The organism is Vibrio sp. OPT20 (assembly GCF_963889365.1).
In the GTDB taxonomy this organism is placed as follows: Bacteria; Pseudomonadota; Gammaproteobacteria; order Enterobacterales; family Vibrionaceae; genus Vibrio; species Vibrio splendidus.
Genome location: NZ_CAWPOA010000031.1, coordinates 783,029 through 836,664 on the forward strand (window position 1 = coordinate 783,029; position 53,636 = coordinate 836,664).

Consider the following 53,636-nt stretch of genomic DNA (forward strand, 5'->3'; position numbering starts at 1 on the left):
CAAAGTGCTTTGGCAACGCTTTCCATTGTTGTCTGGCTTGGGTGTGATGCTAGCGATTGCTTTGCCTTGGTACATCATGGCTGAAATGGCAACACCGGGCTTTATTGATTACTTTATTGTTGGCGAGCACTTTAAGCGTTTTGTTGTGAGTGGCTGGGAGGGCGATTTATATGGTTCTGCCCATGACCAAGCAAGAGGTATGATCTGGCTGTTTTGGCTTCAAGCGGCTGCGCCGTGGTCGATTGTATTACCTATATTGGCATTTGCTCGACGTAAGAAAATTGCAGAAATTAATACTGAAAATCGCGGCTTGTTTTCATTTCTTGTCTGTTGGTTGATTTCACCTCTGATTCTTTTCACTATGGCGGGCAATATTCTCCCAGCTTACGTCCTGCCAGGTATTCCGGCTCTTGGCTTGTTGATTGCTATACTCGTAGTGGAAAAAGATAAGAAGTGGTTCTCGAGCGTGGCTTTGGTTCTACCCGTGTTACTAATGATTGCGATGGTCTACCTGAATCTCGGCAAGGCGAACGAGAAAAGTGACCGTATTATCTTCGAACAGATTACGGATTCTGCGCCAAGCTTTTACGTGGGTAAACGACCATTCTCTGGGCAATTTTACAGTCATGGTCAAGCGAAAAAACTTCTCGATATCGAGCAGCTAGATGGCATTGATAAGTTCTACCTGATTGGTAAAAGATCTGAAGTGGAAACCAAGATTAAAGAGAACGCATTAACGTGTATTCTAGAGCCAACGGTGAAAATAAAGCGTGCTTTATTCAGCTGTCATAGCTCAAGCATCAAGCCAAATCTATCGTTGAGTCACATTCAAAGTGGCAGCGATGTTCAGCGTTAACTCGGGGTTACGAATGTTCAACAACAAGCTTCAAACGCAAAGTCAGAGGTTACAGTCCCACCACAAGGTAGTTCGATTTGCTGTGGTTGGGATTGGTGGGTTTGTTGTTGATTGCTTAGTTTTTGCGTTACTGCATTATGCCGTTGGGCTGCCTTTGATGAGTGCACGGATAGGATCTTTCATTGCAGCCGCAACGACAACGTGGTTTGGTAATCGAGTGCTAACTTTTGACTTCAAAGGGCAGGGTAGTTGGTCAGAGAAGTTGATTCAGTGGCAAAAGTTCATGTTTTCCGCATCGATATCGGCGATACCTAATTTGCTGTGCTTTAAGCTGATGACTGAATTGCTTCCTGCATTTACTGGGGCTGTATTTATCGCAATGGCCGTTGGTATCTTGGTGGGCATGGTCACTAACTATTTGTTTAGTCAGTATTGGGTCTTCACCCGTTAAGCTCTCTTGTAATCAATTAGCCAATTAAAAATATTGGTAACAGACACAAAAAAGCGCAGCTAAATAGCTGCGCTTTGTATTTTTACGATAGTGAAGTAAATCGGCTCGCGATATTAACGCTGTGTTGCGCGCTGGCGATTCTTTCCGTTACTTGCTGGTTTACCACCTTGACCATTGCCCGCTTTGTTGCGGTTTGGCTTGCCATTTCCGCCGCCATTGCCTTGAGATTGCTGACTAGCAGGGGCTTTTTTGATGAAGCCAGTCGCTGGTTTATTACCATTACCGTTCTGCTTCCCGTTGCCCTGATTGCCCTGATTGCCCTGATTGCCGTTACCTTGGCTACCTGTTGGCTTCTTACCACCCGGTTTAGGCTTATTGCCACCTGGCTTAGAATGGTTACGTGGACTTTCGCCGCCAAGACCCGGTTGAGCTTTGCTGTGCTTAGTTGCAAAACGTTGTGAGCCGTGACGACCAGACTTACGACGCTGTGCCGGTGTCTGAGCTTCAAAATCTTCTTCTGGTACTAAGCAGTTCGCTCTGTCACCAATTAGGTGCTTTTTGCCCATGCTGATCAGTGCTTCACGGATGATCTTCCAGTTTTCTGGATCGTGGTAACGAAGCAGTGCTTTATGCAGACGACGTTGACGATCACCTTTAGGCACTGGAACATCTTCACGTTTTTTGTATTTCACGCGCTTCAGAGGGTTAGTCTCTGAGTAGTACATCGACGTCGCATTACACATTGGCGATGGGTAGAAGTTCTGTACTTGGTCACACTCGTAGTTATGTTTTTTCAGCCACAACGCAAGGTTAAGCATGTCTTCATCTTCCGTGCCCGGGTGAGCAGAGATGAAGTAAGGAATTAGGTACTGTTTCTTACCCGCTTCAGCGCTGTACTTCTCGAACATCTCTTTGAAACGATCGTAAGTGCCCATGCCCGGTTTCATCATCAGATCCAGAGGGCCTTTTTCAGTATGCTCTGGAGCAATCTTCAAGTAACCACCAACGTGGTGAGTTACAAGCTCACGAACGTATTCTGGAGATTCAATCGCAAGGTCATAACGAACGCCTGATGCGATCATTACTTTCTTGATGCCCGGAACCTTTCTCGCTGAGCGGTAAAGATCAATGGTGTACTGGTGGTCTGTGTTCAGTTTTTCACAGATTTTAGGGAACACACATGATGGGCGACGACAGTTAATTTCAGCTTTAGGATCAGAACAACCTAGACGATACATGTTCGCCGTTGGGCCACCCAAGTCAGAAATGGTACCGGTAAAGCCAGGTACTTTATCTTTAATGTCTTCGATTTCATCCAAGATCGATTCTTTCGAACGGTTCTGGATGATACGACCTTCGTGCTCTGTGATTGAACAGAAAGAACAACCACCAAAACAACCACGCATGATGTTAACCGAGGTTTTGATCATGTCGTATGCAGGAATTTTCGCTTTGCCATACATAGGGTGAGGAACACGCTTGTAAGCAAGGCCAAACACGTAATCCATCTCTTCAGTTGCAAGAGGAATTGGCGCTTGGTTTACCCATAGCTCGCGGTCACCGTGGCGTTGAATAAGAGCACGACCTGAATACGGGTTAGTCTCTAGGTGCAGAATACGGCTAGCATGAGCGTAAAGAATACGGTCGTTATTGAGCTTTTCGAAACCAGGGATACGAACCGCGGTTGTTTTTGCATCGTGACGAGAAGGACGAATAGTAATTGGCTGCGCCTTTACTTCTTCTTTTTCATCTTTCTTGGTATCACATTGTGTTTCTACTTCGTACGGGTTAACCGGAACGTAGGCTTTGTTCGGTTTTTCGATACGAGAAGAATCGATAATTTTGTAACCTTCAGGCGCTGCAGGCAGGTTGATAGCAGTACCGCGGATATTGGTCAGCGTAGACATGTCTTCGCCATCGGCAATGCGGTGTGCCACTTCAACCAGTGCACGCTCAGCGTTACCGAAAAGAAGAATGTCTGCTTTTGCATCAAACAATACAGAGCGACGAACTTTATCAGACCAGTAGTCGTAGTGCGCAACGCGACGTAAGCTTGCTTCAATACCACCAAGAACGATTGGCGTGCCTTTGTAGGCTTCACGACAACGTTGAGAATAAGTCAGAGTTGCACGGTCAGGACGCTTGCCACCTTCATTGTTTGGCGTGTAAGCATCGTCGTGACGAAGTTTGCGATCAGAGGTGTAGCGGTTGATCATGGAATCCATGTTACCCGCTGTGATGCCGAAGAATAGGTTAGGTCGACCCAGTTCCATAAAGGCATCTTTACTGTCCCACTTTGGTTGGGCAATGATGCCCACGCGGAAACCTTGAGCTTCAAGCAAACGGCCAATGATAGCCATACCAAAGCTCGGGTGATCGACATAAGCGTCACCAGTTACAATAATAATGTCACAGCTATCCCATCCAAGAGCATCCATCTCCTTTCTACTGGTAGGCAAAAAGGGTGCTGTTCCGTAGCACTCGGCCCAGTATTTTTTGTGTTCATGAATAGGAGTGATATCGCTGTACATATTTCAACCTCTGATTTTTGAGGCGGGAATTATAGCGGCATGAGCCTAGACTAGCCAGTAGAACATGCCCCTGTTAGTTCTGATGTCTTTCGCCATTTTGCAGATAATGCTGACAAAAGAACCATACAACAGCATAGTTGAAGCCTTGAATAACGTCGCTAATTTGTGATTTTGATTAGTGTTCGCAGCAGTTTTTGATATTATTCGCGAAAATAAGTCTGAAGAAGTAGATCCACAATGGTCGAATCATTATTAGTACAATTTGCTCCGATGCTATTAGGAGCCCAACTGATCTTAACCCTCATCTTGGTAAAAGGGGATATTTGCCCGGGACAACGTGGCCGTATTCACAAGATGTTACCTGCGATTGGCGTGCTTTGGCTTGCTGTTGCTTCATTAAGAATTGAAGCGTTTCTTGTCGTGTTCGCGATCTTTTATTTCTATTCTCAAGTTCAAACTAAGAAGACACGTGATTCTGGTCCTATTTGGGTGATGTACCTTGCATGTGGTTTGGCGCTGTCATACGTTGCTATCCAAGCGACTGAGCAAGCAACCACCGTCGGTATTATTACTACTTTACTGCTAGTGGCACTGTTGGGGTCTGCGTTTGGTCATTTACTGCTGACGATTGCGAGAACACGCTTACAAGCATTTCACCGTGTTCTGCCTGTTGTGGGCGTATTAACAGGCATGCTGGTGGTTTTGGCGACGGTCGTAAATGTTTATTCTCTGTCTGAAGCTCAATTAGAGCCCTTGATTTCAACCCTACTGTTTAGCTTTGCTTTGCTAATCTCAGCTATCGTAGTGTGGTGTTGGCATCTATTGTTCGTCAAAACCCCTGAAAAGCTTCAGCTGACTATTTCATTGTTGATGTTATTGGTGGCGGCCGTTGGTTTAACGCCAGTTTGGGCGATGTAGGCGGTTATTGATCTCACAAGCCTTTCGGTGTTGAATCGAAAAAGTGTGATCTGTTTTTTAGCGTGGTGTTGGTAAGCGTTCTAAACTTAAATCTAGTCGGTGTGTTCGTTAGGAGTATGGGATGGATTTAAGCAACGTCAAAGGTTTCGATAGCATTATTTTGCTGGGAATCGTGAATGAAAAACTTCGCTTAGAATGCGATAGCTTTGAAGAGCTGATCAGTATGTATGAAATGGATATAGAAAGTGTTGTAGGTAAGCTTGATATGCTTGGCTATCAATACGATCCATTAACTAACCAGTTTAAGTCTTATCCAAGATAAGCAGCAAACTGGCGCATGTTCTGTCGATTGTGAGCCAGTTATCGAGAATGAACTAGCTATCGATTGTGAGCCAGTTATCGAGAATGAACTAGTTATCGAGAGTGAGCCAGTATCGTGAATGAACAAGTACCGCTATCGTCGGTACTAAAGCTAAAAGAAGAAAGTCACAGATAATCTGTGACTTTTTTGTTTCTGGCGCATTCCTATCTGGTTCAACGCTGGCATAAACTAACCCAACAACGCGCATCTTAAACGACTTCAATGCCATCTAGGTGACTCTTACTTTGCTGTCTTGCCGTGCTAAAGAAAGCTTGTAGGTAACGTTTGTCTTTTTCTGAGTTTCTTACCGCTGCGAATAACCTTCTTGAAAGCCCTTTGCCTAATGGTTTGCTGGCAATGAGTCCTTGCCTTGAAAATTCACTGATCGCCCAGTTTGGTAATGCTGCGACCCCTAAGCCAGCTGATACCATTTGTACCAACATTAATGTGTTGTCTGCCTGTTTCCATTTCTTTGGTTCAACGCCTGCAGGTTGCAAAAAGTGTTTCACTACATCGAGACGCTGCTTTTGAACTGGATACGAGAGCATCGTGATATCACTAAGATCTTGCGGTTCGATACTCGGCTTTTCGGCTAAAGGAGAGTTGATCGCGGTGATAAGACGCATCTCAAAATCGAAAAGCGGTTCGTAGTGAACTTCAGAACGGGGCTGTATATCGGAGGTGATCACCAAATCTAACTCACCTGCCATCAATGCCGGTAGAGGCTCGAACCCGAACCCTGAAGAGAAATCTAGCGTCACGCTTGGCCAAGCAACTTGGTACTCTTTCAACGCGGGCATTAGCCATTGGAAGCATGAGTGACACTCGATCGCCATGTGCAATCGGCCATTCACATCCTCTTTTAGGCTCGCCAACTCATTCTCTGCTTTAGCAATCTTTGGCTGTATCTCATCCGCGAGCTTAAGCAAGATCTCACCCTCAGAGGTAAATTTCACTGGCCTAGTTTTTCGTAGGAAAAGCTGACCGCCAATACGCGCTTCAAGGTCTTTTAATTGATGAGAAAGCGCCGACTGAGTCAGGTGAAGAGAGGTCGCAGTGGCTGTTAACGATCCGCTGTCTCTCAAGGTGGTCAATGTTCGAAGGTGTTTAAGCTCTATCATGAGTATTCCTCATATTCCCTAAGCCAATTCAATATTTCTTAATAATCACCCTACGGTGTTTTTGGTCTTTTGTAAACGTCTAGATGTCCAGATGGATTTAAACTGTTCATCTTTGGATGATTCAAGATGAATATTATTAATAAACAAGATGAATATTTGGACGTTGTCCATAGATCGGATTAGGGCGATAGTTTAGCCATCCAGACGCCTTTATGGGAAAGTGAAATCATCAAAGGCAGTCTGACCGGAAATTAAAATTATCGAATAAGGAACAGACTCATGACAACAACAACGCATATTCTTGGCTACCCACGCATTGGTGAAAAACGCGAACTTAAATTCACGCTCGAGAAATACTGGCGCGGTGAAATCGATCAATCTGAGCTCAAGCAACTCGGCAGCGAATTAAGAAATCGTAACTGGAATGTACAAGCTGACGCGAATCTAAGCTTTGCAACTGCGGGTGACTTCGCATGGTACGACCATGTTCTAACAACGACTCTACTTCTAGGTCATGTGCCAAAACGTCATGCTGGTGGACCAGAAGATGAAAAAGCCTTCCCAGATCTGGATACCTTGTTCCGTGTAGGTCGCGGTCAGTCTCAAGTTCAGTCTACTTGCTGCGGTGGTACGCATACGTCTAATGATGGCACTAAAGACAGTTCGGCTGCTTCCGACATGACGAAATGGTTCAACACCAATTACCACTACATTGTTCCTGAGTTCAGTAAAGACGACACCTTTGAAGTGAGCTGGCCGCAGCTGTTTGATGAAGTGAATGAAGCGATTAAAGCCGGGCATAAGGTGAAGCCAGTCCTTCTCGGCCCGCTGTCTTACTTATATCTAGGTAAAGAAGTGGAAGAGGGCTTTGAGCGTTTAACATTGCTTCCACGTTTGCTTACTGCTTACCAAGCGATTTTGGTTAAACTTGCCAAGTTAGGTGTTGAGTGGGTGCAAATCGACGAACCTATCCTTTCTCTGGAACTTGAAAAGCGGTGGGCAGATTCATTCAAGTTGGCTTATCAAGTGATTCAAGGCGATGTAAAACTATTGCTGACCACTTACTTTGATTCTGTGACTGATACGTTGGGCAAGATCGTGGAGTTGCCCGTCAACGGCTTACACATCGATTTGGCTGCCGCACCGCAGCAACTCGATGAAGTGGCGAATAAGTTACCGGAAGATTGGGTACTTTCTGCGGGTGCAATCAATGGACGCAATGTTTGGCGAGCAGACTTAGCTTCTCAGCTTGAGTTACTGCAACCTGTGAAAGAAAAGCTAGGCGATAAACTATGGGTCGCAAGTTCATGTTCACTGCTGCATAGCCCGGTCGACCTTGAGTTAGAAGAGACGCTTAGCGAAGAAGTGAAGAGTTGGTTTGCCTTTGCAAAACAGAAAGTGACCGAGGTGAGCTTATTGGGTGCGGCGTTAGACGGTGATCAAAATGCCATTTTGGCGTGTGAGACTTACAGCCAACCTATCGTTGCACGTAAGAGCGCGACGCATGTGAACAAGCCGCAAGTTCAAGCTCGACTCAATACCATTACTAAAGCACTAGCAGAGCGCAGTGCTCCATACGCAGAACGCGCAGCGCATCAGTCTGAAGTTCTCGGCTTACCGTTATTACCAACTACAACTATTGGTTCGTTCCCACAAACAGGTGAGATCCGAGTTCAGCGTAGTGCTTACCGCACTGGTCAATTGAGTGAAGCGGAATACACCAACGCACTAAAAGGCCACATCGCGGATGCGGTCAAACGTCAGGAAGCACTTGATTTAGATGTGCTTGTTCATGGCGAAGCCGAGCGCAATGACATGGTGGAGTACTTTGCAGAAAACCTAGCAGGCTTTCAAACCACCAAGTTTGGTTGGGTACAAAGCTATGGCTCTCGCTGCGTGAAGCCCGCGATTGTGGTCGCGGATATCGAGCGTGAAAAACCAATGACGGTGGAATGGTCGACCTATGCACAATCTCTGACTTCGAAGCAGATGAAAGGCATGCTGACAGGACCCGTCACTATTCTATGTTGGACATTCCCACGTGAAGACATCTCACGCAAAGAGATCACTAACCAACTGGCGTTTGCTCTGCGTGATGAGGTGTCTGATTTGCAAGATGCAGGGATCAACATCATTCAAATCGATGAACCTGCCATTCGTGAAGGTTTGCCTTTGAAAAAGCGCGACCATGCAGAGTACTTAGAGTGGGCAGTGGATGCCTTTAAGATTTCAGCAGCGAGTGCTAAACCAGAAACTCAGATTCATACCCACATGTGTTACAGCGAGTTCAATGAGATCATTGATTCAGTGGCCGCACTAGATGCCGACGTGATTACCATTGAGACTTCTCGTTCGAATATGGAGCTACTGAAAGCGTTTGAAGAGTTTAACTACCCGAATGCGATTGGACCGGGTGTTTATGACATTCACTCACCAAACATTCCTTCAGAAGAGTGGATTGTTGATTTACTGAAGAAAGCGGCAGAAAAAATCCCAGCAGAACGTTTGTGGGCAAACCCTGATTGTGGTTTGAAGACCCGTAACTGGGCAGAAACAGAAGCCGCACTGACAAACCTTGTGTCGGCGACTAAGACACTGCGTAAAGAGTGGGAATCAGCTGAGGTATAATTCAGTCTAAGATTTTGATTGATCCGTTAACCCACGATGAACCACAACAAAGGCCTCGCATTTGCGAGGCCTTCTGGTTTTATACTTGTTCGAATCTCGAGCTAGAAACTAGCTGCTACTTTGACACGTATCTTTACTGATCAGCTTCTCAACGATCAGTTGTCCGCGAGTGTTGCGAATCTTGATGTTGTAAGCCAAGCCCATGTCGAGGTTTGCTCTTACTTCAGAGTTGGTGCAGTAGCTATTCACACTCATGTCTACAACTTGGTTTAAAGGTTTAGCACCTTTTGCATCTTGGTTGTAGATCATCATGATTTCGATAACCGTGTTTTTTGCTAGCACGCGCATGACCGATAGCGGACCATACTCAATCGGCAAGCCTGCGGATAAAACGCCAGCGCGATGCTGCGCCATCATTTCTAGCTGTCTTTGTTTGTCTTGTTCACTTGATGAGCTGCAGCCTGCAAGCAGAACAGCGGCCAGTGAACCGATAATCCATTTTTTCACGTTAAAATACTTTCTTGAATGGTTTAACAATCACATTTTGGTAGACACCTGCAGCAATGTACGGGTCTGCGTCTGCCCATGCCTGTGCATCGTCTAAAGAATTAAACTCAGCAATCACAGTAGAACCTGTGAAGCCCGCTTCACCAGGGTTATCTGAATCAATCGCTGGCATTGGACCTGCTGTCAAAAGGCGGCCTTCATCGTGAAGTGTTTGTAGGCGTTCTAGATGTTGTGGGCGAACACTTAGGCGTTTTTCTAATGAATTTTCGACGTCTTGAGAAAAAATCACGTACCACATATTGAGATATCCTTATTTTACTTCACTAAATTGAGGGCGTTTAAATTCGCTATCTTGCTAATTTACGCGAACTAATTGGTATTGGAAGAGCTAATGATAAGAAATTGTGAAATGGTGCGGGAGAGTGAGAAGGTCTTTAGCATTTTTAATCGAAACGACTAAAGACCTTAAAGTGCGATAGGGTCGTCGAAAGTACTATTTATTAATTGGGCGGGGTTTACCGCTTTCGTCTACAGCAACGTAGTTGAATGTCGCGCCACATACCTTGTAACGATCGCCGATGCCGTGATCAAGTACCGGCTTAACCCATACTTCTAGGTCGATATTCATCGAGCTGCGACCAATCTTGGTGCAGTCACCATAAACACATACCACATCACCCACTGAAACTGGTTGTTTGAACTCGATACCCGATACTGAAACCGTGACTATCTTGCCGTTAGAGATCTCTTTCGCCAGTATCCCGCCAGCAAGGTCGAGCTGAGACATTATCCAACCACCGAAAATCTGGCCTGCTGCATTGGTATCAGAAGGCATCGCCAAAGTGCGAAGAAGTAAAGAACCAATCGGGTTCAAAGTTGATTGAATAGTCATTGTTGTACTCTTAATGGTATTGATTGTTTTAAATTTAAATAGATGTGTTTGCGGGGTTCGCGGTGGTCGTATTTTTAACGTATTCACCGAACACAAACAATCAGTGGCCAATGATCACGAGTATCATTGGCCACTGTTAAATAGCATATTGATAATAATTGTATCAAAAAGGGGATGAGGACTCATCCCTTAGGGTTACTTCTCGTCGGTATTTTTATCCGTTAACTCTTTCTGCTGATCTTTTTGTAGATGCTGTTCTTTTGGCAAATGCTGATCTTTTTGTAGATGCTGGTCTTTTGGCAAATGCTTATAAATATAGACACCCGTTAGCAAGGTAAATGCAAAAGTAGCGATCAGTAAGCCAAACACTTTGAAGTTTACCCAAACATCCAAGGGTAGGCTGAAAGCAACGTAAACGTTGAGAATGGCACATAGAGTAAAGAACAAAGTCCAAGCCCAGTTGATCTTGCTCCATACCGCTTCAGGAAGTGTGATCTCTTTACCCAGCATGCCTTTAATCGCTGACTTGCCCATTAGGTGACTGACGGTCAGGCCGATAGCGAATAATGCATAAACGATGGTTACTTTCCATTTAATGAAGTTGTCATCGTGCAAGAAAATGGTCATGCCACCAAATACGGCAACCATCAGAAATGTGATGATCTGCATTTTCTCTACTTTCTTGTAGATGACGTATGTCAAAACGATTTGTACTGCGGAAGCAACAATCAATGCACCTGTAGCCGTGTAGATGTCATACATCTTATACAGCGCAAAGAAAATAATGAGAGGAATGAAATCAAGGATTTGCTTCATGTGGCACTGACTGTCCAGTTAGTTGAGTTGTAGACAGTCTAACGAAAACTGTCTCGATGCTAAATAGCCCGAGACAATTGGGTGCTAATTAATTCCATGTAAATGCTTTATCTAGTCGGATCTTTTCATCATCGAGTTGGATAACGTTATCGCATTGATGTGGTTTGGTAGCGAGGTATTAGCTTCTTGATATCTTCAAGGTAACCTTCGCTCTTTAAGCTGTCTAAGGTGTTTTCGAGCTCTTGCTCACTCATGGCAAAACACGTCGATTTGCCTGTCGTTAGGTCGAGATACTCGTGATATTCACGCTCTGTGAAGTGGCCAATTCTGTCCATTAATAAGGTTTTAATTCCATGGTGAATCAAGCCGTAATACGTATGTCTTTGTAAGGTCATAGCCTATCCTCCGTGACAAGCTGCAGTGAAACTGTTGCAACCTGCTGTATATTGGTTGGGTTATCTATGACAAAGCAATTCGAATGCCATTTTCTCTAATTGAACGGAACATTTTCCCTACCAAATAGAATTGAACTTCTTTTCAAATAGTTAAAGCAAGGTACGTTCTGTTCTCAGACAACCAATACGTAACAGACATAGAATAGTTTCATTTTGAGAACGATGAAATTCTCATTATGACGCTCTACTGCCATTTATAGTGTGCTTCTATCTACGATGATTGCCGCTAATCGACAAGCCAATCAACCAGCGTAGATAAAGATGTATTTTGTCGATTCTTAGGCTGCAGCAAGAAGTAACCATTTCCAGAAAAGACACTGCCTTCACTCACTTTCACCAACCTGCCCAAATCAATATCTTGCTTAGCCAGCGTGATGTCGCCTATGGCAATGCCAAACCCTTGAATGGCTGCGTTCATCGCTTGATCAAGTGTCGCGAATTGTTGGTTGTTCTTACTTGAAAGGTCATGACTTCCTATGTGCTCTAACCAAAGTCGCCAATCACTTTGCTCATTGTTGGCGTGTAACCAAGTGTATTGAGCGAGCTTGTGTGGCTTGATGATAGTAGAAGCGCTACTTACAAGATGGCCCTGAGTAATGCTTTGCGCCTGGCAGACCGGAGCCAGCTGCTCGTTGAACAATAACTGGCTCACAATCGATTGTTGGTTTGGCTTCTTACCATAGGTGATTACGGCGTCAAACGGGTCAAAGCTTGGTTCAAAAACGTGCTTGATGGTCGACGTGAGCTCGACATCAATTTCAGGGTAGGCTGGCTGAAAAGACATCAACTTGGGTAGCAGCCAAGAGGTAATACAGCTGGGGGCGTTGAGTTTGATCTTCGAGGGAGAACTTGCCACTTGATTGAGAGCCGATTGCAGTTGATGAATCGTTCCTTGTATCAGGGGAACCAGTTCTTCTCCTTTCGGCGTTAAAGACAATCCTCGAGCATGGCGATAGAAGAGATCACAGCCAAGGCTTTCTTCAAACGACAATACCTGACGACTTACTGCACCTTGCGTAACATTGAGCTCATGTGCCGCTCGCGTAAAGTTGAGATGCCTTGCCGTCGACAAGAACGCGAGCAAGGTTTTAGTTGAAGGAAGTGTGCGATTCATATCTTTACCTATGACTTTTTATCATGGCTATTATGTGATTATTTCGATTCATTTATCAATAGTGTTCTGTTTGAATGTAAATACTTAATCATCATTTGTGATTCAATATGTGTATAAGTCACATTTTTTGAATATGAAGGCAGTGGTGAAGACATTGTGATTTTGTGAAAGGGATAGCTTCTTGACATCTTTTATCGATAGTTTAGTACCTCAGGCTGTAAAAAAATTAATACCTTACCAATCGGCAAGAAGAATTGGTGGTGATGGACGAGTCTGGCTAAACGCCAATGAATTGGAAAGCTCGTTGTTTCCAGGAGAAGCAAGCCACAATAGATACCCAGATTTTTTACCGCAAGATATTGCCAAAGCTTATCAAGCGTATTGCGGAACTGATGTTGCAACGGTTGCCGTTCGTGGCGCCGATGAAGCGATAGATTTACTGATCAGAACATTCTGTAAGCCAGCGAGTGACAATATACTTATTTGTTCACCAACGTATGCAATGTATGAGTTTTGCGCCGATGCATTGGCGATTAATACCTTGGATTCTCCATTGCAGGAAGACTTCAGCCTTAACGTCACTGATATTGTGAACAAAGCGAAGTTGGCTAATATCGTGTTTCTTTGCTCACCAAATAACCCAACGGGCAATGTGATTCCCAAATCGGATTTGATTCAGGTACTGGAAGGCACGATTGGAAAATCTCTAGTGGTCGTCGATGAAGCGTATATCGAGTTTGAACCACAAACGTCAGCGGTGTGCCTTATTGAGCGTTATCCGCATTTGGTAGTGATTCGCACCTTGTCTAAGGCGTTTGGACTGGCTGCGGTTCGTTGTGGTTTTATCTTAGCGAGTCAAAATGTGATGCAGTATGTCGCGAAGCTGATTCCACCGTATCCGATGCCGGATTGCTCATCTCAAATAGTGCTAGACGCTTTGTCTGATGAACGAGTTTCAGTGATGGAAGACGTGACACAAAAGCTGGTCGAACTACGTAACTGGTTTGCTTGTGAGTTAACGCAGTTTGATTTCATCGAGTCGGTTTACCCTTCATCGACGAACTTTATTTTGCTGCGTCAAAAACCTGGGCATCAAGTGTTCAGTGTATTGGCGAAGGATGGCATTGTGACAAGGAATCAAAACCACGAACCTGCTTTGCGTAACTGTGTTCGAATCAGTATTGGTAGCCAAGAGAGCATGTTAGAAGTGATAACGTCACTAACACGTTACCAAACCGAATTAGACAAGAATCAACAAGGCAAACAAATTCAACAATCTCAACATAAAGAAACTCAATCTCAACTCGATAAAGATCATATCTAGGATGGCAATGATGAAAAAGATAATACTAGGACTCGCTTGTGCGGCCGCTTTACTTGGTACAACGGTACAGGCGAAAGAAATCCGTTTGGCGTCGGACTTTACGTATCCGCCATTCAACTATAAAAACAGTGACGGTGTGCCTGTCGGGTTTGATATTGAGATAGCTGACGCCTTGTGTGAGCAAGCGAAGTTGGATTGCACGTGGGTATCGCAAAGCTGGGATTCGTTGATTCCAAGTTTGTTGGCAAGAAAATCAGATGTGATCATGGCTTCGATGCGTATTACCGAAGAGCGTAAGCGCAAAATCTTGTTCACCGATAAGTACTACCAAACGCCAGCCGTGTTTGTTGCTGCTAAAAGCGCCGAGTTCAGCGTCGATGAGGCAGGCTTAGCAGGTAAAACCATCGGTGTTCAGCAAGGCACGATTCACGATCGCTACGTAACAGACAAGTTTGGCGATGTGGCAAACATTAAACGCTATACCGGCCAAGATGAAGTTTATCTGGATCTGCAAAACGGCCGTCTAGATCTAACCTTCGGCAACTCGGATCAACTGTCATTAGCTTTCTTAGATAAGAAAGAAGGCGAGGGCTTTGAGTTCAAAGGTAAAGCAGTGACCGACAAAGCCTACATTGGCGAAGGTACGGCGTTAGCACTAAGAAAGCAGGATTCAAAACTGGCGAAACAATTCAATGCCGCGATTGAAGAGATCAGAGCGAACGGTACTTACGACAAGATCGCCGCTAAGTACTTCACGTTTGATATTTATGGCGCTGATTTGTAATTCGTCTAACGCCTAAAAACTAGACCACCAACAAAATCCGAGGGCTGTGAGGCTCTCGGATTTTTGTTACAAACAATTCGTCCTAGTAAGATACCCACCGTTGTCTTTATCCCTGCTTATCCACTCTTGTTCCATACGCTCAGTCTAAAACCTTACCTCTACCACCTCAGAAACCGCATTTCACGACTCGCTTTTTCAATCGATGAGACCTTCTTTGTCCGTGCTTAATTACTGATTTTAAGATCTTAAAATAACACAAACTTGCGCATAATTATTTGCTAATAGACTGTTCTAAAAGCAGTTGAAAGCGATCGGAATTCCCCAAAAATCCGAAGTTAGACTGCTTAATGGTCTAATTGGTGCCAAATATGATTGGTATCACAATCAATTCAGCTCTCTGGCAAATAGATGAACCTTAGCTCGCAAAATATACATATAGTATTGTAATACAAAATATATGAAGGTAAGAATATTGTAATGAAACGTTACGGTCATGAGCAGTATGCAATAGAACGTTAGATTTCAAGCTCAGCTAGAACGTGTCATATAAAAACTGTACCTCTTACAAAATGGATTCTGGAGAAGAACATGAAAAAACACCTACTGACGATTGCAGCGGCATCAATTCTGATGGCATTTGGCGCTCAAGCAAAAACTTTGACCTTAGGGCATGCAATGTCATTAGAAAGCGCAGCTCACCAAGGCATGGTGATCATGGCTGATAAAGTTAAAGAAAAATCGAATGGTGACCTTACGATTAAGATCTTTCCAAACGGTCAATTAGGCTCTGAACGTGACCAAGCGGAGCAAGTTGTTACTGGCGCGATTGATATGGCCAAAATCAATGGTGGGTTAGCCGAATCTTTTGAACCAACGTTTAAGGTTAATGCACTGCCTTTCTTATTCCGTGACGTTCCACATATGAGAACCTTCATGCGAAGTGAAGCTGCACAAGAGATGTTGCTTTCAAGTGAAGGTAAAGGCTTCATCGGTCTTACATTCTACGATTCAGGCACACGTAGCTTCTACGCTAAAAAAGCCATTAACTCACCGGCTGATCTCGCTGGTATGAAAGTTCGAGTTCCGGGTTCTCCAACCATGATGGAAATGGTTAACCTATTAGGTGGTAAAGCAACGCCTGTACCTTTCAATGAGGTATACACGGCGCTGCAACAAGGCGTAATTGACGGTGCTGAAAATAATATTTCTAGCTTAGTTGAAATGAAACACAGCGAAGTTGCCAAATTTTACTCTATGGACCAGCACATGATGACACCTGACGTGATCATCATTTCAGAATACAAATGGGGTTCATTAACGGCAGAAGAGCAAAAAATCTTAAAAGAAGCTGCTGCTGAGTCTCTTGAAGAGCAGATCAAAATCTGGGACGCAACAGATGACATGAACAAAGAGAAAGGAATGAAAGAAGGCGTAACGTTTGTTGAAGTTGATAAAGCCCCTTTCCGTGCAGCTGTTAAACCTATGATTGATGAGGCGAAAAAAGATCCAAAACTAGCTCCATTCATTGAAAAAATTGAAGCTCTTTAATCAGTCTTAGTGAAAATATAATTTTGCCTTGGCTTTGCTAAGGCAAAATTTTTTGAGGTATCACACCATGTTAGCAACTTTCAGAAACCTACTTGATAGGCTGATTCTTTTTGTCTCTTCTTTTGCACTCATGTTACTTGTTGTTACTGTCACTTGGCAGGTCTTTAGTCGTTATGTTTTGAATGATCCAAGTAACTGGACTGATGAACTTGCTCGTTATGCGATGGTATGGCTTGGCTTATTAGGGGCAAGCTACTTATTCGGTATCAAAGGACACTTAGCAATAACGTTATTGGATGGTTATCTTAAGGGTAAAGCACATATCGCATTACATGTACTCATCAATATCATTTCTGGCGCATTTGTATTTCTAGCAATGCTTCAAGGTGGCATCGCCCTAATGGGAAGAACCACACAACAACTCTCTCCAGCACTGCAATTACCGATGTCGACGGTTTATTCAATATTGCCGATTTCAGCCGTTATTATCCTCATCTATTTGGTCATGAATACGTTTGATCTTTTTTGTGAACCCAACAAAAAGTAAGTTTTAAAAGGACTCTATATTATGGATTTGTCCATTGGTGTTTGGCTGCTAGGCCTATTCTTATTCATGATCGCGATTAGCATGCCCATTGCGATTGCAATTGCCATGTCATCTTTAACGATCATGTATTTCATCTTACCGTTTGAAGTCGCCAGTATTACTGCGGGTCAAAAAATCATTACCGGTATCGATAGTTTCAGTTTATTAGCCATCCCTTTCTTTATTCTCGCGGGGAACATAATGAATGTGGGTGGCATCGCGAGTCGACTCATCAACCTTGCAAAGCTCTTGGTTGGTTGGATCCCGGGCTCACTTTTTCACGTCAACATCTTCGCTAATATGATGTTTGGCGCTGTTTCAGGATCAGCCGTTGCAGCTGCTGCTGCGGTTGGTAAAACCTTAGGCCCTGAATTAGAAAAAGATGGTTATGATAAAAACTTAGCAACAGCAGTAAACGTTGCATCTTGCCCGGCAGGCTTACTAATACCGCCGAGTAATTCATTGATCGTATTTTCAGTGGTATCGGGTGGCACATCCGTTGCGGCGCTGTTTATCGCAGGTTATGTCCCAGGTATTTTAATGGGCTTAAGTTGTATGGTCGTCGCCTATTTCATCGCTAAAAAGAAAGGATATAAAACAAGTGCCAATGACGGCTTCACAGCGAAAGATGTGCTGAATATTGTTTGGCAAGCAACGCCAAGCTTAGGGCTTATTGTTGTGGTTATTGGCGGTATTATTGGTGGTGTTTTCACTGCGACAGAAGGGGCGTGTATAGCGGTTCTTTACTCTTTTATACTGTCACTCTGTTACCGAACTCTCAAATGGGCACACTTCCCGATAATTTGTAGAGAAACCGTTCAGGTCACTGGCATTATGCTGTTCTTGATTGGTGCTTCAACCATCATGTCATGGGCAATGGCGTTTACCGGTCTACCAACCATGATCAGCGATTGGATGCTCTCTATTTCAGATAATCCGATTATCATCTTTATTCTGATGAATCTAATCCTACTAATTGTGGGTATGTTTATGGACCTTACGCCAGCCGTATTGATCTTTACCCCTATCTTTATGCCGATTGCTGAGCATTTAGGCATGCATCCAATTCACTTCGCGATGATGATTATCTTCAACTTATGTATTGGTATTGCAACGCCACCCGTTGGTACGGCGCTATTTGTAGGTTGTAGTGTCAGTGGCTCCAAGATTGAGAATGTTATAAGAAGTATCATGCCGTTTTGTGCCGTATTGATCGTCACACTGTTGGCCATTACTTTTATTCCTGAAATTAGTTTGGCTCTGCCCCGTGCGTTTGGACTCATCAATTAGCCTTACAAGGGTAAGATTTACCGACTCAATATTGATCATCACCTAATAAAAAACCGCCTGTATGAAGGCGGTTTTTTTATCAATCAAAACTGAAGCTTAATATTACGCTTGCTGTTTTTGTAGCTCAGCTTCTTTCGCTTCGTCTTCGATTAGAGAATCAACGATGACTGCACATGCTGCATCACCAGTGATGTTCAGAGCAGTACGGATCATGTCGAAGATACGGTCTAGAGCGAACAACAGAGGTAGACCTTCGATAGGGATACCAGCCGCTAGAAGAACCGCAACCACTAGGAAAGAAGGGCCTGGAACACCAGCTTGACCAACCGCACCTAGGGTAGACGTTACGATGATAGCAACGTAAGCACCCATAGATAGGTCGATGTTGAACAGTTGTGCGAAGAAGATAGCAACTAGGCCGTAGTAAATTGCGTTACCAGACATGTTGATCGTCGCACCAAGTGGCAGAACGAATGAAGCCGTAGAGTTACGAACACCAAGTTCTTTCTCTACCGTTTCCATTGTTACTGGCAGTGTCGCCATTGAAGAGGCTGTTGATAGTGCAACCGCTTGAGGCTTCTTCATTGCCACTAGGAACTTCTTAGCTGAAGTCTTAGTGAAGATTTGAATCATCAGTGGGTAAGCCACAAAGCCGAAGATAAGAATCGCAACAATGTAGACAATGAACAGCTTGAACACGACCATAAGTGCGCCAAAACCGAATGTACCGACTGCTTCTGCCATTAGGCCGAATACGCCAAGTGGTGCGATGATCATAACCTTGTTGATCATCCAAACCATAGCGTCAACAATCGCGTTTACGCCATTGATGATTGGGTCACGTTTTTCTTTCGCTTGTTTAGAAATCGCAATACCGAAGAATAAGCAGAAAACGAGAATTTGCAGAATGTTAGCTTCGTTCAGTGATTGGAAAACGTTGGTAGGGATCATGCCCGTGATGGTTGCCCAGAACGTTGGAAGTTCGCCTTTCGCAGCATATTCAGAAGAGAACATACCTTCAACGCCAGAAACATCGATACCACGACCCGGTTCGAATACTTCACCCATTACAAGCGCTAGTGCTACAGCAAGTGCAGACGTTAGTGCAAAGTAACCCAGTGTAACCACACCAACTTTACCTGCCGATGAGCTATTACCTAGACCTGCAGCACCTGAAATTAGGGCAACTGCGACTAGAGGAATAACCAGCATCTTGATTAAATTGATGAAGATTGCGCCCAGTGGAGCGAACATTGTTGCGCTGTCACCCATCATTGCACCGACAGCGGTACCGATGATCATTGCAATAACGACTTGAACACCGATGTTGCTTAGTAAACTCTTTTCTTTTAACACTTCCATAACCTCTGTGCTACCAAATATAAAAATCCCAGAACTACTCACCAATGTACGATGTACCATTGGATTAATATTTCGCGACGAGTTTTACACGTATCCTTTACATTTATCAATATGAGCAGAGGTGAAAGTCTCTGAAAAACTGGTGGTCTAACGTCATTTGTTGATTTTGCACAACAATGCAATCGTTTGCCTTGGTTTTTTATTGCGATGTTATTTGTTGAATTTATAAAAGACTTTTCGCTGGAGATTTTGTGAATGATTTACAAGCGCTGGTATTGAAAATGTCCTGTTAACATTTTGTTTTCATTTGCGAGTGTTTTTTGAACACCTATGTTGGGGCAAATCCACAGCTACGTGTTGTGTGAAATTTAGCCTGAACTATGCTTAAGGTATCTATTTATTACCAAGATGTTACCTCTGCGCTTTAAATAAAACGTCTATCTAGCATCTCAGTTGTAAGGAGGGGGGCTATGACTTTTATATTAAAGTACTTGTTTGCGTTTCTTCTGTTGTTCAGCTCTGTGTTCGCTCAGGCCGATGATGTCTGGGTGATTGAGGTGAACGGAGGGATAGGTCCGGCGACCAGTGATTACCTCACTAGAGAAATAGAACAAGCTCACGATGAGCAAGCAAAGCTCATCATTTTGAAAATGAACACGCCTGGCGGGTTAGATTCGTCGATGCGTGACATTATTCGATCCATCACCACGTCACCGATTCCGATAGCAACTTGGGTTGGGCCTGCGGGTTCACGAGCAGCGAGTGCCGGAACCTATATTTTACTTGCCAGCCACGTTGCTTCCATGGCGCCCGGAACTAATCTAGGTGCAGCAACCCCTGTGTCGCTCGGTGGGGGCAAAGCGCCTGCTAATCCGTTATCTCCTCAAGACGATGCTAATAAAGATGATAACACTTCGGCGAGTGACCAAGACGAAACCAAACAAGAGAACTCAGACCAAGTAAAAGCCACCACTGCGATGGAAAAGAAAGTCATCAATGATGCTGCGGCTTACATTGTCAGTTTGGCTAAGTTACACAACCGTAATGAAGAATGGGCAGAAAAAGCGGTGCGAGAGGCAGCAAGTTTGGATTCTGAGAATGCACTGACTCTTAACGTGATTGATTTTATTGCCAGCGACCTTCAGCAATTGGTTGAACTGAGTAACGGGCGCACCGTCACCATCAACGGTGTCAGTCAGGAAGTCCAACTTAGTGATGTTGCTTTTGTCGAGCGAGAACAAGACTGGCGCTTTAGTTTGCTGTCAGTGATCACGAACCCGAACGTTGCATATATTTTGATGCTGATTGGTATCTACGGTTTGTTACTCGAATTCTATAACCCCGGCGTCGGGCTACCGGGTGTTTTGGGCGGTATCTGTCTGTTATTAGCGATGTACTCCTTACAAATGCTGCCTGTGAGTTACGCGGGCCTTGCTTTAATCCTATTGGGAATTGCTTTGATGGTCGCAGAGGCCTTTAGCCCCAGTTTTGGCATCTTCGGTTTGGGCGGCGTAGCTGCGTTTACGCTCGGCTCGATCATGTTGATGGATACCGAAGTGCCGGGTTATCAAATCGCATTGCCGTTAATTATCGGGATCAGTTTGTTCTCTGTTGCCTTTATCGTCGTAACAATATCAATGCTAGTCCGAGTGAGAAACAAACCAGTGACTACGGGGATGGAAGCGGTAGTCGGTGACACTGGCAAAGTGGTAAGCGGTTTCCCCGGTACGGGGCGTGTGCTAGTCGAAGGTGAGATCTGGCAAGCCAAATGTGCGAGTGAATTGCAAGTGGGGCAGATCATCAGAGTGACCAAGCTGACGGGGCTATCTTTGGATGTTGAAGCGCTGCCCGATGATACACCATCGAAATCTAGCTAGCGCGGACTGTTAGCGTGGAATGCTAGAACAAACGTTATTGAATTATTAATTGCTTAGCCATCGTTACCATTAGGGGGCGGTTATGTTTATACACACTATAGGTATTGTCATTGTGCTCGTTATCTTGTTGATAGCCAGCATGTTCAGAGTGCTGCGCGAATATGAACGTGCAGTGGTGTTTTTCCTTGGGCGCTTTTACGGTGTTAAAGGGCCGGGTTTAATTATCATCATTCCTTTCATCCAACAAATTGTGCGAGTGGATCTACGTACTATCGTGTTGGACGTGCCGACGCAAGATTTGATCACACGCGATAACGTGTCAGTGAAGGTGAATGCCGTGGTCTATTTTCGAGTGCTGGATCCGAAGATGGCGATCAATAACGTAGAGAACTACCTCGAAGCGACCAGTCAACTGTCACAAACAACGTTGCGTTCAGTATTAGGACAGCATGAGTTGGATGAGCTATTGTCTGAGCGTGAAGAGCTCAATAGAGACTTACAAGCGATACTAGATCAACACACCGATAACTGGGGGATCAAGATTGCCAATGTCGAGATCAAGCATGTTGATCTGGATGACAGTATGGTGCGAGCTCTTGCTAAACAAGCTGAGGCGGAACGTTCTCGTCGAGCTAAGGTAATCCATGCAACAGGGGAACTAGAAGCATCAACCAAGCTGAAAGAGGCTGCAGAGGTTCTTAATCAAGCGCCCAATGCCATTCAATTGCGATATATGCAAACACTAACAGAAGTAGCGAATGAGCGAACTTCCACAATCATATTCCCAATGCCCATCGATCTGGTCGAGAAGATAACCGATCCGATCAAAGCGACGCTCAATGAGGCAGCGATTAAGAAAGCGATGAAAGCCGATGAGTGATTGGCTCAAATGAAGAGCAATAAAAAAGGCTCCACAACTGTGGAGCCTTTGAGTATTTGAATCGCTGGTTCTATTTAATGACCATTGATTACGAGCGTCGATTATTTCTGCGTAGCCGCTTTCATTGGTGTAACAAACTCAGCAAGTGCTTTAAGCATTGCTTCTGGTTGTTCAACGTTGTTTTCAATGATTTTAACTACGGCTGAGCCTGAGATAGCACCTGCAGCGCCAGCTACAATCGCTTCTTTCACTTGTTCAGGAGCAGAGATACCGAAACCAAGCAGTGCTGGTGGCGCATCGAACTTGTTCAAGCGATCAAGCAGTGCCGTTACTGGCATGTTTGCTTTTGTTTCAGCACCCGTTACACCAGAACGCGAAAGTAGGTAGGTGTAACCACCACCTAGCTCAGAAACTGATTGAAGAGTTTCATCGCTTGCTGTCGGTGGAGCAATAAAGATTGGGTGAACGCCAAACTTTTCAGCTGCAGCAACAAATTCACCGCTTTCATTGGTAGGTACATCAGCAATCAATACAGAATCGATACCTGCTTTTGCGCAGCGTTCGTAGAAGTTCTCGATACCACGTGCGTAAACCAGGTTTGCGTACATCAGTAGGCCGATTGGTAGCTCTGGGTATTTAGCACGAATTTGACCGATAAGATCAAAACACACATCTGGCGTTACTTTTGAATCTAACGCGCGAATATTTGCGCCTTGGATTGTTGGGCCATCTGCAAGCGGATCTGAGAATGGAATACCAAGCTCAAGAGCATCAGCACCCGCTTCAACTAGCGTTTCCATGATCTTAAGTGATTGCTCAGGATTAGGATCGCCAACCGTTACGAATGGTACGAATGCGCCCTGATTCTTTTCAGCTAAGCGAGTGAAGAGTGATTGATAGCGATCCATTATAATGCTCCTTTCTCTTTAAGAATGTCGTGTACGGAGAAAATGTCTTTGTCACCACGACCAGATAAGTTAACCACTAATAGCTGTTCTTTCTCTGGGTCGTCGTGAGCCATTTTGACAGCGTGAGCTACAGCATGAGATGACTCTAGTGCTGCGATAATGCCTTCTTTGCGTGCAATCAATTGGAACGCTTCTAGCGCTTCATCATCGGTCACGTTGTCGTATTCAGCACGGCCAATAGCATTTAGGTGCGCGTGTTGAGGACCAACTGATGGGAAATCTAGACCAGCAGAAACAGAGTAAGACTCTTCTACTTGGCCGTTCTCATCTTGCATCAGTGGAGCTTTCATACCGAAGAAGATACCGGTTTTACCATGCTTAAGCGGCGCGCCGTGTTGGTCGGTATCAATACCTTTACCAGCAGGCTCTACACCGATTAGGCGTACAGACTCTTCTTCAATGAAGTCAGCGAACATACCGATAGCGTTTGAACCACCGCCGACACAAGCGATAACCGCATCTGGAAGGCGACCTTCACGCGCTAGAATTTGGTGCTTCGTTTCTTCACCAATCATGCGTTGGAAATCACGAACAATCGTTGGGAATGGGTGAGGGCCAGCCGCAGTACCCAATAGGTAGTGCGCGTCTTCATAAGTTGCAGACCAGTCACGTAGCGCTTCGTTACATGCATCTTTTAGCGTTGAAGAGCCAGAATGAACAGGGATAACCTCTGCGCCCATTAGCTTCATACGGAACACGTTCGGGCTTTGACGTTCAACGTCTTTTGCACCCATGTAAACACGACACTTAAGGCCCAATAGAGCACAAGCTAGAGCCGTTGCAACACCATGTTGGCCTGCGCCAGTTTCAGCGATGATTTCCTGTTTACCCATGCGTTTTGCTAGCAATGCTTGGCCAAGAACTTGGTTTGTCTTGTGAGCACCACCGTGAAGGAGATCTTCACGCTTTAGGTATAGTTTGGTTTTTGTACCTTTGGTCAGGTTACGCGTTAGCGTTAGTGCCGTTGGACGACCTGCGTACTCTTGCAGAAGCGTCATGAATTCACTGCGGAACTCAGGATCTGCTTGTGCATCGATAAATGCTTGTTCCAGTTGGTCTAGTGCTGGCACTAGGATCTGCGGTACGTATTGACCACCGTATTCACCAAAGTAGGCATCGAGTTTAGCCATTGTGTTATTCCTTCAATTCTATCGATGTGTATTCACACCAAGTCATTTAATCTTGCTTGAGCTTCGCAAAAGGCAAAGCTCACAAATATGTTTTTAGTTTCTGCTTTCTAATTTCTAGCGCCGAGCTTGGACTAGTAATTACGAATCGCTGCAAAAGCGCGTTGCAGTTTGTCTGCGTCTTTTTTACCTGGAGCTGATTCAACGCCTGAGTTTAGGTCTAGCCCTAAACAACCCAACTTAGCCGCTTGGTTAGCATTGTCTGGGTTTAGGCCACCCGCTAACATGATTGCGCTTTGGTTGTTGATTAGGCTCCAATCGAACGCTTGGCCTGTACCGCCAGTTTGAGAACCCACTTTAGTATCTAGCAGGTGACGAGTCACGTTGCTTTTCAGTAATTCTGGTAGCGCGCTTTTAGCACCGTTTTCAGCACCAGAAGCCACACCGTAAGCTTTCCAAATCTCAACGTGTTCAGGTAGAGATTGTTTTAGTTCATCGACAAATGCTTGAGACTCATCACCGTGCAGTTGCACCGCAAATAAACCTAGCTCAGAAACCGTTTTCGCAACGTCAGTAACGCTATGATTTTGGAATACACCCACGTAGTTCAAAGGTGCGCCGCTCATGGTTAAACGAGCTGCTTCGATATCAACATGACGCTTAGATGCTTCAACGAAAATCAGACCACCGAATACCGCACCAGCTTGATAAGCCTTTGCTGCATCGTCAGAGTGAGTTAAACCACACACCTTGTTTTCACCGAGCGTCACTTTACGCACCGCAAGCTCTAGGTTCTTTTCAGCCATCAGAGAGCTACCGATTAGGAAGCCGTCTGCAAATGTTGAAAGGTCACGAACTTGTTGATGTGTGTAGATGCCAGACTCTGAAATCACGACTGCGTTTGGAGCCAGTTCGCGAATCAGCGGAGCCAACTCTTTAGTACGGTTCAAATCAGTCGAAAGGTCACGTAGGTTACGGTTATTAATACCGATCACTTTTGCTTTTAAAGCGACAGCGCGATGAAGTTCTTCTTCGTTGCTGACTTCGGTTAGTACACCCATATTTAGCGAGTGAGCGACGTCAGCAAGTGCTTTGTACTCTTCGTCATCCAATACCGATAGCATTAGCAAAATTGCGTCAGCTGAGTAGTGACGAGCTAGGTAAACTTGGTAGGTATCAACCATGAAGTCTTTACAAAGAATAGGTTGCTTAGCAATGCTGCGAACCTTTGGTAAAAACTCAAAGTCACCTTGAAAGTATTTCTCGTCTGTCAGTACTGAAATTGCGTTGGCGTGGTTGTTGTACACCGATGCAATGTAGTCCAAATCAAACTCGTCACGGATTAAACCTTTTGACGGAGATGCCTTCTTACATTCAGTGATGAAAACCGTTTGTTCGCCGCTCAATGCATCATAAAAGCTGCGGTCTGTTGCGGTTAGTGACGCCTTAAACTCGTCTAATGGTTGAGTCTGCTTACGCGCTTCAACCCATTGGTATTTATCTCGAACGATTTTTGCTAATACTTCCGCCATTTCAGCTTCTTTGACTGAAACGTGGGTCGACAGTTTATCGGTAGTCTGTGTCATGTTCTTTGTCTCGTCGTTCGTTAGGCGTGTGCAGCAAGCTTTTGTACAAGTTCGTACGCTTTGCCAGAGTTCATCGCGTCAATGGCTTGCTGTGTGTTGGCTTTTAGATCTTCGTGACCAAATAGACGCATCAGCAGAGCAACGTTGACTGCCACAGCGCCAACTTGAGCATCTGTGCCTTTACCCGTCAGGATATCGGTTGTGATGGCTTTGTTCTCTTCTGGCTCGCCGCCCTTGATTGCTTCAAGAGGGTGAGTGTTCAGGCCAAAGTCTGCCGGTGTCACTGTGTACTCGTGAATTTTGCCATCTTTAATTTCAGCAACGATTGTCTCGCCATGAATAGCCACTTCATCAAGGCCACTACCATGCACAACGGCAGCACGCTTTATACCCATTTGCAGCATGGTTTCCGCTATAGGGCGGACGAGCTCTTTGCTGTAAACACCCATTAACTCGATATTAGGGCGAGCAGGGTTAATCAGTGGACCAAGGATGTTGAAGATAGTGCGCGTTTTCATCGTCTGACGAACAGGCATCGCGTGACGTACACCGACGTGATATTGCGGAGCAAATAGGAATGCTACGCCAAGCTCGTCGACTGCAGTACGAGTGTCTTCTGCTGTCATCGCTAGGTTAATACCGAACGAGTCTAGTAGGTCAGAAGAGCCTGATTTGCTCGATACGCTGCGGTTGCCGTGCTTAGCTATTTTTAAACCACACGCTGCTGCTACAAATGCAGAAGTTGTAGAAATGTTGATGGTGTCATGACCGTCGCCACCTGTACCTACGATGTCTGCGAAATCGTAATCAGGACGTGGGAACGGGTTTGCATTGGCAAGCAGTGCTTTCGCTGCGCCAGCGATTTCATCCGGCGTTTCGCCTTTGATTTTCAGTGCAGTAAGCGCAGAAGCCATCAGGATTGGGTCCAGTTCGCCCTTGATGATCACATCAAACAGTTGTTGGCTTTCTTCTTGAGTAAGAGACTGTTGTTCGTAAAGTTTATTAATCTGTTCCATGATCGTTTCCTAGTTAGTCTTTTTATCAAGAGTAGAGCTTTTCTCTAGATGAAGAGGTTTCTCAAGAGCCCATTCGATAGCGTTCGCTAGAAGCGTTGCACCGTAGGTCGTCATAATCGATTCAGGGTGGAATTGGAACCCACAAACCTTGTCTTGTTCTTGAACTACAGACATTACCAAATCATCGACTTCAGCGGTCACTGTTAGGCTATCGGATACATGCGTTGCCACTAAAGAGTGGTAGCGAGCGATAGCCAGCGGCGAAGGTAAGCCTTGGTAAGTCGCATGGTTTTGGTGTTCCATCATCGACACCTTACCATGAATGATTTCGCCAGCGCCTGCAACGGTGCCGCCGTAGGCTTCAACAATCGCTTGGTGGCCTAAGCAAATACCAATCATTGGCACTTTGCCTTTTAGCAGCTGAATTAGCTCAGGCATGCAGCCCGCATCCGCTGGAGCGCCAGGGCCTGGTGAAAGCAGTGCAACAGGGTTGTCTAGTTCGTTGATCGCCGCTTCAACTACCTTTGCTGGAATGTTGTTACGGTAAATTTTCACGCTGTGACCCAACGAACGGAACTGGTCTACAAGGTTGTAAGTGAACGAGTCGAAGTTATCGATGAATACAATATCAGCCATGATTACGACTCCTTCTTAGTTGTTAGGTTTTTAGTATGAGCAGCTTGAATCGCAGAGATAACCGCTTGTGCTTTGCCGCGAGTTTCATCGGCTTCTGCTTGTGGGTCTGAATCGAACACCACACCAGCGCCAGCTTGTACTTGTGCAACGCCATCTTCAACGTAAGCAGAACGAATCACGATACAAGTATCTAAAGTTCCTTCACCAGTTAGGTAACCCACTGCACCGCCGTAGCTACCACGACGTGTTTTTTCTACGTCACGGATAAGCTGCATTGCGCGGATTTTTGGTGCGCCTGTTAGCGTGCCCATGTTCATACAAGCTTGGTAAGCGTGCAGTGCATCTAAGTCTTCACGTAGCTGACCAACAACACGAGAAACCAAGTGCATTACATGGCTGTAGCGATCAACTTTCAGCAAGTCTGCTACGTGGCGAGTGCCGGCTTCTGCAATACGTGCCACATCGTTACGAGCTAGGTCGACTAGCATCATGTGCTCAGCGTTTTCTTTCTTGTCGGTACGCAGTTCAAGTTCAATGCGGCTATCTAGGTCGAAATCAATTTGGCCATTCGGGCGCTTACCACGACGACGAGTACCAGCAATTGGGTAAATTTCGATTTGGTTGGTTTCAGTTTCGTACTTCAGCGCGCTTTCTGGAGAAGCTCCAAACAAAGTAAACAGCTCATCTTGCATGTAGAACATGTAAGGGCTTGGGTTACTTTGCTTGAGTTCTTTGTAAGCCGCCAGTGGAGCTGGGCAAGGTAGCGTGAAGCGACGTGAAGGTACTACTTGGAACACATCGCCTTTTACTACGTACTCTTTTAGGTCACGAACCGTTTGGCAGAAGTCTTGATCTGAAACACTCGGTACAGCTTCAACGTTGTCGAGCGGCGTTACTTCTGTGATGGCTTTCAATGACAGGCATTGTGTCTGAATGTCAGCTAGACGCTCAGTTAATTGTGTTCTGATGTTTTCATCTTGAGTGAACAAGCTGGCGTGAAGCAGACCTTCGTTCTCTTGGTGATCGAAACGCAATAGTGTTTCAGCAACGTAGAAAACAAAGTCAGGGCAGTTATTAGTCGCTTCAGCATCACCTAGCGGTTCAAAGTTCGCCACTATGTCGTAAGCGAATAGGCCCGCCATGAATAACGCGTGCTTGTTATCAGCGTCTTGCTCAAAGCTGTGTTGAACCAAACGCAGTGCATCGAATGAAGAAGCTTCTCTTAAACGTGAGTCTTCATCTAATTCGTTGCTTGGCTCGACAAAGGTCAGCGTCAAAACGTTATCGGTAAGGTCAGATTCAATTTCTGCTTTAACGTTTTGAGTGAGATGTTCGATAAGCGCTTGACCATTTTCAGTCAATGCTTGGAAGGTTACTTCATGTCCGCGACATACGATGCGAACAGCAGAGTCGATAAGGAGTAGGCTTGTCAGGTTCTGTTTAGATTCAATCTCAGCAGATTCCAACAACAGGCTGTCTGTTTTGTTTTCACACAAAGTATGAAAAACGCTGGTTGGATCTTGCGAGTAAGGAACTGAAGAATTGATGACCTCAATGGTTCCCAGCTTTTTGATTTCAATGGCCTTGTTCACAAGACCTCCTTTATGATTCTTTAAATTTCCTGCCGTACATAGTCGCATAAAGATACCTTTCACCCAATCTAGAATATGGTCAATTCGATGATTTGTTAGTCAGTTGAATGTGAGATGTTCGACAAATTAAAAAGCCCGCTATTAAAGCGGGCTTAGTGATAACTTTTTTATAAACAAACTGTTTAACTAGAAGTACACGTTAGCCCACCAAGAACTTGTCCAAGTGCGCCACCAATTAAGCTCAGAACTTGCTTCTACTGAAGAAAGTTCTAAAACTTTATCTTTATGGTTTTGGTTAAATTCTTGTAACATGGTGAACCTATCAAATGTGATACTTCGTATTTGTGTACTAGTTAACTAGTTTTGCGCTTGCAGGTCAAGTGCGTTGACACAAATATAACGATAAAAATTGAAAACAATGAAAAAGAATATATGAGAATTGATCTACATAGTCATACAACAGCCTCAGATGGCCGACTTACTCCACCTGAACTGATTGACCGAGCGCTAGGCTTTAACATCGAAGCGTTAGCGATTACAGATCATGATACGACTGATGGGCTTGCTGAAGCACGCAGCTATATTGCTGATAACAACCTTCCTATCCAGTTGATCAACGGCATTGAGATTTCGACCGTTTGGCAAAACAAAGATATCCATATTGTTGGGTTAAATGTTGATCCGGAGTCACCAGAGCTAAAAGCGTTAATTGAACAACAGAAGCAACACCGTGTTGGGCGTGCAGAGATGATTGCTCAACGTCTTGAGAAAGCGACTCGTGAAGGCTTGCTAGAAGAAGTTAAATTGATTGCTGGTGATGCGCCTATCACTCGTGCTCACTTTGCTAAGTGGTTAGTCGATAACGGCTACGCAAAAACCATGCAGCAGGTGTTTAAAAAGTTTCTGACTCGCAATAACCCAGGTTATGTGCCGCCAACGTGGTGTTCAATGAGTGATGCTGTAACGGCTATTCATGCTGCTGGCGGCCAAGCAGTATTAGCTCACCCCGGCCGATATGGCTTAACAGCGAAGTGGGTTAAGCGTCTGTTAGCTGCATTTGTTGAAGCAAAAGGTGACGCTATGGAAGTCGCTCAGCCTCAGCAAGCGCAACAAGAAAGACGCACACTTGCGGATTATGCTATACAATACAAACTATTAGCCTCCCAAGGCAGTGACTTCCATTACCCATCCCCATGGATGGAACTTGGACGTAATCTCTGGCTACCTTCTGGGGTCGAAGAAGTATGGAAAGATTGGGAGTTTCAAACGGTTTCACCAATTGATACCGATGACAGTATTTAGGTGAACCAGCTCCTTCTGATGATAGAGTCGAGAGATTCGATAACGAGGATCAACAATGAGCCAGTTTTTTTATGTACACCCAGATAACCCACAAGCGCGCTTAATTACTCAAGCGGTTGCGATTATTCGCAATGGCGGCGTTGTGGTTTATCCAACAGATTCCGGTTATGCGCTGGGCTGTCAGCTTGAAAACAAACAAGCACTTGAACGCATCTGTAAAATTCGTCGAATCGATGATAAGCATAATTTTACGTTGTTATGCCGTGATCTTTCTGAATTGTCACTGTATGCACGAGTTGATAACGTGGCTTTCCGTTTACTTAAGGCACACACGCCCGGTGCTTATACGTTTATCTTCAAAGCAACTAAAGAAGTGCCAAAGCGTTTGATGAACGCGAAACGTAAAACGATTGGTATTCGTGTACCAGACAACAAGATTGCCCTAGACCTGTTGGAAGCAATGGGCGAGCCATTGATGTCGACGTCTCTGATTCTTCCGGGTAACGAGACAACCGAATCGGATCCAGAAGAAATTCGCGACAGCCTAGAGCATGCGGTTGATGTCATTTTGAATGGCGGCTATTTAGGTGAGCAACCGACTACGGTTATTGACTTCAGTGACGATGATGCCGTTGTTTTACGTCGTGGTGCCGGCGATCCAGCGCCGTTTGAATAATAGCGTTACTGATTAACAGTCTGTAACGAAACAGCAAACCTGCCAGAGTAAATAACAAGTGCTTTTTGGCAGGTTATTTGCGATAATACGCGACCGCGATTTGGTCGCGAAAAATTCATTCGACGTCTGTGAAGACGACAATTAGGTAGAAAAGAGTAAATGAGCGAAAAATTACAGAAGGTTTTAGCGCGAGCTGGTCACGGTTCTCGTCGTGAACTAGAAGGTTTAATTAAATCTGGTCGTGTAAGTGTTAACGGTCAAGTTGCGAAATTGGGTGAGCGTCTTGAAGACGAGAACTCAGTGATCCGTATCGATGGCCACACTATTACAGGCAAAGCCTCTGAAGAAGTGGTTTGTCGTGTACTTGCTTATTACAAACCGGAAGGTGAGCTTTGTACTCGTCATGATCCTGAAGGTCGCCGCACTGTTTTCGATCGTCTACCTAAGATCCGTGGTTCTCGTTGGATTTCAGTTGGCCGTCTTGATGCAAACACATCGGGTCTTTTGCTTTTCACTACTGATGGTGAACTTGCAAACCGCCTAATGCACCCAAGCCGTCAGGTTGAGCGTGAGTACCTAGTACGTGTGTTTGGTGAAGTGACTGAGCAAAAAGTTAAGAACGTGACTCGTGGCGTTCAACTTGAAGATGGTATGGCTCGTTTCGAAGACGTGGTTTACGCTGGCGGTGAAGGTATGAACCATACTTTCTACGTAGCGATTAACGAAGGTCGTAACCGTGAGGTTCGTCGTCTTTGGGAATCACAAGAAACAACAGTAAGCCGTCTGAAACGTGTACGTTACGGTGATATCTACCTTGATAAGAAACTGCCTCGTGGCGGTTGGAAAGAGCTAGATCTTCAAGAAGTAAACTACTTGCGTGAGCTTGTTGAACTTCAGCCAGAAAAAGAGACACTGTTGGATCTTGATCCTGCAAACACTTCTCGTAAGCGTGAGCGTTCTCGTAGCCAAAAAATTCGTCGCGCTGTTAAACGTCACGAAGAGCGTGCAAATGCTCCTAAAGGCCGTAGCAACCAGACTAAACGTAAGAAGCCTGCAACTCGCGGTACTACAACACCTGATTCAGGTCGTAGTGCTCCAGCGACCAATGGCAAACCTCAGGCTACCAAAAAGCCTAAACTAAACAACGGACGCCCGGCTAAACCGGCTAAGCCAAGATCACGTAAGTAATTACACCAGTAGTTGCTACAGTTCTTAAGCTTAAAGCTTAATCCAACGTTTCGAATACTAAAAAACCTGCTAACTTAGCAGGTTTTTTTTCGTCTTGAATATGGAGCAGTTCAAATCATGTGGAAGTGCTTACCAAGTAGAAACGATTAACCAGGTAGAAGTACTTCACTAGCTAGGGTGACTAGCTATGGACTACGATTGGTTTTAGGTCACTTTCAAATGATTAGAAAAGTTATCACCCTTCGCCATGCGGTCATACAAAATGACATTGACCGCAGCAGCAAGGTTCATGCAGCCATTAGTCGGAACATAGATAGTTTCACGACAGAAGTCCGTGATCTCTTTTTTCAGAGTCCCATCTTCAGGGCCGAAGATATAAAAAGCACGAGGTGGGTGCTTATAATCAGGCAGAGGCTTAGCGCCTTCTATCAAATCAACCGCGATTGGTACGCAGCCAACTGGAATAATGTCTTTCAGGTCTTCAACACCAATTAATGGTAGCTCAAGGTGCTTTTCTTTGGTGTCGGTATGAAATTGTCGAGCGTGGTCATAACGGGTGCCAGTATAAAATACAGAGTTTGCTCCGTAGCAACCAGCCGCTCGCATTACTGAGCCAACATTTTCAGGTGTTTTGGGGTTTACTAATCCAACACAGGCATAGCCTTTGGATAGTGTATCTGTCTTTGCTTTGGTCATAATTTTGTAGAGTTGCAGTTTGGTAAAGTGATGAGGCTATGAAATCGTAAGAAAATCAGCTCAGTACTCTGAGCTGATTTAAGAAGAGCCTAGTCGCGTTTCCACAAGATGTGACAGAACTTGTGTTCAGGGTCACGGCTGATCAGCAGACGAGCGAATACGTCATCTAAGACATCATCAGCTTCATTTACAAGACCAATGCGTACTTCAGCGTAGATCTCTTTGTCGACTTCAAAGCCAACATGTTCAACCCAATCGTCACCAGTTTCAACGAGCTCTGCAGCGCCACGATCTTCAAACTGAGCCGTGAATAGGATCACGTCCGCTGGTTCAAGGTTATCAGGAGCCATCTCTAGAAAGATGTCGTATGCAGTGTCAATTGCGTCGTCGTAAGACATTAGGTCGTTAGCTTCGGTCATAATAAATATCTTAGCTTGCGCGGTTCATGTATTTACGTTCAGCTGTGTTCACAACAACTTTGTCGCCAGTTGCAATGTACTCAGGAACTTGAACAGTAAGGCCTGTAGACAGACGAGCTGGCTTAGTACGAGCTGAAGCAGATGCACCTTTGATTGATGGGTCTGTTTCTTCGATTACTAGCTCAACTGAAGTTGGTAGTTCAAGCGTTGCTGCAGTACCGTCGATAAGAATCGCGTACATGCCTTGAGTTTCTTCGTTGATGAACAGTAGTTCGTCTTCGATCATTTCACCGTTGAAGATGAACTGTGAGTAATCTTCGTTATCCATGAAGATGTACTCGTTACCGTCAACGTAAGAGAACATCACTGCACGCTTAGTTACGTCGATAGTTTCAACTATTTCGTCAGCCTTGTGGCGAACTTCTGTTTTAACGCCAGTCGCTACATCGTGACCACGGAAGCGGTAAATCTTTTGACCGCCACGGCCACCTGGTGTTGTCACTTCGATATCTTTTACTAGTACTGTTTTGCCATCAACGTTGATCGCAAAACCTTTTTTAATCTCACTTGCTCTAGGCATTTTGTGTTTGTCCTTATTGGGTCTATCCGGTGATTATATCTCGTAGACGCTATAAATAGGAATAGCTTGAATCATAAAGTCACCTAAGCGATCATAGAGAGACAGTTAAATCATTATTTTATTTACCGAAACGACCTATGCAGCTACCTGTTATTGACCCAACACAGCCATTTCAACCTGAATTCCAACCTGTGGTTAACGATCTGATTACCTTTTTAAAAGGTGGGTTAGGATCCAATCTACACAGTGTCTATGTTTATGGCAGTGTGGCACGCAAACAAGCCGTCGTCGGTCGCTCGAATCTAGATGTGGTTGTGGTTACCCATCGTCCTTTCCCAGATCAACGAACCACGCTGCTGAATACCATCAAATGGCGTTTTCAAAAGAGCTTCCCGCAGGTCACTCAAGTGGCGATTAAAACTACCTTGGTGAGCGGGATCGTTGATTTCGACAACATATTCACGTGGGGCTTTATGCTCAAGCATTTAGCTGTGTGCGTGCATGGTGAAGACTTATCAGATTGCTATGGTGACTTTGAAACGAGTTGGGAAATTGCCAAGCACTGGAATATGGACGCTGAAAACTGGTTGGCGGTTTATCGCAATAAGATCGCCCGAGCAACAACGCCAGAACAACAAGTTGCAGCACAGGTGATCATTGCTAAAAAGCTACTGCGAGCGAGTTACTCTTTGGTGATGTATCGTGACAAATATTGGTTCGATGACCCAATAGAGTGTGGTCAACAGTTCTTGAAGTATCACCCAGATAAAGACGTCGAAATCCAAAGGTTAGGCATTTTACTTTCTGGTAGACCGATTCCTAAACGTTCGGTGATAGGGATTCTTGATGGCTTTGGCGAGTGGCTGGTTAAGCAGTATCAGAAAACTGAGTTTCGAATCGGATAGAGATTCGTAACCTCCCAATGAATACTAAAAAGCAGAGCGGGCTGAGTAACACAGCACTTCTCTGCTTTTTTCGTTTTGATGTTTGGCTCGAGTTTTAATAGATATCTCGAGTCTAATGTCGCCTCGAAAAGAGGGCTCAATCTAGAACAGACCTAGCTGCTGCCCGCTGACTCGTTCAAAATCTAAACCGATGAAGGGCAAGATAGCCTCTGCGACCGGTTTAATCTGCTTGTCGATGTAATGCTGATAATCGATACCATTCTTCAAGTACTCCTTTGGCTCAGGGCCACTCAGGGTAATCAAATATTCAATACGCCCTTTGTTTTGGTATTGAAGCGGGCGACCAAGTTTGGCATTTATCTCATCGGCCAGACGAGCTGCGCGAACCTGTGGCGGAATGTTTTTTTGATACTCGTGTAGTTTGCGGCGCAAACGCTTTTGGTACACAAGTAAATCATCGTGTTTACCAGCAGCGGTTTCATCGACAAACTGTCTGACATAGTCCGTTGGGTCTTGATCGTGAAATACCATTTCATACAGGGTTTGTTGGAATTGCTGCGCGAGAGGTGTCCAGTCGGTTCGCGCACTTTCAAGCCCTTTAAAGATGATCTTCTCTTGGTCGCCTTGATTGATCAAGCCTGCATAGCGTTTCTTCGAGCCGGTTTCTGAACCTCTAATGGTTGGCATTAGAAACTTGCGATAGTGAGTCTCGTATTCAAGTTCGAGTATTGAGGTTAGGTTGTAGGTTTCTTTTAAGTGATTCGTCCACCAATCGTTGATGTAATCGACCAGTGCGTTTCCGATCTCATCTGCTTTTTGTTGATCGTAACTGCCGTTTAGCGATACGAAGGTTGAATCGGTATCTCCGTAAATTACTTGATAACCTTTATCCTCGATTAGAACCTTGGTTTGCTTCATGATCTCGTGCCCACGCATAGTGATCGATGAGGCCAAACGGGTATCGAAGAAGCGACAGCCAGAAGAGCCAAGCACACCATAGAAGGAGTTCATGATGATCTTAATCGCTTGAGAGAACGCTTTTTCGTTGTTCTTCTTTGCAACGTCACGTGCTGCCCACAGGTTTTCGATCATCTCTGGTAGAAAGTGCTTAGAGCGGTGGAACTGACCGCCACGAAACCCAGCCACCGCTTGGTCTTCTTCAGAGCCTAACTCTAACTTTAGTCCTTCTATCAGCCCCATTGGATCAATCAAGAAAGAACGAATGATTGATGGGTATAGGCTCTTAAAATCGAGTACCAAAACCGAGTCGTACAAATTGGGAATCGAATCCATCACATAGCCACCGGGGCTAGCGATCCAGTTCTCGGGCTCTAAATTAGGCGCGACGTAACCTGCTCGGTGTATTTGAGGCATGTATAAATTAGTAAAGGCCGCAACAGAGCCACCAACACGATCCAGCTCGACACCGGTTAATCGAGAGCGCTCAATCGCGAAGTCGAGTAGGTGAGTGTGTTCGAAGATGCGATTTACTAGCACGCAGTCTTGAAGGTTGTACTTGGCGAGCGAAGGCTTATCGAACTTAAACATCCGGTTTATCTCATCCATGCGGTCGTGAACGTTATGGATGTCTTTGCCTTCCCCGAGCAGCTCTTGAGATACCGATTCAAGAGACCAAGAGCGGAAGTGGTAGGTCGCTGTCTTGAGCATGTCGATGCCATCCAACACAACGCGGCCTGGGATAGTGATAAAGCCTTGCTGGTTTTGTGCAGAACTACGGAAAAAGCTTGGTTGATTGTCTCTACCGATGCTGAGCTTCACTTCGTTCCATTCTGAACGTTTGTGCAGCAGCCTAAAATCGAAATCAATGACATTCCAACCGATGATGATGTCGGGATCAAATTCAGAAAACCATCTAATCATCGCCTCCAGTAGAGCTTTCTCATTAGGGACCCATTGGACGTTTGTGTTAGCCTCTTGTGGTTCGCCGACCATGATGACTCGACTGTCCATCTGGCTGTCTAAGCCAATGGAATAAAGCACGCCTTTTTCCGAGCATTCAATATCAAGTGAAACCACAGATAAACTGGGTAAGTAATCGCCCGCTCTGCATTTTGCATTGGAAACTCTAAGATGCTGACTTTTTTGCACGGCAGTCCCGGTGAACTCAATGCTGCCTTTGATAAAGCGTTCCATCAGGTATCGATCGGCGAGTCGAATATCGCTTTCAAAGGTCTGAATTTCTTCGCTGTGAAAGGCTTGTGCTAAACCAAAGCTACTTCTCGCCAGTGATGTATAACATGCGGCGAGAGGGGTTTGATCGAATGTGGCTAGTTCTAGGGACTTGAATTGGCAATCAATCGACTCTTTCGCTGCGATTGCCTGACATTCTTCAACATCAGATTGAGCGACGAAAAATACAGGTTTTTCATTTTGAATCGTCAGCAGAGTTGGGCCTTGAGGGGAGTTTAACCACAAATCAATTTGGGTACGCCCTGAAAAGTCTCTCGCTTGTCTTGTGAGTACAAAGCCTTGCTGAATATCCAATGTAGTAACCTATTGAAATTGGGAATCGAATACTACCATCTAGCGGCTCTCTGCGCACAACAGGCAACCAAAATACTAACTAAATTCTAGTTAACAGAGGCAAATAACGGGACTCCATAAGCAAATAAGTGAAATTGTCGTGAATGGCTATTCAATGGTATTGAAAATATCTTTATCTTGTGTAATTTTATTGGGTGTTGTTTTAACTGGTTGATTTTTAGAAAAAGCTTGTTGTTTTAGTTGGCTTATTTATAAATAAGTACTTGCTAAAGTTAGTGTTTCGACACATATTCAACAGAGATTTTATTTAGTAATTGAGTTAAGATATACACAATGCTGCGACCCGTTGTTCCTTTGTTTAATTGTTTCAAATAGATGAAACGACACAGTGGTTGCAGAGCCAATTAATAGTGTGGAGATACAAGTTTGATAAATGTTTTCCTTGTAGATGATCACGAGCTGGTTCGCACAGGGATACGACGTATTATTGAAGACGTCCGTGGAATGAACGTAGCAGGGGAAGCTGAAAGCGGTGAAGATGCTGCAAAATGGTGTCGTACTAATAATACTGACGTTATTTTGATGGATATGAATATGCCTGGTATTGGTGGCTTAGAAGCAACCAAGAAAATCTTGCGTTTCAACCCTGATGTTAAAATCATCGTTTTAACTGTTCATACGGAAAATCCGTTTCCAACTAAAGTGATGCAAGCTGGAGCTGCAGGTTACCTTACTAAAGGTGCAGGTCCGGATGAAATGGTAAATGCAATTCGAGTGGTTAATAGTGGCCAACGATACATTTCACCAGAAATTGCGCAGCAGATGGCTTTGAGCCAATTCTCGCCTGCGTCTGAAAATCCATTCGCAGACTTATCTGAGCGTGAACTTCAAATCATGATGATGATTACCAAAGGTCAGAAAGTGACGGATATTTCAGAACAACTCAATCTAAGCCCTAAAACAGTCAACAGTTACCGCTACCGTTTGTTCAGCAAATTGGATATCAGTGGCGATGTAGAGCTGACGCATTTAGCGATTAGACATGGAATGTTAGACACTGAGACCCTTTAACACTGAGATCGTATAGTGACCAACTTGTTTGACTCAGTGTCATTTCTCAAGACAGTAACAGAACAGCCCGGCGTTTATCGTATGTATAACGCCGAGGCTGTTGTTATCTACGTCGGTAAAGCAAAGAACCTCAAAAAACGCCTTTCCAGTTATTTCCGTAAAAAAGTCGACAGTGAAAAAACGCGCGCTTTAGTTAGCAATATCGACAAAATCGATGTCACTGTGACGCATACAGAAACAGAAGCTCTTATCCTTGAGCATAACTACATCAAGCAGTATCTACCGAAATACAACGTACTTCTGCGCGATGATAAGTCGTATCCCTATATTTTTATTAGTGGTCACAAACATCCTCGTTTGTCGATGCATCGTGGTGCTAAGAAGAAAAAGGGAGAGTACTTTGGTCCTTATCCTGATTCCGGCGCTGTGCGTGAGACGTTGCACCTAATACAGAAAATCTTTCCTGCTCGTCAGTGTGAAGATACGGTTTATGCCAACAGAACGCGCCCGTGTTTGATGTATCAGATTGGTCGTTGTGCTGCGCCTTGTGTTAGCTCAATTATCTCTGATGAAGAGTACAGCGAGCTTATCGACTACGTTCGTTTATTCCTGCAAGGGAAAGACAAGCTAGTTCTTGAGACACTCATCGACAAAATGGACAAGGCAAGCCAAGAGCTTCGCTTTGAGCAAGCTGCTGCTTTCCGTGACCAGATCCAAGCGATTCGACGCGTGCAAGAGCAACAGTACGTATCTGACGACTCAATGGAAGATATGGACGTGTTAGGTTTTGCTCAAGAAAATGGCGTGGCTTGTATTCACATCTTGATGATTCGCCAAGGAAAGGTTTTAGGCAGTAGAAGCCATTTCCCGAAAATTCCAAACAATACGGTGCGAGAGGAAGTCTTTTCGAGCTTTTTAAGCCAATACTATCTTGCACATAATGAAGCGAGAACCATCCCAACTCGTCTCATCCTTAATGCTGATTTGATGGACGATGTCACACCGATTCAAGAAGCCTTGTGTGAAGTTGCGGGTCGTAAGATCCACTTCAATACCAATCCTTCTGGAACTCGTGGTCGCTACCTTAAACTGTCTAACACCAATGCATTAACAGCCATTACCACCAAGATTAATCACAAGATGACGATCAATCAGCGCTTTAAGGAGCTTCAAGAAGTGCTGTCGATGGACGTTATCAAACGCATGGAATGTTTCGATATCAGTCACACCATGGGTGAAAGTACGATTGCATCTTGCGTGGTCTTCAATCAAGAAGGGCCAGTTAAACCGGAATACCGTCGTTACAACATCACAGGTATTACCGGTGGTGATGACTACGCTGCAATGGCTCAGGCGCTTGAGAGACGCTATTCAAAACAACTCGATGTCGACAAGATCCCAGACATCATTTTTATCGATGGCGGTAAAGGTCAGTTGAATCGTGCCCATGAGATCATTTCCAAATATTGGGGTGATTGGCCGTTTCGACCAAGAATGATGGGTATTGCGAAAGGGGTAACACGTAAACCCGGTTTGGAAACCTTGGTGACCCTTGAAGGTGAAGAGTTTAATTTACCAAGTGATGCGCCAGCACTGCACCTTATCCAACATATTCGTGATGAAAGCCATAATCATGCGATTGCAGGGCATAGAGCAAAACGTGGTAAAACGCGTAGAACCAGTGCGCTTGAAGGAATTGAAGGGGTAGGGCCTAAGCGCCGTCAATCTTTGCTGAAATATATGGGTGGCTTACAAGAACTTAAGCGTGCAACTGTCGAAGAAATAGCCAAAGTACCGGGCATTAGTCATTCTTTGGCAGAAAACATTTATCAAGCATTGAAACAATAGTAAAAATCCCGCACCATTAAAGCGCAATTAATAAGAGCCCAATAATATGCGTTTGAATATACCTAACATTTTGTCCTTACTGAGACTATTTTTGATCCCAGTATTCGTTGTTGTTTTTTACCTACCTTACCAATGGGCTCCTTTTGCTGCTGCAATGGTGTTTTGGGTAGCGGGTTTTACTGACTGGCTAGATGGCATGCTGGCTCGTAAACTCGGGCAAACGTCTCGCTTCGGTGCCTTTATTGACCCTGTGGCGGATAAAGTGCTGGTTGCTACGGCTCTTATCTTGATGACTGAGCATTACCATTCGATTTGGATAACGATTCCAGCGGTTACCATGATCGCTCGTGAAATTATTATTTCGGCGCTTCGTGAATGGATGGCTGAAATCGGTAAACGTGCAAGCGTTGCGGTATCTTGGGTTGGTAAAGTCAAAACCGTTTCTCAGATGTTCGCTCTTTGGGTACTGATCTGGCGATACGACGACTGGATGGTGTGGGTAGGTTACATTGCGCTCTATGTTGCAACCGTTCTTACATACTGGTCAATGGCGCAATACTTGATGGCTGCCAAAGACGATTTGTTAGACGAAAAACATCATTGATGAAGAAGCGAGCTGAGGCTCGCTTTTTTGATCTTTAACCTAAGGTTAAGTTATCAATAGTGGATATCTAATGTGATATAGATCGCCTTTGAATGGCCTGTCCACAAAGTCCTTTGCACACAAAGTCAGCTATTTAGCCTGTTTCGTATGAAATCTATTCAAACGAATTAAAAATACAAAAATAATATTGACTCAATCCTCTGAATCCGTAGAATGCATCCCGTACCCAAGAGGATGGCAATAAGCGATTCGATTGGAGCTACTAAGGCGCCTTGGCAGAGTGGCTATGCAGCGGATTGCAAATCCGTGGACCTCGGTTCGACTCCGGGAGGCGCCTCCATTATCTCTTTCGTTTAGAAGAGTAATGAAAATGCGATACTAGCTCAGTTGGTAGAGCGCAACCTTGCCAAGGTTGAGGTCATCGGTTCGAACCCGATGTATCGCTCCAAAATTTGTAATGTTGATTGGCGTCAGCATTAAGATGGTGTTTTACTTTTCAGTAATCGGCATCGCAATAAAGAATTGCGTGCCCTGGTGGTGGAATTGGTAGACACAAGGGATTTAAAATCCCTCGGCGTTCGCGCTGTGCCGGTTCAAGTCCGGCCCGGGGCACCATCTATTAAAGTCTACGTCTTAACGGATGTAGCAAATGCGATACTAGCTCAGTTGGTAGAGCGCAACCTTGCCAAGGTTGAGGTCATCGGTTCGAACCCGATGTATCGCTCCAAATTAAAAAGCCCGAACAGAAATGTTCGGGCTTTTTGGTTTCTGTTGTTCAGCTTTTTCTGGTCTCACATTTTTCCTATTTGATTCCCCTGGTTAGACGGTGGGTAAAATATTGAAATTCTCATACCTTTAACTTCGTTTTAAAAGCAAGATTCCCTATGAACTCGTTCCTCGTGCTAGGGAATGACGAAAGGCGCCACAGCCTCAAAGCCATCACTAACACCGCCTGTATACACACGTCGTCATCCTCGGGCATGAGGAACGAATGAACCGAGGATCTCCTTACCTAAAAAATAAGTTGACGATATTTTCGGCAATTTTTGAATCACGGCTGCTATTTACTAAGCTATTATTGAAAACTATTGATCGTTCATTTCACTTTATGTTACTTTCCCGCGCAATCTCGGAATGGCGATGCTCAAAAAGAGCCGTGATTGCTTCTGGGGGATACGCGTAGTGACCATTCTTGCTGATTGGGACATTACGTAGGGTAGGTATCGGCTAATCCTTTAGCTGATAGACGGGATACTTATGGCGCAATTCGCCATGCTAATGGGAAACCCAACATTGAATACACTAATAACAACATTGCTAATCAGCTCTGCATTTCCAAAAGGGCCAGTTCTTCATAGCTGTCCGATACTGCACAAATGTCCAATCCTTCAAAACAGTAGCATTACTGAACCTTGAGCTCACGCTAACTAATTTTTGCTGTCCTAAGACGGCCTAATTTCGTATTCGTCATTTGACTTATGCGAGCGTACAGCTATATCTCATTTCTAGACAATACGCGTGTTTCACTATGAATTCTCTCTAAATCAATAGAGGGGCGGTGTGCAATTGCGTTTGATGGAGGTGAGTATGAACACATTCAAGGGGACTTTTATGACTACCGCCTTTGAAGTCGATATTAATAATATCGCAAATTCATTTTCAACTATGGTTCCTATCGTTGAGGGAACTTACGACCTAACACCTGACGCTATTTTGCTTGAGCAAGAACAGCATGAGTCGGATGTACGCTCTTACCCAAGACGCCTGCCTATTGCTATTAAACGAGCATGCGGTGTTTTAGTTGAAGATACTCGTGGCCAACTCTTTCTCGATTGCTTAGCCGGTGCTGGTACACTTTCTTTGGGTTACAACCACCCTGAAATCAACCAAGCACTTAAAGATCAACTCGATTCTGGTTTGCCATACCAAACACTTGATATTACGACTCAAGCAAAAGAGACGTTTATCAAGCGAGTTAAAGCTTTTCTCCCTCAAGACTTTTCAACTAACTCTGTTCTTCAATTCTGTGGTCCATCTGGCGCTGATGCTGTGGAAGCGGCTATCAAGCTAGCCAAGCAAACAACAGGTCGTAACACCATGTTTGCTTTCCGTGGTGCTTACCATGGCATGACTAACGGCACCATGGGCATGATGGGTAACCTCGGAACTAAAGAGCGTCGTAGCGGCTTGATGTCTGACGTACATTTCATGCCTTTCCCATACAACCTTCGCTGCCCGTTTGGCATTGGTGGTGAAGCAGGTGCCAACGCGAGCATTCGTTATATCGAACGTATGTTGAATGACGACGAATCCGGCATCATGAAACCAGCAGCGATGATCGTTGAGCCTGTACAAGGTGAGGGCGGTGTGATTCCAGCTCCTGCATCTTGGCTACAAGGCTTGCGTCGCATCTGTGATGAACACGGCATCCTACTGATCTTTGATGAAATTCAGTGTGGTGTGGGTAAAACCGGTCATCGCTTTGCGTTTGAAGAGTCAGGCGTTAACCCTGATATCTTATGTTTGTCTAAAGCGATTGGTGGCGGACTGCCTATGTCGCTGCTTGTATTCGATAAGAGTATTGATACTTGGAAAGCGGGTGAGCACACCGGCACATTCCGTGGTAATCAGTTGGCAATGGTGTCTGGCGCTAAAGCGTTGGAAATCATCGAGCGAGATGGCTTAGTTGAGCACGCAAACATTGCTGGCCAATACTTACGTCACGGGCTTGAGAAAATTCAAGCACGCGTGAACTGTATTGCTGAAGTTCGTGGTAAAGGCCTGATGCTTGGCGCTGAGATCAAAAAACCAAATGGTGAGCTTAACAAGTTTGGCGAACCACAATCAGACGGCGAATTAACCCTAGCGATTCAACGAGCAGCATTAGAGCGCGGCTTGATGGTTGAAAAGGGCGGCCGTGATGGTTCGGTAATTCGTTTCCTTCCACCTATGATTATCTCTTTTGAGCAGATCGACTTTGCATTGCGCGTGATGGAAGAAGCGATCATCGCAGCGGGTGGTGGTTTACAACAAGACCAAACACAAAGCGAAGAATCGAATCAGGAATGGAACAAGCATTTCATCCAGACAGGTTTAGGCGGTAGCGACGAATTCGCTAACGTGATGAACCAAACCACTCAAGCGATGAAAACCGTTTTTGAACAAGTTGAAACCCCTTATTCAGGTTTAGACCCTAAAGTGCTAGAAGCTGCCATCAATGCTGTCGATCTCGATAACAACCAGCACGCTCTGGTTGATGTTGTGGATAGCACGGCTGACTTAGTCGCAGCGAACTCTATCTTCGTGCAGCACCCAGACTGTATTGCACACCTTCACACTCCTCCTCTTATGGCTTCTGTTGCTGCGGAATCCATTATCGCGGCGTTGAATCAATCAATGGATTCATGGGACCAAGCATCTGCAGCGACTTATGTTGAACAACGAGTCGTGGATTGGATGTGTGAGAAATACCAACTTGGCGATCAAGCTGATGGTGTTTTCACCAGTGGCGGCACGCAAAGTAACTTAATGGGTTTATTGCTTGCGAGAGACTGGGTTGCCGATAAGCACGATGGCCACTCGATTCAAAAGTTAGGTTTGCCAGAGTACGCGAGCAAACTGCGTATCTTATGTTCAAAAAAATCTCACTTCACGGTTCAAAAATCTGCCTCTTTAATGGGATTAGGCGAAGCGGCAGTGTGCTGTCTTGATACCAATGCAAACGGCACGATCAAGCCGGACTTGCTAGACGCAGAAGTGAAAGCACTTAAAGCACAAGATCTGATTCCTTTTGCTGTTGTCGGTACTGCGGGTACAACCGATCATGGTGCTATTGATGACCTGGAAGCTATAGCTGATATCGCCAACCAACAAGATCTTTGGTTCCATGTCGACAGTGCTTACGGTGGCGCGCTTATCTTAAGTAGTCATAAAGCTCGTCTGAAAGGCATCGAAAAAGCGGACTCAGTGAGCGTTGATTTCCACAAGTTGTTCTTCCAAACAATCAGCTGTGGTGCTGTGCTTCTCAAAGACAGAGTAAACTTTAAGTACCTACTGCATCACGCAGACTACTTAAACCGTGAACACGATGAACTGCCGAATCTAGTCGATAAGTCTATCGCTACCACCAAGCGTTTCGATGCACTGAAAGTCTTCATGACGATGCAAAGCGTTGGGCCAAAGCAACTGGGTGATATGTACGATCATCTCCTAGAGCAGACGCTTGAGGTTGCCGACCTGATTCAGAAGCATGATGATTTTGAACTTCTTGCTGAGCCGTCACTTTCGACTGTGCTGTTCCGTTCGGTGCCTAGCAATGGGCAATCAGCAAACAGCGCTATGGATTTGGACAAACTGAATCAAACGTTAAGACTGGAAGCGCTGACTCGTGGTGTTGCCGTGCTTGGCGAAACGGTCGTTGATGGTAAAAGTGCGCTGAAATTCACTATCTTGAATCCGTGCTTAACGACATCAGATTTCAAATCTCTAATTAACAAAATTCAAACTTTAGCTATTGAGCTAGCAGAACAACAAGGGTAATTAAAACTATGGCTATTCTACAAATTGGTGCAGGCGGCGTCGGTTGGGTTGTTGCACATAAAGCAGCACAAAATAACGAAGTACTGGGTGATATCACGATCGCTTCTCGCACAATCGCGAAGTGTGAAAAAATCATCGAATCTATCAAGGGCAAAAACAACCTTAAAGATTCAACTAAGAAACTAGAAGCACGTTCAGTAGACGCTGACGATGTTGATGCGCTTGTTGCTTTGATTAAAGAAGTTAAGCCGGATCTAGTGATCAACGCTGGTCCTCCTTGGGTAAACATGGCGATCATGGAAGCGTGTTATCAATCTAAAGTCTCTTACCTAGATACATCGGTAGCAGTTGACCTATGTTCTGAAGGCCAACAAGTACCACAAGCCTACGATTGGCAATGGGGTTACCGTGAGAAGTTCGCTGAAGCGGGCATCACAGGTATTCTTGGTGCGGGTTTCGATCCTGGTGTGGTATCAATCTTTGCGGCGTACGCTGTTAAGCACTTGTTCGATGAGATTGACTCAATTGACGTGATGGACGTAAACGCTGGCGATCACGGCAAGAAGTTTGCGACAAACTTTGACCCAGAAACCAACATGCTTGAGATCCAAGGCGATTCTTTCTACTGGGAAAATGAAGAGTGGAAGCAAGTACCTTGTCACTCTCGTATGCTTGAGTTTGAATTCCCGAACTGTGGTTCTCACAAAGTGTACTCAATGGCACACGATGAAGTTCGTTCAATGAAAGAGTTCATCCCAGCTAAGCGTATCGAATTTTGGATGGGCTTCGGCGATGCATACCTGAACTACTTCAACTGCATGCGTGATATCGGCCTTCTAAGCCCTGATCCGCTAACACTGCACGATGGCACTGTGGTTCAGCCTCTACATGTTCTTAAAGCACTGCTACCAGATCCAACATCTCTAGCTCCGGGTTACACAGGTTTAACGTGTATCGGCACTTGGGTTCAAGGTAAGAAAGACGGTAAAGAGCGCAGCGTGTTCATCTACAATAACGCAGACCACGAAGTGGCTTACGAAGACGTAGAGCACCAAGCGATCTCTTACACAACAGGTGTTCCAGCAATTACCGCTGCACTTCAGTTCTTCCGTGGCGAGTGGGCTGATAAAGGCGTATTCAACATGGAACAGCTAAACCCAGACCCGTTCCTAGCAACCATGCCGGAAATCGGTCTAGATTGGCACGTTCAAGAGTTAGAGCCTAAAGCTGGCTTACCTCTGATCCATACTTTTAAGTAATTCTTGCTCTTTGCCCTTGTCGCGTTGTCCATCGTGCTCATTTACGTTCGTAAACTCCGCGCGATGTCCTAGCGACAAGGGCAAAGCTCTGCGAATTCCATTCAAAGTCATATGATTGACGAGAACGTATAATTACAAGCCGATGCTGTTGCGTTGGCTTTGTTCGATTATCATGTGCCTTCGTGAACTCGAGGGCCGCAAGGTATTAACATGCAAAACAACGAACTAAAAACGCCTTATTTCATGATCAACGAAGACAAGTTGATTGCGAATTTAGAGATAGCCAAGCAGCTGAAAGAGATTTCAGGTGTGAAGTTGGTATTGGCACTCAAGTGTTTCTCGACATGGGGTGTGTTTGACATCATCAAACCTTACCTCGATGGCACGACAAGCTCTGGTCCATACGAAGTGAAACTTGGCCATGAAACTTTCGGTGGTGAAACGCATGCTTACAGTGTGGGTTACAGCGAAGATGACGTGAGAGAAGTTGCCGATATCTGCGACAAGATGATCTTCAACTCGCAAAGCCAATTCGCAGCGTACCGTCATATTGTTGAAGGCAAAGCGTCGCTGGGTTTACGTCTGAATCCGGGTGTAAGCTACGCAGGGCAAGACTTGGCAAACCCTGCGCGTCAATTCTCGCGTTTGGGTGTGCAAGCTGACCACATCAAACCAGAAATCTTCGATGAGATTAATGGTGTAATGTTTCACATGAACTGTGAGAACAAAGACGTTGATGCGTTTATCGGCCTACTTGATTCAATCTCAGAACAGTTTGGTGAGCATTTAGATAAATTGGACTGGGTGAGTATGGGCGGTGGTGTGTTCTTCACATGGCCGGGCTATGACATTGAAAAGCTTGGTCTTGCGCTAAAAGCCTTCTCTGAAAAGCACGGCGTGCAGATGTACCTTGAGCCGGGTGAAGCCATCATCACTAAAACAACTGACTTGGTTGTGACAGTGGTTGATATCGTAGAGAACGTGAAGAAAACCGCTATTGTGGATTCAGCTACCGAGGCACACCGCCTTGATACGCTTATCTATAATGAACCAGCATCGGTATTAGAAGCGTCTGAAAATGGTAGTCATGACTATGTGATTGGTTCATGTTCATGCTTGGCTGGCGACCAGTTCTGCGAAGCGAGTTTTGATGAGCCGCTGAAAATTGGTCAAAAGCTGCATCTGTTGGACAGTGCTGGTTACACTATGGTGAAACTGAACTGGTTCAACGGCCTTAAAATGCCTTCAATCTACTGCGAGCGCAGCAATGGCGACGTTCAAAAGCTGAATGAGTTTGGCTATGAAGACTTTAAACGTTCTCTGTCACAGTGGTCAGTTAAGTAACTGAGTTATAGCTTTAGAACAATAAAAAGAGCAGCCGATAAGCTGCTCTTTTTGTTTTTAGATAACTGTTACCAGAGAAAAGAGTAAGGATAGAAGTGAAGTGCTATCCGTTAGCTCTCTATCATCACACGAGTATCTTCGCTCAGTGTTTCTAGTTCATTTACTACGTCATCAATCAAAACTTCAATTGGCAGCTTAACGGCAATCTTGGAAGTAAATAGGCTTGAGCTAACGCCACCGCCGCCAGCGATGAAGACTCGGTGGCAATCCATATCAAGAATGCTGATCCCTTGTCTGTCCAATACATGTGTCACTTCGTTGACGATACCGGCTCTGTCGTTAGAGTCGAGTCTTAGGTGATGGATTGTGTCTTGAGCATTGTGCGTATGATCTGAATCGACAAACTGTACGATGAGATCTGGATTGGCGCTGAAAGCTTCTTTGACAATCGATTCGTTGATGGCTGGAAGTTGAACCTTAAGTACGCCTGCGACTTGGTCTTCAATAAAATTCACTTTACTGATGAGCCATTTGCCGTCGTTTTCGTGAGTAACCGCAGCAAGTTGTTTGATTGTTGCTGGTGATGCTTTTCCGATAAAGTTTACGATAAATGTACTGTTCATATCAGCCCCCAAAGTTTCAATGATTCGTTGCTAATTAAATGTTTGATATCACGCGATAAAGTTCTTTAATTTCAGTGTAGAAGTTTACATCGAACAATGTTTGACCTATGTCAATTTTTGAAACTAAGCTGTGATGTAAAAAAAGAGAATGAAGAGTAGGGCACAAAAAAAGCGGCTAGAGAGCCGCTTTTTAGAAGAGTTGTCGCTTTTATTAGGAATGCAGTAACTTGAAATTCATAGACTGAAAGACGATTTAGAACGTTACTTTAAAGTTCATACCAACAAATTGAGAATCGTATCGTGCGCCAGCATCGTAGGCGAATCGAGCGGCGTCTTGGTTATCCCACCAAGGGTTAGTATTCAGATTAACTTCTGCGTCACCACCCCATGCATCACTTACCCAGTAGTGGATATGGCCAACAGGGTTAAGGAAGAACAACGAAACATCACCCATGGTTTGAGAGCCCATCACTTCGCCACCTGAAGCAACGATGTCTTGTTCTGCTTCTAGCATCATTTCACCGACAACCGCACCAAAGAATGGTGTGATGAAGAGATCTTGCCATGAAGGTACTTCAGCAAACGCTTCTACGCCATATTCCCAGAAGAAGGTCGACATTGTCCAAGAGTATAAGAAAGACTCAAACTCGTCGTAACCTGCATGTCGAGCTGCCGTATAGTAAACACCACCGAAATACGGGTGCATCACGTAGTTTAGGAAGTGTTCGTCACGGTCCCATACTGGGCCTTCGGAAACGTTATCTTTCCATTTTTTACCTAGTGCGCTGATATCACGTTGGTCATCATCCCACTTAGTGATACTTTCAGGTAAAAGAGTCATTAGACCAACGGTTGCGACACTTAGGCCAAGAATTGTGTAGGTTTGACCCATTAAGTAATCCCAATCTTTGCCATCGCTGACAGTAAGGTAGATTGGTTGCTTATCGATCGTTAGATCGTACTGATCACTTGATTCGCTTAGTGCATAGTTCTTGCTAGGCTTGTAGGTGTACAAGCTTTCATTAACACAGTAATCTTGAGCACATTCATCCGAGTAAGAAAGGTTGATTGGCTGGTCGAAGTCGTATTGGCTTGCAACCGAGTTAACTGACATTAGCATTGAAAATGCAGCAGTAACCTTCGTTAGTAACGGTGATTTGGCCACAAGGGTCTCCATGAGAAGTTAAGAATTGATCAGAGTCACAATTATCTATTAAATGCCTGATTTAGGGAACTAATAATTTATTGCTTTTCCTAAGAAAACCTTAGATTTAACATTATTAATATTTGTGAAAAGATGAAATGTCTCAAACTCAACCATAGACCAGTTTGTAAATAATGCAGTGTCTTTTTATGACTACAAAGGATAGAAATATGACGAAAATCGCAATGTTAAGCACTGGTGAAGAAGTTCTTCATGGGGACATTGTAGACACAAACGCAGCTTGGATGTCTGCTGAGTTTTATCAGCACGGTTTTGCCCTAGCGAAACGTTCGACTGTGGGTGACCAAATGAATGCTCTAGTTGAAGAACTGTTGATGCTGAGTTTTAACTATGATGTGGTTATCGTTAATGGTGGTTTAGGACCGACAACTGATGATATGAGTGCGGCTGCGGCTGCGACGGCTTCAGAGCAGAAACTCGTCATGTTCCCTGAATGGCTAACTCGTATGGAAGAGATGTTTTCTGGACGTGGTATGCCGATGCCGGACAGCAACCTTAAACAAGCTTTGTTGCCAGCGAGTTCAGAGATTGTCGATAACCCTGTGGGCACGGCTTGCGGCTTCAAACTGAAAATCAACGATGCGACTTTCTATTTCACTCCGGGTGTCCCGAGTGAATTCAAACGCATGGTCACGTTTGAGATCATTCCCGATTTGTCGCGTACTTACCCTCAAGTGGTTGCCTCTGAATGCAGTCGACTGTTTACGTTTGGTTTGTCTGAATCCGGTATCTCCGATGTTTTGGACCAATTAAAGCTGCCTGAAGGTTATGAGTTGGGTTACCGTTCTTATCTGCCGTTCATTGAGGTCAAACTGTTTGGTCCTAAGGCAGACTTAGAAACTCGCGTTAAGTTGCTGCAAATGGTTTACAAGCTGCTAGAAAGTAATGTCGTTAGTGTTGATGAGCCTATGATTGATCATATTGGACACATCATGGCTGAGAAAAAGAAGACGTTATCTGTGTCTGAAGTGTCGACCAAAGGCGCATTGTCAGCGTGGCTGCAATTGAATGAGCAGGTTGAAGATTGCTTCGGGCATTCGTGGGTGATGGCTGAGCCAAAAGAGAGTGAACTTGAGAAGAGCGATCCATTAGCTGCAACCTTTGCTCTGGCTGGCGCAACAAGAGAGAAGTGCGGTACTGAGCTAGCTTTGGTGACTGGCAAGTTAGAAGGCAACACATTCAGCGTTGCATTGTCGACCGAAGCGGGAGAATGGGGCCAGGTGCTTGAATTTTATCGTCAGTACTCACGCGAAGACCAACGTAACGTGATCAAGACCGTTGCCGCCGATATGCTGAGAAGACACCTAGACAACAAACCGATGTTTGGTACTTACTCTTCGGTTAAGCGATTGAAAGACATGTTTATTCCAGCGGCTATTATTAAATAAGTATTTAGGCGAGCTAACCAAGACTGTACTAAAAACGCGAGAAAAAACGGAATAAAAAGGCCCAACATCTAAATAGGTGTTGGGCCTTTTGTTTATCTAGCCTTCTAGATAACCAAACAAGCAGCGTTGTTTACACGTAACTCATGTCTGTAAGAACTTGATTACAAACCGCTTGTCATATGTAGACTATAGAACAAACCACGGCCGATTAACTCTGAAGCCAAGAACAGTACCAATGCTAAGCCTAGGTTTACTGGGTTCACTTTTGCTTTGTTCAGCATCGGTAGAATCCAAACTAGCAAGCTTGCCATCAGCAGTGCCACTTGAAGAATCACATAGCTGCCTAAACCGTCAACCAACTCAGACGCTTTAGCTACTGAAGTTTGGATGTCACCGATTAGGTTCAGTTTTCCTACTGTCACAATCAAGCTAATAGCAACGGCAATAACAGCCAGCATCGTGATGTTGCGGTCAACGGTAAAGCGGCTGTCGTTGGCGAATACAATCACGAACTGAGACAGCAGCAAGCCGCCCACAACCATCGTCATGATGAAGCTCAGTGGTGTGTAGATGTTGTCCCACGTCGGTACAGTGTTGATCATGTATACGTTGATCATTGCGTACATGAAGATAACACCCAACACCATCGCGCCAACCATCAGTGCTTTCTGGATAGCAACGCCACCTTTCTTAAGCACAGACAATAGCCATTGCAGGCCACCGACAGCGAAGAATGCCGCACCGAAGAACACTTCGTTAGACAACCAAGCAGAGCCTAGTTGGTTAAAGGCATTAAACGCGCGCAGTGGAGAACCAAGGTGCGTTGTCGAGAACATGAAGCCAAGACCCATTAGTGCCCACAGAATGAACATTGGAACCTTGTAGCTGTTCAGCTTCTCTTCGTCATGACCAAGTACCAGTGCACGTGCGCCAATCAGTAAGTAACCACCAACCGCAGTTTGCGCCAGCACAGTAAAGAAGATTAAAGACCACTCATGAAAAATCATCTTACACCTCCTTCGGGTTTGCTAGGTGACCACTGGTATCGCCAGTCGGCTTCGCGTTTTTGTTCAGCTTAATCACGATGTTCGGTAGCGTTTCTGTTGAAGATGGCAGTGGAGCCACATCCGCACCAGAGCCGTACTTCTCGCGAAGTGTATTGATTTCGCCAAACTCCAACGCGCGAAGTGGGCAAGACTCAACACAGATAGGCTGTTTGCCTTCAGAAACACGTTGGTAACAACCATCGCATTTAGTCATGTGACCTTTCTTAGCATTGTATTGTGGTGCGCCGTAAGGACAGGCATTGCTACAGTGCTGACAACCAATACATACGCTCTCATCAACCACAACCAAACCGTCTTCATCACGTTTGTGCATCGCGCCCGAAGGACACACTTTCACACACGCTGGGTTAGTACAGTGGTTACAAGCGATAGAAAGGTAGTAAGAAAAGACATCTTTCTGAACCCAGGTATCACCATCTTGAGTGAAGCCACCACCTGCGTATTCGTATACGCGACGGTAGTTCGTTTTGATGTCTAGATCGTTATAATCTTTACAAGCAAGCTGACAGGTTTTACAACCCGTGCATTTACTTGAATCAATGTAAAAGCCGTATTGTTTCATTCCAACCTACCTTATGCTTTGTTTAGCGTTTTGATTTGAACTAGGTTTGTATGCTGAGGGTTACCCTTAGCAAGTGGGCTCGGGCGCTGAGTCGTCAGCACGTTAATAGAGCCTGCATGGTCGATCTTCTGACCATCTGGTGCGTACCATGCACCTTCGCCTAGTGCGACAACTCGAGGAAGAATCCTAGGTGTCACTTTCGCTGGAATGTGTACTTCGCCACGGTCGTTGAAAATACTGACCATGTCGCCATTTTTAATACCGCGCTCTTGAGCATCAATCGGGTTGATCCACAACTCTTGCGGTGCTGCTGCTTTGATTTCAGCAACGTTGCCGTAAGTCGAGTGAGTACGAGCCTTGTAGTGGAAACCGGTTAGCTGAAGTGGGTATTTTTCTGCTAGTGGATCGTTATGGCCTTCAAAAGAATCCGCGTAAATCGGAAGTGGGTGAATCACTTCGTCTTCTTTCAGCTTCCAAGTCTTCGCGATATCAGCCAGTTGCTCCGAGTAGATCTCGATCTTGCCACTTGGTGTGGTCAGTGGGTTCGCTTCTGGATCTTTACGGAAGTCTTCGTAAGCAATGTAGTGGTGGTCGTAGCTACGTTTGTAG

The 53,636-nt window shown here is 44.9% G+C and carries 48 protein-coding genes, 4 tRNA genes and 1 other annotated feature (1 of these 53 cut by a window edge); of the genes, 27 read left to right on the forward strand and 25 right to left on the reverse strand.

All coding sequences use genetic code 11. The features are described from left to right. Positions 1-856 carry the 3' portion of an ArnT family glycosyltransferase gene (locus AACR09_RS04655; RefSeq protein ID WP_193836068.1) on the forward strand. Its footprint begins 632 nt before the window's first position, so 856 of the gene's 1,488 nt are visible here — the last part of the coding sequence; the start codon falls outside the window, past its left edge; the stop codon is at positions 854-856. Continuing rightward, positions 843-1,307 (forward strand): GtrA family protein, encoded by a 465-nt coding sequence (locus AACR09_RS04660; protein ID WP_108166354.1) that lies wholly within the window; start codon positions 843-845, stop codon positions 1,305-1,307. Before AACR09_RS04655 ends, AACR09_RS04660 begins: the two co-directional genes overlap by 14 nt. Before the next feature lie 113 nt (positions 1,308-1,420). On the opposite strand, the gene AACR09_RS04665 is transcribed toward AACR09_RS04660, so the two are convergent. After that, complete coding sequence (locus AACR09_RS04665; protein ID WP_416222640.1) at positions 1,421-3,745, reverse strand: YgiQ family radical SAM protein; 2,325 nt, start codon at positions 3,743-3,745, stop codon at positions 1,421-1,423. 330 nt (positions 3,746-4,075) lie between these two features. Here AACR09_RS04665 and AACR09_RS04670 point away from each other — a divergent pair, with 330 nt between their 5' ends. Further along, on the forward strand, positions 4,076-4,756 hold the full coding sequence (locus AACR09_RS04670) for a hypothetical protein (protein WP_193836070.1): 681 nt from the start codon (positions 4,076-4,078) through the stop codon (positions 4,754-4,756). A gap of 121 nt (positions 4,757-4,877) precedes the next feature. After that, complete coding sequence (locus tag AACR09_RS04675; protein WP_004736508.1) at positions 4,878-5,078, forward strand: DUF4250 domain-containing protein; 201 nt, start codon at positions 4,878-4,880, stop codon at positions 5,076-5,078. Between the two features lie 248 nt (positions 5,079-5,326). Here the strand turns inward: AACR09_RS04675 and AACR09_RS04680 are convergent, their stop codons facing one another. Further along, on the reverse strand, positions 5,327-6,238 hold the full coding sequence (locus AACR09_RS04680) for a LysR substrate-binding domain-containing protein (RefSeq protein WP_004736509.1): 912 nt from the start codon (positions 6,236-6,238) through the stop codon (positions 5,327-5,329). A 279-nt stretch (positions 6,239-6,517) separates the two neighbouring features. On the opposite strand from AACR09_RS04680, the gene metE reads away from it, so the two are divergent. Then, positions 6,518-8,866 (forward strand): 5-methyltetrahydropteroyltriglutamate--homocysteine S-methyltransferase, encoded by a 2,349-nt coding sequence (gene metE, locus AACR09_RS04685; RefSeq protein ID WP_193836071.1) that lies wholly within the window; start codon positions 6,518-6,520, stop codon positions 8,864-8,866. Positions 8,867-8,974: 108 nt separating this feature from the next. Here the strand turns inward: metE and AACR09_RS04690 are convergent, their stop codons facing one another. The 6 genes from AACR09_RS04690 to AACR09_RS04715 all read right to left on the reverse strand — a co-directional run bounded on the left by AACR09_RS04690 (position 8,975) and on the right by AACR09_RS04715 (position 12,650). Further along, entirely contained in the window at positions 8,975-9,373 is a 399-nt protein-coding gene (locus AACR09_RS04690) for a GspS/AspS pilotin family protein (RefSeq protein ID WP_004736511.1), read from the reverse strand. A gap of 1 nt (position 9,374) precedes the next feature. Beyond that, positions 9,375-9,671 carry a YciI family protein gene (locus AACR09_RS04695; protein WP_004736512.1) on the reverse strand — a complete coding sequence of 99 codons (297 nt, stop codon included), beginning with the start codon at positions 9,669-9,671 and terminating at the stop codon, positions 9,375-9,377. A gap of 195 nt (positions 9,672-9,866) precedes the next feature. Next, the gene (yciA, locus tag AACR09_RS04700; RefSeq protein ID WP_004736513.1) at positions 9,867-10,265 is read right to left on the reverse strand and encodes an acyl-CoA thioester hydrolase YciA; all 399 of its coding nucleotides are present in this window, start codon (positions 10,263-10,265) and stop codon (positions 9,867-9,869) included. 195 nt (positions 10,266-10,460) lie between these two features. After that, on the reverse strand, positions 10,461-11,081 hold the full coding sequence (locus AACR09_RS04705) for a septation protein A (protein ID WP_017094464.1): 621 nt from the start codon (positions 11,079-11,081) through the stop codon (positions 10,461-10,463). Between the two features lie 146 nt (positions 11,082-11,227). Continuing rightward, positions 11,228-11,476, reverse strand: coding sequence for a hypothetical protein (locus AACR09_RS04710; RefSeq protein ID WP_004736516.1), 249 nt, complete (start codon positions 11,474-11,476; stop codon positions 11,228-11,230). A 286-nt stretch (positions 11,477-11,762) separates the two neighbouring features. Then, positions 11,763-12,650: a LysR substrate-binding domain-containing protein gene (locus tag AACR09_RS04715; protein WP_193836072.1), complete on the reverse strand. Its 888-nt coding sequence runs from the start codon at positions 12,648-12,650 to the stop codon at positions 11,763-11,765. Positions 12,651-12,831: 181 nt separating this feature from the next. Here AACR09_RS04715 and hisC point away from each other — a divergent pair, with 181 nt between their 5' ends. The 5 genes from hisC to AACR09_RS04740 all read left to right on the forward strand — a co-directional run bounded on the left by hisC (position 12,832) and on the right by AACR09_RS04740 (position 18,182). Beyond that, on the forward strand, positions 12,832-13,974 hold the full coding sequence (gene hisC / locus AACR09_RS04720) for a histidinol-phosphate transaminase (RefSeq protein WP_193836073.1): 1,143 nt from the start codon (positions 12,832-12,834) through the stop codon (positions 13,972-13,974). A gap of 10 nt (positions 13,975-13,984) precedes the next feature. Next, positions 13,985-14,758: an ABC transporter substrate-binding protein gene (locus AACR09_RS04725; RefSeq protein ID WP_017085617.1), complete on the forward strand. Its 774-nt coding sequence runs from the start codon at positions 13,985-13,987 to the stop codon at positions 14,756-14,758. A 588-nt stretch (positions 14,759-15,346) separates the two neighbouring features. After that, a complete protein-coding gene (locus AACR09_RS04730; protein WP_017076380.1) occupies positions 15,347-16,306 on the forward strand; it encodes a TRAP transporter substrate-binding protein in 960 nt (319 codons plus the stop codon). A gap of 67 nt (positions 16,307-16,373) precedes the next feature. Continuing rightward, positions 16,374-16,853 carry a TRAP transporter small permease gene (locus AACR09_RS04735; protein WP_004736522.1) on the forward strand — a complete coding sequence of 160 codons (480 nt, stop codon included), beginning with the start codon at positions 16,374-16,376 and terminating at the stop codon, positions 16,851-16,853. A 21-nt stretch (positions 16,854-16,874) separates the two neighbouring features. Then, a complete protein-coding gene (locus AACR09_RS04740; RefSeq protein ID WP_017083908.1) occupies positions 16,875-18,182 on the forward strand; it encodes a TRAP transporter large permease in 1,308 nt (435 codons plus the stop codon). A gap of 102 nt (positions 18,183-18,284) precedes the next feature. Here AACR09_RS04740 and AACR09_RS04745 read toward each other — a convergent pair whose 3' ends face one another. Further along, a complete protein-coding gene (locus AACR09_RS04745; RefSeq protein WP_322621723.1) occupies positions 18,285-19,604 on the reverse strand; it encodes a dicarboxylate/amino acid:cation symporter in 1,320 nt (439 codons plus the stop codon). A 410-nt stretch (positions 19,605-20,014) separates the two neighbouring features. Between AACR09_RS04745 and AACR09_RS04750 the strand changes: the two genes are divergently transcribed. Next, the gene (locus AACR09_RS04750; RefSeq protein WP_017080964.1) at positions 20,015-21,421 is read left to right on the forward strand and encodes an NfeD family protein; all 1,407 of its coding nucleotides are present in this window, start codon (positions 20,015-20,017) and stop codon (positions 21,419-21,421) included. Between the two features lie 82 nt (positions 21,422-21,503). After that, on the forward strand, positions 21,504-22,301 hold the full coding sequence (locus AACR09_RS04755; protein ID WP_004729804.1) for a slipin family protein: 798 nt from the start codon (positions 21,504-21,506) through the stop codon (positions 22,299-22,301). Between the two features lie 101 nt (positions 22,302-22,402). Here AACR09_RS04755 and trpA read toward each other — a convergent pair whose 3' ends face one another. The 7 genes from trpA to AACR09_RS04790 form a co-directional block, all read right to left on the reverse strand. Continuing rightward, positions 22,403-23,209, reverse strand: coding sequence for a tryptophan synthase subunit alpha (gene trpA / locus AACR09_RS04760; RefSeq protein ID WP_004729802.1), 807 nt, complete (start codon positions 23,207-23,209; stop codon positions 22,403-22,405). After that, positions 23,209-24,399 carry a tryptophan synthase subunit beta gene (trpB, locus tag AACR09_RS04765; RefSeq protein ID WP_004729801.1) on the reverse strand — a complete coding sequence of 397 codons (1,191 nt, stop codon included), beginning with the start codon at positions 24,397-24,399 and terminating at the stop codon, positions 23,209-23,211. Before trpB ends, trpA begins: the two co-directional genes overlap by 1 nt. A 131-nt stretch (positions 24,400-24,530) precedes the next feature. Further along, positions 24,531-25,982 carry a bifunctional indole-3-glycerol-phosphate synthase TrpC/phosphoribosylanthranilate isomerase TrpF gene (trpCF, locus tag AACR09_RS04770; protein WP_193836074.1) on the reverse strand — a complete coding sequence of 484 codons (1,452 nt, stop codon included), beginning with the start codon at positions 25,980-25,982 and terminating at the stop codon, positions 24,531-24,533. A 20-nt stretch (positions 25,983-26,002) separates the two neighbouring features. Continuing rightward, positions 26,003-26,998: an anthranilate phosphoribosyltransferase gene (gene trpD / locus AACR09_RS04775; protein WP_193836075.1), complete on the reverse strand. Its 996-nt coding sequence runs from the start codon at positions 26,996-26,998 to the stop codon at positions 26,003-26,005. Between the two features lie 9 nt (positions 26,999-27,007). Then, complete coding sequence (locus tag AACR09_RS04780) at positions 27,008-27,634, reverse strand: aminodeoxychorismate/anthranilate synthase component II (protein ID WP_004729794.1); 627 nt, start codon at positions 27,632-27,634, stop codon at positions 27,008-27,010. Between the two features lie 2 nt (positions 27,635-27,636). Further along, positions 27,637-29,226, reverse strand: a complete 1,590-nt coding sequence (locus tag AACR09_RS04785) for an anthranilate synthase component 1 (protein ID WP_193836076.1) — start codon at positions 29,224-29,226, stop codon at positions 27,637-27,639. 125 nt (positions 29,227-29,351) lie between these two features. Beyond that, positions 29,352-29,466: a sequence feature (Trp leader region), on the reverse strand. Next, positions 29,413-29,538, reverse strand: a complete 126-nt coding sequence (locus AACR09_RS04790) for a trp operon leader peptide (RefSeq protein ID WP_009848753.1) — start codon at positions 29,536-29,538, stop codon at positions 29,413-29,415. Its footprint overlaps the feature before it by 54 nt. 120 nt (positions 29,539-29,658) lie before the next feature. Here AACR09_RS04790 and rnm point away from each other — a divergent pair, with 120 nt between their 5' ends. The 3 genes from rnm (at position 29,659) to rluB (ending at position 32,392) form a co-directional block, all read left to right on the forward strand. Further along, positions 29,659-30,528 carry an RNase RNM gene (gene rnm / locus AACR09_RS04795; protein WP_102441645.1) on the forward strand — a complete coding sequence of 290 codons (870 nt, stop codon included), beginning with the start codon at positions 29,659-29,661 and terminating at the stop codon, positions 30,526-30,528. Positions 30,529-30,583: 55 nt separating this feature from the next. Beyond that, the gene (locus tag AACR09_RS04800) at positions 30,584-31,204 is read left to right on the forward strand and encodes an L-threonylcarbamoyladenylate synthase (RefSeq protein ID WP_009848751.1); all 621 of its coding nucleotides are present in this window, start codon (positions 30,584-30,586) and stop codon (positions 31,202-31,204) included. Between the two features lie 159 nt (positions 31,205-31,363). Continuing rightward, entirely contained in the window at positions 31,364-32,392 is a 1,029-nt protein-coding gene (gene rluB / locus AACR09_RS04805; protein WP_004729784.1) for a 23S rRNA pseudouridine(2605) synthase RluB, read from the forward strand. 204 nt (positions 32,393-32,596) lie between these two features. Here the strand turns inward: rluB and AACR09_RS04810 are convergent, their stop codons facing one another. The 3 genes from AACR09_RS04810 to efpL form a co-directional block, all read right to left on the reverse strand. Continuing rightward, a complete protein-coding gene (locus AACR09_RS04810; protein WP_004729783.1) occupies positions 32,597-33,088 on the reverse strand; it encodes an RNA methyltransferase in 492 nt (163 codons plus the stop codon). A gap of 89 nt (positions 33,089-33,177) precedes the next feature. Beyond that, positions 33,178-33,507, reverse strand: a complete 330-nt coding sequence (locus AACR09_RS04815) for an HI1450 family dsDNA-mimic protein (RefSeq protein WP_004729782.1) — start codon at positions 33,505-33,507, stop codon at positions 33,178-33,180. A gap of 10 nt (positions 33,508-33,517) precedes the next feature. After that, the gene (gene efpL, locus AACR09_RS04820; protein WP_004729781.1) at positions 33,518-34,087 is read right to left on the reverse strand and encodes an elongation factor P-like protein EfpL; all 570 of its coding nucleotides are present in this window, start codon (positions 34,085-34,087) and stop codon (positions 33,518-33,520) included. 137 nt (positions 34,088-34,224) lie between these two features. Between efpL and AACR09_RS04825 the strand changes: the two genes are divergently transcribed. Continuing rightward, entirely contained in the window at positions 34,225-34,992 is a 768-nt protein-coding gene (locus AACR09_RS04825) for a nucleotidyltransferase domain-containing protein (RefSeq protein WP_193836077.1), read from the forward strand. Positions 34,993-35,133: 141 nt separating this feature from the next. Here the strand turns inward: AACR09_RS04825 and AACR09_RS04830 are convergent, their stop codons facing one another. Then, entirely contained in the window at positions 35,134-37,497 is a 2,364-nt protein-coding gene (locus AACR09_RS04830) for a DNA polymerase II (protein WP_193836078.1), read from the reverse strand. A gap of 426 nt (positions 37,498-37,923) precedes the next feature. Between AACR09_RS04830 and uvrY the strand changes: the two genes are divergently transcribed. The 10 genes from uvrY (at position 37,924) to nspC (ending at position 48,162) form a co-directional block, all read left to right on the forward strand. Further along, positions 37,924-38,568 (forward strand): UvrY/SirA/GacA family response regulator transcription factor, encoded by a 645-nt coding sequence (gene uvrY / locus AACR09_RS04835; protein ID WP_004729778.1) that lies wholly within the window; start codon positions 37,924-37,926, stop codon positions 38,566-38,568. Between the two features lie 15 nt (positions 38,569-38,583). Next, complete coding sequence (uvrC, locus tag AACR09_RS04840; protein WP_017091775.1) at positions 38,584-40,416, forward strand: excinuclease ABC subunit UvrC; 1,833 nt, start codon at positions 38,584-38,586, stop codon at positions 40,414-40,416. Between the two features lie 46 nt (positions 40,417-40,462). Beyond that, on the forward strand, positions 40,463-41,020 hold the full coding sequence (gene pgsA / locus AACR09_RS04845) for a CDP-diacylglycerol--glycerol-3-phosphate 3-phosphatidyltransferase (RefSeq protein ID WP_017078221.1): 558 nt from the start codon (positions 40,463-40,465) through the stop codon (positions 41,018-41,020). 266 nt (positions 41,021-41,286) lie between these two features. Further along, positions 41,287-41,360: transfer RNA gene (locus AACR09_RS04850), tRNA-Cys, on the forward strand. Between the two features lie 32 nt (positions 41,361-41,392). Further along, positions 41,393-41,468 (forward strand) — tRNA-Gly (locus tag AACR09_RS04855). 80 nt (positions 41,469-41,548) lie between these two features. After that, positions 41,549-41,635, forward strand: a tRNA-Leu gene (locus tag AACR09_RS04860). A gap of 36 nt (positions 41,636-41,671) precedes the next feature. Then, a tRNA-Gly gene (locus tag AACR09_RS04865) sits at positions 41,672-41,747 on the forward strand. A gap of 860 nt (positions 41,748-42,607) precedes the next feature. Next, positions 42,608-45,559 carry a pyridoxal phosphate-dependent class III aminotransferase gene (locus tag AACR09_RS04870; protein ID WP_193836079.1) on the forward strand — a complete coding sequence of 984 codons (2,952 nt, stop codon included), beginning with the start codon at positions 42,608-42,610 and terminating at the stop codon, positions 45,557-45,559. Between the two features lie 8 nt (positions 45,560-45,567). Further along, entirely contained in the window at positions 45,568-46,818 is a 1,251-nt protein-coding gene (locus tag AACR09_RS04875) for a carboxynorspermidine synthase (RefSeq protein WP_193836080.1), read from the forward strand. A 210-nt stretch (positions 46,819-47,028) separates the two neighbouring features. Further along, positions 47,029-48,162: a carboxynorspermidine decarboxylase gene (gene nspC, locus AACR09_RS04880; protein ID WP_017083900.1), complete on the forward strand. Its 1,134-nt coding sequence runs from the start codon at positions 47,029-47,031 to the stop codon at positions 48,160-48,162. 110 nt (positions 48,163-48,272) lie between these two features. Here the strand turns inward: nspC and AACR09_RS04885 are convergent, their stop codons facing one another. Next, on the reverse strand, positions 48,273-48,785 hold the full coding sequence (locus AACR09_RS04885; protein WP_004733356.1) for a glycine cleavage system protein R: 513 nt from the start codon (positions 48,783-48,785) through the stop codon (positions 48,273-48,275). Between the two features lie 253 nt (positions 48,786-49,038). After that, positions 49,039-49,950: a DUF3943 domain-containing protein gene (locus AACR09_RS04890; RefSeq protein ID WP_017083899.1), complete on the reverse strand. Its 912-nt coding sequence runs from the start codon at positions 49,948-49,950 to the stop codon at positions 49,039-49,041. 209 nt (positions 49,951-50,159) lie between these two features. Here AACR09_RS04890 and AACR09_RS04895 point away from each other — a divergent pair, with 209 nt between their 5' ends. Beyond that, a complete protein-coding gene (locus AACR09_RS04895; protein WP_065681536.1) occupies positions 50,160-51,398 on the forward strand; it encodes a CinA family nicotinamide mononucleotide deamidase-related protein in 1,239 nt (412 codons plus the stop codon). A 161-nt stretch (positions 51,399-51,559) separates the two neighbouring features. Here the strand turns inward: AACR09_RS04895 and AACR09_RS04900 are convergent, their stop codons facing one another. From AACR09_RS04900 to AACR09_RS04910, 3 genes are all read right to left on the reverse strand, one after another. Then, complete coding sequence (locus AACR09_RS04900) at positions 51,560-52,405, reverse strand: dimethyl sulfoxide reductase anchor subunit family protein (RefSeq protein WP_017091586.1); 846 nt, start codon at positions 52,403-52,405, stop codon at positions 51,560-51,562. 1 nt (position 52,406) lies between these two features. After that, complete coding sequence (locus AACR09_RS04905; RefSeq protein ID WP_004733360.1) at positions 52,407-53,027, reverse strand: DMSO/selenate family reductase complex B subunit; 621 nt, start codon at positions 53,025-53,027, stop codon at positions 52,407-52,409. 11 nt (positions 53,028-53,038) lie between these two features. Next, positions 53,039-53,636 (reverse strand): molybdopterin dinucleotide binding domain-containing protein (locus tag AACR09_RS04910; protein ID WP_322621724.1); only part of this gene is annotated, 598 nt, incomplete at its 5' end.

What these genes read in the sequence shown, in the direction of transcription:
- AACR09_RS04660 (WP_108166354.1), top strand. Translation starts at nt 843, where the DNA reads ATGTTCAGCGTTAACTCGGGGTTACGAATGTTCAACAACAAGCTTCAA.
- AACR09_RS04665 (WP_416222640.1), bottom strand. Translation starts at nt 3,745, where the DNA reads ATGGATGCTCTTGGATGGGATAGCTGTGACATTATTATTGTAACTGGT.
- AACR09_RS04670 (WP_193836070.1), top strand. Translation starts at nt 4,076, where the DNA reads ATGGTCGAATCATTATTAGTACAATTTGCTCCGATGCTATTAGGAGCC.
- AACR09_RS04675 (WP_004736508.1), top strand. Translation starts at nt 4,878, where the DNA reads ATGGATTTAAGCAACGTCAAAGGTTTCGATAGCATTATTTTGCTGGGA.
- AACR09_RS04680 (WP_004736509.1), bottom strand. Translation starts at nt 6,238, where the DNA reads ATGATAGAGCTTAAACACCTTCGAACATTGACCACCTTGAGAGACAGC.
- metE (WP_193836071.1), top strand. Translation starts at nt 6,518, where the DNA reads ATGACAACAACAACGCATATTCTTGGCTACCCACGCATTGGTGAAAAA.
- AACR09_RS04695 (WP_004736512.1), bottom strand. Translation starts at nt 9,671, where the DNA reads ATGTGGTACGTGATTTTTTCTCAAGACGTCGAAAATTCATTAGAAAAA.
- yciA (WP_004736513.1), bottom strand. Translation starts at nt 10,265, where the DNA reads ATGACTATTCAATCAACTTTGAACCCGATTGGTTCTTTACTTCTTCGC.
- AACR09_RS04705 (WP_017094464.1), bottom strand. Translation starts at nt 11,081, where the DNA reads ATGAAGCAAATCCTTGATTTCATTCCTCTCATTATTTTCTTTGCGCTG.
- AACR09_RS04710 (WP_004736516.1), bottom strand. Translation starts at nt 11,476, where the DNA reads ATGACCTTACAAAGACATACGTATTACGGCTTGATTCACCATGGAATT.
- AACR09_RS04715 (WP_193836072.1), bottom strand. Translation starts at nt 12,650, where the DNA reads ATGAATCGCACACTTCCTTCAACTAAAACCTTGCTCGCGTTCTTGTCG.
- AACR09_RS04725 (WP_017085617.1), top strand. Translation starts at nt 13,985, where the DNA reads ATGAAAAAGATAATACTAGGACTCGCTTGTGCGGCCGCTTTACTTGGT.
- AACR09_RS04730 (WP_017076380.1), top strand. Translation starts at nt 15,347, where the DNA reads ATGAAAAAACACCTACTGACGATTGCAGCGGCATCAATTCTGATGGCA.
- AACR09_RS04735 (WP_004736522.1), top strand. Translation starts at nt 16,374, where the DNA reads ATGTTAGCAACTTTCAGAAACCTACTTGATAGGCTGATTCTTTTTGTC.
- AACR09_RS04740 (WP_017083908.1), top strand. Translation starts at nt 16,875, where the DNA reads ATGGATTTGTCCATTGGTGTTTGGCTGCTAGGCCTATTCTTATTCATG.
- AACR09_RS04745 (WP_322621723.1), bottom strand. Translation starts at nt 19,604, where the DNA reads ATGGTACATCGTACATTGGTGAGTAGTTCTGGGATTTTTATATTTGGT.
- AACR09_RS04750 (WP_017080964.1), top strand. Translation starts at nt 20,015, where the DNA reads ATGACTTTTATATTAAAGTACTTGTTTGCGTTTCTTCTGTTGTTCAGC.
- AACR09_RS04755 (WP_004729804.1), top strand. Translation starts at nt 21,504, where the DNA reads ATGTTTATACACACTATAGGTATTGTCATTGTGCTCGTTATCTTGTTG.
- trpA (WP_004729802.1), bottom strand. Translation starts at nt 23,209, where the DNA reads ATGGATCGCTATCAATCACTCTTCACTCGCTTAGCTGAAAAGAATCAG.
- trpB (WP_004729801.1), bottom strand. Translation starts at nt 24,399, where the DNA reads ATGGCTAAACTCGATGCCTACTTTGGTGAATACGGTGGTCAATACGTA.
- trpCF (WP_193836074.1), bottom strand. Translation starts at nt 25,982, where the DNA reads ATGACACAGACTACCGATAAACTGTCGACCCACGTTTCAGTCAAAGAA.
- trpD (WP_193836075.1), bottom strand. Translation starts at nt 26,998, where the DNA reads ATGGAACAGATTAATAAACTTTACGAACAACAGTCTCTTACTCAAGAA.
- AACR09_RS04780 (WP_004729794.1), bottom strand. Translation starts at nt 27,634, where the DNA reads ATGGCTGATATTGTATTCATCGATAACTTCGACTCGTTCACTTACAAC.
- AACR09_RS04790 (WP_009848753.1), bottom strand. Translation starts at nt 29,538, where the DNA reads ATGTTACAAGAATTTAACCAAAACCATAAAGATAAAGTTTTAGAACTT.
- rnm (WP_102441645.1), top strand. Translation starts at nt 29,659, where the DNA reads ATGAGAATTGATCTACATAGTCATACAACAGCCTCAGATGGCCGACTT.
- AACR09_RS04800 (WP_009848751.1), top strand. Translation starts at nt 30,584, where the DNA reads ATGAGCCAGTTTTTTTATGTACACCCAGATAACCCACAAGCGCGCTTA.
- rluB (WP_004729784.1), top strand. Translation starts at nt 31,364, where the DNA reads ATGAGCGAAAAATTACAGAAGGTTTTAGCGCGAGCTGGTCACGGTTCT.
- AACR09_RS04810 (WP_004729783.1), bottom strand. Translation starts at nt 33,088, where the DNA reads ATGACCAAAGCAAAGACAGATACACTATCCAAAGGCTATGCCTGTGTT.
- AACR09_RS04815 (WP_004729782.1), bottom strand. Translation starts at nt 33,507, where the DNA reads ATGACCGAAGCTAACGACCTAATGTCTTACGACGACGCAATTGACACT.
- efpL (WP_004729781.1), bottom strand. Translation starts at nt 34,087, where the DNA reads ATGCCTAGAGCAAGTGAGATTAAAAAAGGTTTTGCGATCAACGTTGAT.
- AACR09_RS04825 (WP_193836077.1), top strand. Translation starts at nt 34,225, where the DNA reads ATGCAGCTACCTGTTATTGACCCAACACAGCCATTTCAACCTGAATTC.
- pgsA (WP_017078221.1), top strand. Translation starts at nt 40,463, where the DNA reads ATGCGTTTGAATATACCTAACATTTTGTCCTTACTGAGACTATTTTTG.
- AACR09_RS04870 (WP_193836079.1), top strand. Translation starts at nt 42,608, where the DNA reads ATGAACACATTCAAGGGGACTTTTATGACTACCGCCTTTGAAGTCGAT.
- AACR09_RS04875 (WP_193836080.1), top strand. Translation starts at nt 45,568, where the DNA reads ATGGCTATTCTACAAATTGGTGCAGGCGGCGTCGGTTGGGTTGTTGCA.
- nspC (WP_017083900.1), top strand. Translation starts at nt 47,029, where the DNA reads ATGCAAAACAACGAACTAAAAACGCCTTATTTCATGATCAACGAAGAC.
- AACR09_RS04885 (WP_004733356.1), bottom strand. Translation starts at nt 48,785, where the DNA reads ATGAACAGTACATTTATCGTAAACTTTATCGGAAAAGCATCACCAGCA.
- AACR09_RS04895 (WP_065681536.1), top strand. Translation starts at nt 50,160, where the DNA reads ATGACGAAAATCGCAATGTTAAGCACTGGTGAAGAAGTTCTTCATGGG.
- AACR09_RS04900 (WP_017091586.1), bottom strand. Translation starts at nt 52,405, where the DNA reads ATGATTTTTCATGAGTGGTCTTTAATCTTCTTTACTGTGCTGGCGCAA.
- AACR09_RS04905 (WP_004733360.1), bottom strand. Translation starts at nt 53,027, where the DNA reads ATGAAACAATACGGCTTTTACATTGATTCAAGTAAATGCACGGGTTGT.